Below are 55,581 nucleotides of genomic sequence, written 5' to 3' on the forward strand. Positions count from 1 at the left end.
CATCGAGGAGAACGCGGCCAGCGCGGCCGGGTCGCCCTGTCTGGCGGCCTCGGTGACCTCGTGGCCCTCGATCTGTTCCGGCGTACCACCGGCGATCTTCAGGAGCGTGACGGCCCTGTCCGGCTCGGCCTCGGCGATCTTCCTGGCCTCGTTGACCAACGCGTTGCCGCTGGCGTACTGCTCCCAGCAACCGAGGTTGCCGCACCCACACCGGTGCCCCTGGGGGACCACCTGCATGTGGCCGAACTCGGCGCCCATGCCCCAGCGCCCCCGGTAGAGGGAACCGTCGAGCACGATGCCGCCGCCGATGCCGGTGCCGACGGTCACGCACACCAGGTGGCTCTCCCCTCGTCCGGCGCCGAACCTGGCCTCGCCCCACGCCATCGCGTTGGCGTCGTTCTCCACCACGACGGGCAGACCGACCAGGTCGGAGACCTTCTTCTGCAGGGGCTCCTCGCGCCAGGCGAGGTTGGGGGCGAACCGGACGATGGACCGGGTCTCGTCGACGAACCCGGCGGCACCGAGACCGACGGCCTCGATCTCGCGGTCCCTGGCGAGTTCCAGGATCACGTCACCGATCGTGTGGGCGACCTGCTCGGGGTTCTCGGCCGGGGTGGGCCGCAGCAGGTGCGCGACGATCTGGCCGTCCTCGTCGACGACTCCCGCCGCGACCTTCGTACCGCCGATGTCCACGCCGATGGTCAGCGCCATTGTCCGTTTCTTCCTCTCCCCCTGGGGCTCACCCCAGGTCGATGTGCTCCACGGGGGTGTCCTCGCGCTCGCGCTCCCGTGTCCGCTGACCGGGCGCGGGTTTGCCGAGCCCCTCGACCGCCGACTTGAAGGCGGCGAACAACTCGGTGCCGGCCTGCATGAGGTGGTCGGTGACGGCGGCTCCCGACTCACGCTGCGCGGCCATCGCGCGGCAGACGGGGCAGGCACGGCAGATGTACTCCTCGGGCTCGGAGACCGCCTCCTCCCACACGTCCCGCTCTCTTCCTCGACCGCCGCCGGAGAACGCGCTGCCGAAACCGGTCATCGTGCCCTTGATCAGATTCTTGCGCAGTTCCCTGGCCGCCTTCTGCTGCAGCGTGTCGAAGAGTTTGAACGCCTCCTCGGCGGCGCTGCCCAGGGGGTCCCTGTCTGCTTCGGCCCGCTCCTCACGCACCCGCTCGTCTCGCCCGCGCTCCTCGGTCCCGCCCGGCTCCTCGCGCTCGCCGGAACGGCCCCACGGGGTCCAGCCGGTCCGCTCCTCGTGCCGGGCCCGATCGGCGCGCTCGAACCACTCGGCGCGCGCGTCGTGCTCGGCCTGCTCCGAGATCGGGGTCCGCCCGGAAGAAGCCTCGGGCTCGCTCCCCGCCTCAGCCGTCTCGACCGGCTCGACAGACTCGACCGATCCGGTACGCCCGGACTGCGCGGCTCCCCCGGCAGGCTTCGCGCGGCGGCTCTTCTGAACCTTCTCTGCGCCTGCGGTGCCGGCGGTCTCGGCGGCGACCTCCGGCGTCACGGCGCCGACCGCCTTACCCGGCTTCCTGGGCGCACGCGGCTTCGGAGTCTTCTCGGCATCATTCGTGTTATCAGTCATCAGGCCCTCCCGCTTCGAACCGTACCCGGAGAAATCCATCTCGGAGCGCGGCTTCCCGCACCGACCTGCGAGCCAGCGCGGCGGGCAGGGCCAGGACCCGGCGGTAGGAACCGGCGTTGACGATCAGTTCGTCGCCCTTGCGCGCCAGATCCACCTCGCTCTTGTCCGCGAGCGGCAGGGCCAGGATCAGCTCGCCCTCGGCGGTGATCCGCAGCGGCGGGTCGACGGAGGGCGGGGCGAAGGGGTCGCTCCCGCGGTACATGGCCTCGGCGACACCGGCGAGGGCGTCGAGGCCGACGGGCTCGGCCTCCAGGTAGGGCACGGTGTGCACGGGCAGCGGCGCGAAGGACTCCTCGACCTCGGCCAGGTGCAGGGCCTGGGCCCGCACCCAACGCTGCCGCCACTCGTCGGCGCCCTCCGAGGGGAAGACCCGGTTGGCGATCACCGCGTCGACACGGTAGCCGTACAGGCTGAGGGAGGTGAGCGTGCGGCGGGCCTCGGCCAGCACGACGGCCTCCGGGGTGAGCACCAGCCGGACGCTCGCGCCGGGCCCGGTGAGCAGCTCGCGCACCTCCAGCAACCCCCGGTGGAGCCGCTCCCCGGCGCCCACCACGTGGTCTTCCGGCACGCTGACCTGTGCCAGGCGGCGGATCAGCGGGGAGAGGGTGCGCAGCAGCCGCCTGCCGACGGGCAGCAGCCGGTTCACGTGCCAGTCGAGGGCCTCGGGCAGGGCCAGCAGCCTGAGCGTCTCGGCGGTCGGGGCGCAGTCGATGACGATGACGTCCCACAGCCCGGTGCGCGCCTGCTCGCGCAGTTCCAGCAGCGCGATGACCTCCTCGGCGCCGGGCAGCACCGTGATCTCCTCGGCGGTCACCTCGTCGAGGCCGAGCTCGGCGAAGACGCCCCTGGCGTAGTCGCGCAGCTCGCCCCACTGGCGCTCCAGTGCCCGCTGGGTGTCGACCTGCTGCAGGGAGAGGCCGGGGGCGATCTCGGTGGGCTCCGTCGCGGCGGGCACGCCGAGGGCGTCGGCCAGCGAGTGGGCGGTGTCCGTGGAGACCACCAGGGTCTTGAGGCCGGACCTGGCGGCGAGGGTGGCGGTGGCCGCGGCGGCGGTCGTCTTGCCGACGCCGCCCTTGCCGGTGAAGAGCAGAACCCGGCTCACGTCATCCTCCCGAGGGACGGTTCCGCGACCTCATTGGGTCTCGACGCGCTTCTTCAGCCCCTTCAGGGCGGTGTCGACGATGACCTTCTCCGCCTTCCGCTTGATCATGCCGATCATCGGCACCTTGAGGTCGACGGCGAGTTCGTACGTCACCTCGGTGTCGCCGCCCACGTCGGCGAGACGGTAGCTCCCGGTGAGCCCGGAGAGCATCTTCCCCGCCTCGGCGATGCTCCAGTCGACGGACTCGTCGCCGCCCCAGGTGTAGCGGAGGGTGTACTCGTCGCTGATCACACCCGCGTCGAGGACGAACCTGACCGTGGCCGGGCGGCCGTCCTCTCCGGTGGAGAGGATCCGCGCGGACTTCACCTGGCCCGCCCACTGGGGGTAGGAGGGGAAGTCGGCGATGACCGCCATGATGGTCGACCGGTCCGCGCCGATCGTGATGCTGGAGGTGGTGCGATCAGCCATGGGCCAACCGTACTGCTTCACGATCGTCCGCGTACGCCTGGCGGGGCCGCGGGTGGCTACCACTCCAGCGCGAAGGGAACGCCCCGGTTCCTGAAGTGCCCCACGTTGAGGCACTCGGTCCTGCCGACCCGGGTACGGGCGGCGAGGGGCTGGTGCACATGACCGAAGAGGGCGTAGCGCGGCTGGGTCCGCCGGATCGCCTCCAGGGTGGCCTCGCTGCCCCGCTCGAACCGCCGGGCCACCACGTCGTAGAGCAGTTCGGGGATGGCCGGCGGAATGTGGCAGCAGAGCACGTCGACCTCGCCGACGGCCTCCACCTTGCGGGCGAACTCCTCCTCGTCGATCTCGTACGGGGTCCGGTACGGGGTGCGCAGCCCGCCCCCGACGAAGCCGAAGCGCAGGCCGCCGATCTCCACGGTCTCGCCGTCGAGCACCCGGTGGCCCTCGCGCACGTACTCGGGCCAGTAGCGCGGCAGGTCCACGTTGCCGTAGGTGAGGTAGGCGGGGGTCGGCATCGCGGCGAAGATCTCACCGTACTGCCGCCTGACGGAGCGCTCGATGTGCTCGCGCGGGCCGCCCTCCAGCGACGCCCAGAGCGCCGAGGACATCGCCCGCGCCTCCTCGAACCGCTTGGCCGTCCGCAGCGCGATGAACTCCGCCGCCCGCTCCGCCCCGAAGAGCTCGGCGAAGATGCCCTGGGAGTGGTCGTCGTAGTCGACGAACAGGATCAGGTCCCCCAGGCAGATCAGGGCGTCTGCGCCGTCTCCCGCGCGGGCCAGCGCGTTAGCTCTCCCGTGTACGTCGCTGACGACATGAACCCGCATGCCGGACATCCTAACCACCCACAAATACCGGCATAAGTAACAAACCTCACACGGCGGCGCGGCCGATGACTCCAGGAGAGAGCAGTTGGTACGGTGAATTCCCCGTTGATAACGCCTGGGTGACGAATTTACTCGTGCGTAACTTATCGCGATAGCTTCCAGGCAGCCCATCGATCCGTGCGTCTCCAGGAGTGATCCGTGCGCGAGTACAGCGTCCCCGTGCTGGTGGATGTCCCCGCCTCCGCCAACCTGACCGACACGGTGTTCCGGCGTGCCGAAGAGGAGCCGGGCGCCGTCGTCCTGCGCCGCAAGGTCGGCGACGACTGGGCCGCCGTCACCGCCCGCGAGTTCCGCGACCAGGTCGCGGAGGTGGCCAAGGGCCTGATCGCGGCCGGCGTCGAACCCGGCGACCGGGTGGCGCTGATGTCGCGCACCCGCTACGAGTGGACCGTGATCGACTACGCGATCTGGGCCGCGGGCGCGGTCAGTGTGCCGATCTACGAGTCCTCCTCGGCCGACCAGGTCTCCTGGATCATCTCCGACAGTGGCGCGAAGGCCGTCTTCGTCGAGCTGGACTCGAACGAGGAGACGGTCCGCGAGGGCATCTCGGAGCTGCCCGGTCTCAAGGACGTCTGGCGCATCGAGGGCGGCGCCCTGGACGAGCTGACCGCACTCGGCGCCGAGGTCGGCGACGACACGCTCGCCGAGCGCAGGTCCAGCCGCGGCATCGCCGACCTGGCCACCATCGTCTACACCTCGGGCACCACCGGCAGGCCCAAGGGCTGCCGGCTGACCCACGACAACCTGCTGTTCACCGCCAGGAACGTCGCGCACGGCCCGCTGGAGCGCCTCTTCACCATGGACGACAGGGCGGCCCTGCTCTTCCTGCCACTCGCGCACGTCTTCGCCCGCATCATCGAGATCGTGCTGATCGAGACGGGCACGGTCCTCGCGCACACCCCCAACATGAAGAACGTCGGCCCCGACCTGCAGGCTTTCAAGCCCACGTTCCTGCTGGGCGTGCCCCGCGTGTTCGAGAAGGTCTACAACGCCGCCGAGCAGAAGGCCACCGCCGACGGCAAGGGGAAGATCTTCCACGCCGCGGCGGAGACCGCCGTCGCCTGGAGCAGGGCGGAGTCCACCGGCGGCGCGGGGCTGGGCCTGAGGCTCAAGCACGCCCTGTTCGACAGGCTCGTCTACGGCAAGCTGCGCGCCGCGACCGGCGGCAGGCTGACGGCGGCCGTGTCCGGCGGCTCCGCCCTGGGCGAGCGGCTCGGCCACTTCTTCCGCGGCGTGGGCATCGAGGTGCTTGAGGGCTGGGGCCTCACCGAGACCTCGGCGCCCTCCTCGGTCAACCTGCCGGGGGCCAACAAGATCGGCACGGTCGGCAAGCCGTTCCCGGGCGTCACCATCGGCATCGGCGAGCACGGCGAGGTGCTCGTCAAGGGGCGCCACGTCTTCGCGGGCTACTGGAACAACGACGAGGCCACCGCCGAGGCGATCGACAAGGACGGCTGGTTCCACACCGGCGACATCGGCGAGCTGGACGGGGACGGCTACCTGCGCATCACCGGCCGCCAGAAGGAGATCCTCGTCACCGCCGCGGGCAAGAACGTCGCCCCGGCCCCGATGGAGGACCACATCCGCGCCCACCCGCTGATCAGCCAGGCGATGGTGGTCGGCGACGACCGGCCGTTCGTCGCGGCGCTCATCACGCTCGACGTCGAGGCTCTGGAGCAGTGGAAGGCCGCCAACGGCAGAACGGACGCGGACCTCGCCGCCCTCAGCTCCGACCCGGCCATCGTCGCCGAGGTGCAGAAGGCCGTGGACAACGCCAACAAGTTCGTCTCCAGGGCCGAGCAGATCAAGAAGTTCACGGTGCTCGACGTCGACATCAGCGAGGAGAGCGGACATCTCACCCCGACCCTCAAGGTCAAGCGCGCCATCGTGATGCGCGACTTCGCCAAGCAGGTCGAGTCCCTCTACAGCTAGTCAGAGGGTCTCCACGGACTCCAGAACGCGGGCGAAGCGGGAGGCGGCGAGATCCCAGCTCCACTCGCGCGCGACCCACTCGCGCCCGCGGTCACCCATGGCACGTGCCCCGGCCGGGTCCTTGAGCAGGTCGACCAGGGCCGCCGTGACCTCGTCCGGGCGGGTGCCGTCGACGACCAGGCCGGTCTGCCCGCGTAGCACGGCGTCGGGCGCGCCGCCCGAGGAGCCCGCCACCACGGGCAGCCCGCTGGCGGACGCCTCCAGATAGACGATGCCGAGCCCCTCCACGTCGATACCGCCCAGGCGGGTACGGCACGGCATGGCGAACACGTCGCCCGCTGCCAGGTAGCCGGGCAGCTCGGCCTCCGGCACGGGGCCGGTGATCCGAACCGAGCCGTCCATCGACCTGGCCAGCCGTTCCAGGGTCCTGCGGTACGGGCCACCGCCGACGATCAGGAGCATCGCGTCGGGAACGTCCCGCAGCACGCCGGGCCAGGCCCGCAGCAGCGTGTCCTGGCCCTTGCGCGGCACCAGCCTGGACAGGCAGAGCACCACCGGCCGCTCTCCCAGCCCGAGCTTCGCGCGCACCCGCTCTCTCCCGGCCTCGGGCGCGAACACCTCGGTGTCGACGCCGGGCGCGAGCCGCACCAGCTTGTCCTCGGGTATCACCCTGGCCAGCCGCTGCCGGGTGTACTCCCCCAGGTAGGTGACCACGTCGGCGTGCGCGCCGATCCTGGCGAGCACCCGGCGGCCGATCGGGAGCGCCGTCCAGCCCGCCTCGTGGCCGTGGGTGACCATGACGACGCGGCGGACACCGGCCTCGCGCATCCTGGGCGCGAGCAGTCCGAGCGGCGCCGCCGCCCCGAAGACCACGGTCTCGCACCCGAACTCGGTGACCAGTGCGGCCGCCCGGCGGGCGACGGCGGGGGTGGGCAGCATCAGCGAGGTGGGGTGCCGTACCACGGGATAGGGCTGCCGCAGGTCGAAGCCCTCGCTGCCGGGCCATTGAGGGGCGTAGACGACGATGGAGCCGGGCGGGCGGCGGGCGATGAGACCGTACACGAAGGACTGGATCCCCCCGGCGCGGGGCGGGAAGTCGTTCGTGACCACCAGCGTGCGCCTCATGGCTCAAAGAGACCGTTCAGCCGGGCCCAGGAGCGCGCCAGCGCGATGCGCTGCGGCGTGGTGGGATGCGAGGCGTAGAGCACGTACTCCACGAGGTCGGGCGACAGATCCGAGATGTTGGTGACCGCCAGCCGTTTCTGCATGGCGACGAACGTCGCCGGATCCTTGGTCAGGTCCAGCGCGTGGACGTCCGCACGAGCCTCGATATGCCGGCTCACCAGGTTCTGTGCCGGCCCTGACAGCACCGCGGCCAGGCTGAGCAACCCCATGACCAAACCCACCGCCCTCGGGTCCCCGATGGAGGAGACCCCCGCGCGGCGCCGCACGACCCCCGCCGAGGTCACCACGTAGAGCAGGCACGCCCCGAACGCCGCGCCCAGAGCCCCGACGAGCGTACCGGAGAGCACGTCGCCCGCCTTGGCGTGACCGAGCTCGTGCGCGACCACCAGCTCGACCTCGTCGGCGGGCGCCCGGAGCAGCGTGTCGTAGACGACGATCCTGCGGGTCGCGCCGAATCCGGAGACATAGGCGTTGAGCGCGGTGGTCCGCCGGGAGGCGTCGGCGACGAGCACGTCCTCCACCGGCACACCGTCCCTGGCGGCCATGGCGAGCAGGTCGTCGCGGAGTTGTCCGGCCTCCATCGGCCTGAAGTCGTTGAAGATCGGCTCGATGAGCACCGGGTAGGCGAAGGAGGCCGCCACCGTCAGTGCGAACGCGCCGGCCGCCGCCGGGATCCACCAGCGCCGGTAGCGCCGCGCCAGCGCGACCACCGCCAGAACCATGATCGCGGTCAGCGCGGTGCCGACGCCCAGGCTCTTGATCCGGTCGGCGGTCCAGGTCGGCCAGGTCTGGGTGGACAACCCGAAGTCGCGCAGATAGGTCTCCGACCACATCCCCAGCGGCCAGCGCAGCATCGCGACGGCCACCGACAGCGCCAGCACGCCGAGCAGCGCCCGCAACCACCACGGCCCCCGCAGCCGGTCCACGAGCCGCGCGCCCAGCGGGGTGCCCACCAGCACTCCCGCCACCACCAGCGTCAGGCCGAGGGAGAGGTAACCCGGTACGCTGACCAGTCTGTCGAACGCCTCGGACCTGGCGATCTGCTCGGCCGTGAAGTCGCGGGCCGGATCGGGGACGACCGCCAGGGCCCCCTCGGGCAGCGCCCGCCAGGGCGTGGCGAACGCCACGACCGCCAGCGTGACCACCCCCAGCGCGGCCAGCGCCCACCCCGCCGACCGCACCCCCGAGGGCGCGTCCGTCGTGCTCAGCGTCATCAAACACCTCCAGCGTGGAGCCCGAACCCTGGGCCCCGTCCTTTGGATCCTTCGCCTGCCGCGGCCGACCGGACGGCGCCTCGCCGCGTCGTCACCGGTCACCGCGGCACGCCGCGGCTCCCTCCCGGTCGCCTCTCGCCACGGCGAGATCCGCCAGGTGAGGCCTGGACCGGGAAAGGACACAAGGATGTCAGGCGAGTTCCTTTCCGAGATAGTCACGCCACGCCACGGTGAGTTGGGCAGGCGACAGGCCGAGCGTGCCGGTGACATCGCCACCGTAGAGCCTCACCAGGGCCTTCTCGCCGAAGCGCTCCGCGATGAACCGGCAGGCGAGCCAGGCCTCCTCGTACGCCTGCGCGAGCCGCGGAGCGCCGGGGGCGAAGTCGGCGGGACCGGGGAGACGGACGGGCAGGACTCCGGCACGCACCTCGGCGGCCAGCTCGGCGGCGGCCGTCCGTACCGGGATCCCGGCATCGCGGTAGCCCACGTAGTCGGCGAAGCCCTCCGACAGCCACATCGGCACCCGGCCGCCACGGGTCGCGCCGGTGGCCACGTGCACGAGCTCGTGCGTGATCACCACGTCCCGGCCGGTCATGGTGAGCCTCGCGTAGCCCGAGGGCAGGACGATCACCCGGTCCGCGGTCGCCATCGCGGCCAGGCCCCGGGTGCTCTCCGCTCCGGCGAGTGCCGCGGCCTCGGCGTCGGTGGCGGGAAACAGGATCACCGCTCGGACCGGCCCCCAGATCGCCGCGACCGCGCGGCGGGCCCGGTCGGCCCTGGCGGCCAGGTCCCGCAGGACGGTGGGCGCGAGGTCGTGGCCGATCACGAGGGAGTGCTCACCCCGGACGACGACGGCGGCACCGGGCCACAGATCGCGAAGGTCAACGGGGAGTTCTCCGGCATGGTGGAGAGGATCGCGAGGAGGCGGGTGGCCGGGAGGGCCCGGAAGCCGGCCGGCTCCGGCCAGGAGAGGTCCCGTCCCGGCCAACGGGCCCACACTCATCAGCGCCAGCATCCCGGCGAGCACGGTGCGGCGCCCCTTCGGGACGGACATAACGAGCCGATGCTATCGGAGTGCGGGCCGGTGCTCCGGCCTTCGGGACGTCGCGGCGCTCCCTGCCGGAGGCGTGGATCCGCCCAGGCCGCCGGCCGCGCGCTCGCGGCCTTCGCCGGAAACGGAGCGGCCCCGTCCCTCCACGTGTGAGGAACGGGGCCGGCGCCCCTTGCTCAGGCTCAGGTTCCGGGCCGGACCGCTCCGGCGAAGGAGGACCTGTAGTACCCCTCCAGCCTCACGATCCGGACCGTCTTGCCGCTGCTCGGCGAGTGGACCATTCTGCCCTTGCCGACGTACATGCCGACGTGGCCCTTTCCACTGAAGAACATCAGGTCACCGGGGCGCAGATGGCTCCACGAGACCTTCTTCCTGATCGCCCGGTACTGGCTGTGCGTGATCCGTGGGATGGACACGCCCGCCTTGCGCCAGGCGTATTTGACGAGCCCCGAGCAGTCGAACGCGCCGGGACCGGAGGCACCCCACCGGTACGGATCGCCGACCTGCTTCCTGGCCGCCGAGACGGCCTTGCGAGCCCGAACCTTCTGCAGGGCCGCCCTGCTCATCCTGGTCTTGACCTTGGTACTGGCCTTGGCCTCGTTCGCAGCCCGATCGGTCTGCTCGGAGACTCCGGCCGCGGTGTTGACCAGGATCTCAGGGGTACTGTCCGTCGTCGCCCTGGCCGCCGTCGACCCCAGGGTGACCGCTCCGGCTGAGGCGGTCAAGGTGAGGGCGATGCCACTGAGGGAAAGGTGGAAAAGGCGCGACAGACGGGTGTTACACGGGGTGGTAGACAGGATTTCTCCTTGGTGCTTCCACTGATGCCTACCGGGTTAGCTGACGGGTTCGGGCTGGGAAGATGCCCTACGGCGCAAATGCGCTGATTCACCCCTGGCCACGCTGTGTCGGGCCTTTTGGGTCCCCGGTTCCATGCCTCCTGGCTGCATAGATTCGGCGGGCCGCCACGATGAGGTCCGTCCCCGGCAGGGGAACGGCGGCCGGTTGGATTTCTATAGGGACACCGGCCCGAAGACCGACATTCACCGCGACGGCATGGCTTGTACGTCGCGAGGCCAGAAGTTACCCCGATCTCCAACTTTCGGCAAAGCATTCGCCAAGCAAGAAGATCAACAAGCCTTCGTGATCTTCCCGTTACCCCTGCTTAATGACCATTTATGCTATTGAGATATGACTCTCGTCACACCCCTAAAATCACACCCGACAAATCGCGATTTCTGTAATGTTCATCACATTTGCCATCATTCGCGGTTGAAACCATGAGGACGCCCCCCTCCGCCACGGAGCGTGCGTCAGCGCCGGACGCACGTGTAGGCGCCGTAGATCGATTCCCTGAAGTCCACCTCGACGATCTCGAACCCGGCCGCGTCGAACATCGGTTCCAGAAGCCACCGGAAGGTGCTGTACTCGGTGCGCAGATGCTCGGCGTAGTCCTCGCGGGTGTAGCCCAGCGCGGGATCGCCGGCCGCGCCCTCGAACCAGCGGCCGAGCACGGCGCCGGCCTCGGCCGGCCGGAAATCGAAGATCAGGTCACGCAGGCGCAGGACGCCCCCGGGCCGTACGATCCGCGCGATGCGGTCGAGTGCGACCGCCTTCCAGAAGTCGGGGAGCTGATGAAGGGCGTGACGGGTGTAGACCGCGTCCGCGGGTGGCCCCGCGTGCTCGTAGGAGAGAAAGCCCGCCCGCACGCACTCGAGGTTGGCCAGGCCGTCCTCGGCGGCCCGGACGGTCAGGAAGTCGTGCATCGCCGGGGAGACGTCAACCGCCACCACCCGCCGGAACCGCCGCGCCGCGGCCAGGGCGAACTGCCCCGTCCCCGCGCCGAACTCCACGACCGTCGCCGTCTCCCCCAGGCCGCGCCCGGCGAGCGCGGCGAGGTCCTCCCCCGGATCGGGCCTGCCCTGCTTGCGGTCGAACCCGGCGACGAACGCGGCGTCGAGGTGTTCGGGACCGGCATGGGCGAGTTCGTCGAGCATCCATGAAGTGATCATGTTCCGATGCTGGCAGCGCCGCCGCGGGCGACGCACCCGGTTTTCCGGCCGTCGGGACCCGCGCGCCGCGCGTCAGGGGCGGACGGCTCCGACGAGGCGACGGCCGTAGGCCGAGAGCGGGACGACCTTGACCACGTCGCCGGTCTGCGGAGCGTGCACGATCTGGCCGTTGCCCGCGTACATGCTGACGTGGCCCAGGCCCTCACTGAAGATGAGGTCGCCCGGCTGGAGGTCGTTCAGCGAGACCTTGCGGCTGGCGCCCCAGCTCCACTGCTCCCAGGTGGTACGGGGGAGGCTGACTCCCCCGCTGCGCCAGGAGGCCTGGATCAGGCCCGAGCAGTCCCAGCCGCCGGGCCCCGTGCCGCCGTACTGGTAGGGCTTGCCGACCTGCGCGAAGGCGAACTGCAGGGCGGCGCGGGCGTTGCCCGAGGCGGGGCCGGTGTACTGGATCCCGCCGCTCTCGGGGTTGCCCGCCTTGAAGACGTTGAGTTCGCGCAGGAGCTTCGTCTGAGCCCTGACCATCTTGTCGGCCTTGGCCTTCTCCTTGGCCAGCTCGTCGCGCGTCTCGTCGGCCTCGCTCAGCGCGCCCTTGGCCAGGTTCGTGTTGAGCCGCAGCGCCTTGGTGGCCTCGTCGAAGGCGCTCAGCGACTGGGCCCGGGAGGCCGACATCTGGTCGACCGAGGCCAGGCCGCTCAGCAGCGCGCCGGGGTCGGCCTGGTAGACCATGCCTTCCCAGCTGTTGACCGCGCCGAACTGGTAGGTGCTGACCGCCATCGCGACGAGCTCCTTGCGCAGCCCGGCGACCTGCTCGCTCTGCCGGGCGAGCTCGCTGTTCAGCGTCACGTACTTCTTCTTGGCCCGCTTCCACTTCTCCGAGGCCTGGTTGTACTTCTCGACGATCTGGTCGGCCTGCTCGTTGAGCTTCTCCAGCTTCTTCTTGGCCTGGGCGAGCGTCGGCTTCGGCTCCGCGGAGGCCCCGCTCACCGGCGCCATCAGCAGCGCGAGGGCGAGCCCGGCCGCCACCGGTATCCGAATGAGTCCAACCGGCATACCCGCCACGGCCACGTCAACGCCTCCAGACTGCACAGACCTGCGGCGAATAGTACAGAACAAGTAAGGTTTAGATCACCTTTTCACATGTTTCGCGCTATAGCCGCAGGTGGCAGTTCTGATACCCCGGGCGAGCACCGGGGTCGTCCTTCAGCAGTCGGCGACGCCGCAGATCTTGCCGGTCATCTTTCTGGCGTCGCGCAGCTGGGTGGCCCAGTCGCTCCGCGCGGGCTTGGAGTACTCCCCGGCCCAGAGATAGACCAGGACCGCGTTGCCCTTCCTGACCAGCACGCTCCGGTCACCGCCCACGCCCGCCTCCCCCCGGTAGTAGACCTGCCCGGAGATCTTCAGCGCCTCGTCTCCGAGCCCGGTCAGGCGCGCGGAGACGTAGCGGTAGGTGGAGCCTCCGCCGGTGTTGGAGCGGCAGGCGGTCAGGGCCGAGCGCACCTGGGCGACGGCTCCGGCGGCGGCCGCCTTCGAGCGGTACAGGATCACCTGCTCGACCTTCTGGAAGTCCGGGACGCTGGTGTAGGTCACCGTCCGCGCGGCCGTCCGGCCGGTTCTGGCCAGCGTGGCCCGGTCACACGGGTTGATCGCCAGCCGGACCTTGGCCGAGTTGCCGATCTTCCAGCTGCTCTCGGCGAGGGCGGGCTTCTTGGCCGCCTCCTTCTCATAGAGCAGGAAGCCCTTGGGAATGCCGGCCGCCGCGACCGCGGCGGGGGTGGCGACGGTCGCCCCGATGACCAGCACGGCGACGGCGAGCGTTATGATCTTCTTCATCGAGTGCCCCTGGGGAGATCGAAATACCTTCCGGTAGTTCGATGCGCGATCACCGGGAAAGGTTCACGCCCGCCCCAGACGTCTGAGCAGAAGCAGTGAGGGGACCGGCCGGGCGCCCATCCTGCGGACCGACTCGGCCACCTCCCGATCAGAGGAGACCACCGCGACCGCGCGTCCCGTGGGCTCGGCGCGGACCAGCTGGCGGATCAGGTCGTCGGCGATCTGCCCCGGCGCGCTGAACATCACGCGCACCCCCCTGGGTGCCGACACCGGGACCGGTCCGTTCAACTCGGCGCCGTCGAAAACGCAGGTCAGCTCGGTGCGGGTCTGCGCGTAGAGCGCGCCAAGGCCGGTGAGGAGGCGATTGCGCTGGTCGGCGAGGGTGAAGGTGCCGTAACCGGTCTTGGTCACGTTGTAGCCGTCGACGATCAGGTGGATCTGCGGCAGCGCGAGCAACTGGTCGAGCAGGGCGGGGTCGTCGTCGGCGAGCGCCCGCGCGGGAACCGCCTGGACCCCCTGCCTGCCCGGCGCCACCGAGGCCACCGAGTCGGCGGGACGGTGGATGCCGGAGGGCAGGGCGAGCTCCCTGCGGAGCCCCGCGGCGGCGTCCTGCAGGGCGTCGAGCAGCATGCGGACCTTGGTGTCCTCCACGCTGCGGCCCTCACGGGCCGCCCTGCGTGTCGACTCCAGCTGACGCTCGGTGTCGGCCAGCCGCTCACGCAGGCGGCGCAGCTCGCTCTCCACGCTGCTCCCCGCCGAGACCGCGGCGGTCTTCGCCTCCGCCGCCGCCTCCCAGGCGTCGGCGGCACGCGCCTCGGCCGCCCTGGCCCGCTCCCGGGCCTCGTGCAGCCTGCGGCGCAGGTCGGAGACCTCCGAGCGCGAGGCCTTGAGCTGCTCGCGCAGCCGTTCGGACTCCTCCTTGGCCGCGCTCTTCTGGCCGGCCAGCTGCTCACGCAGCCGGGAGAGCGTCTGCTCCTGCGCGGAGCCCTCGGCGGCGGCGGCCGACCGCTCCAGGTCCGCGCGGGCCGCCTCCACCATGTCCGCCCAGCCGGGCGGCCGGGTCAGGTAGGCGGCCGCGGCCACCATGACGGGCTCGGCGGCGGGCGGGACCGCGCCCTCGGCGAGACTCGCGACCAGTTCCGGCCAGCTCACGGTCAGCGTCTCCGCGACCAGCTCGCGGAACTTCTTGTCGGTCTCCAGTTGCGCGGCGATGGGCGCGCCGCCCAGCCTGGCGCGCCTGCGAGGGTCGAACTTGGCGATCCCCTTCAGCGGCGGCGGCACCGAGGCGGCGGGCATGGAGCCAAGGATCTGGGACGCCAGTTCCACGACGTGTAAGCGAACCTGCTCGGGTAACGGACGAGACAGGCCCTCTCCGGCTGAACTCATCGCGGCCCCTACTCGGATCGGTATTCACGTCAAGGGTACGGCTACCGCACCCTGACCCCGACCTGACCGTAAGGCGGACGGCGGCCGGCCCGGCCGTGAACTCTTTATAGACAAGCGCTTGCTCTTAGGTTACGACTGTGCGGATCACCTTGTGACGCACGCCACCCGGGAGAGCGCGATGGATCAGCAGCGCCGGCAAGCCGAGGATATGCGGACATCCACCCGCGACCTCGATGAGTTACACGAGCGGATGCGCTCGTGGCTCTCCGGCAGGGTGGGATCCCCCGTCACGCTCTCCCGGCTGTCGGCGCCCTCGGGCAACGGCATGTCCAGCGAGACCCTGCTCTTCGACGCCTCCTGGACGGCGGCGGAGGGCAGGCGGGAGGTCGGCTGCGTCGCCCGGATGGCCCCGGCGAGCGAGGCCGTGCCGGTCTTCCCGAGCTACGATCTCGGCAGGCAGTTCGAGGTCATGCGGATGGCCAGGGAGCGCGCGGGGGTGCTCGCGCCCCGGACCCTGTGGTACGAGCCCGACCCCGCACCGATGGGCACCCCGTTCTTCGTGATGGAGCGGCTCACCGGCGACGTGCCGCCGGACGTCCTGCCCTACACCTTCGAGGGCTGGCTGCTGGACGCCTCCCCCGCCGACCGGATGCGGCTGCAACGACAGAGCGTCGAGATCCTGGCCAGACTGCACGACGCCCCGTTCACCGTGGAGGAGTTGCGTCCGCTGGAGATCGCGGGGACGGGCGAGTCCGCGCTGCGCAGGCACGTCGACGACCAGCGGTCCTACTACGAGTGGGCACACGGTTCGATGCGCATCCCGCTGCTGGAGCGGGCGTTCGACTGGCTGTCCGAGCACTGGCCGAACGATCCGGGACCCGACGTGCTGAGCTGGGGCGACGCCCGCATCGGGAACGTGATGTACCGCGACTTCACCCCGGTGGCGGTGCTGGACTGGGAGATGGCCGCGATCGCCCCCCGCGAGCTGGACCTCGCCTGGATGATCTTCCTGCACCGGTTCTTTCAGGAGATCGCCGAGGTCATGGAGCTGCCCGGCCTACCCGACTTCATGCGACGCGAGGACGTATGCGAGACGTATCACCAAATAACGGGATACAAGCCGCGCGACATGGAGTTCTACGAGATGTACGCCGCGCTCAGGCACGGCGTCATCATGGCCCGCGTCTGGCACCGCCGCATCCACTTCGGCGAGCAGCCCATGCCGGACGACCCCGACGACCTGGTGCTGCACCGGGCCGCCCTCGAACGGATGCTGGACGGGAGCTACTGGGGCTGACGCCTTTCCGACGCGCGGACCACGGGTGTGCGGGGCGCCCGGCGCCGAAAGAACCCGGTGCGGTGAATGTCGGTCGGGACTTCTATGGTCGTGAATCGTGAACTACGCCGTGCAGGGAACACTCGACGAGCTGGGCACCCCGCTCAGCCAGATCACCTTCGTCGTGTTCGACCTGGAGACCACCGGCGTCTCGGCGGGCGAGCACGCGATCACCGAGATCGGCGCGGTCAAGGTCAGGGGCGGTGAGGTGCTCGGTGAGTTCGGCACCCTGGTCGACCCCGGTTCGCCGATCCCGCCGTTCATCTCGGTGCTGACCGGCATCACCGACGGCATGGTCGTGGCGGCACCGCGGATCGAGTCGGTGCTGCCGTCCTTCCTGGAGTTCGCCGCCGGCTCCACCCTGGTCGCGCACAACGCCGGGTTCGACCTGGGGTTCATCAGGGCGGCCTGCGCGGCGCACGGGTATCCACCACCCGCCCACCAGGTGGTCGACACCGTCGACCTGGCCCGCAAGCTGCTGACCCGCGACGAGGCGCCCAACTGCAAGCTGTCCACGCTGGCCGCGATCTTCAGCCACACCGAGCCCCGCCACCGGGCGCTCGCCGACGCGCGGGCCACGGTCGACGTGCTGCACGCCCTGCTGGAACGGGCGGGCTCCTTCGGGGTGCAGACGCTGGAGGAGCTCAAGGGCTTCGTCCGCGCGCCCACCCCCGAGCAGCGCCGCAAGCGCCACCTGGCCGACTCGGTGCCGACGGGGCCCGGCGTCTACGTCTTCGAGGACTCCGGCGGCGACCCGCTCTACGTCGGTAAGAGCACCAACCTGCGCAACCGCGTGCGCGGATACTTCACCGCGAGCGAGACCCGGCCCCGCGTCCGCGAGATGATCGGCATCGCCGCGCGGGTCAGATCCATCGCCTGCGCGACCCCGCTGGAGGCAGAGGTCAGGGAACTCAGGCTGATCGGCTCGGCCAAGCCCCGCTACAACCGCAGGTCACGCCATCCGGAGAAGATGTTCTGGCTCAAGCTGACCGACGAGCTCTTCCCCCGCCTGTCGGTGGTCCGCGAGGTCAAGGACGACGGGGCGTCCTATCTGGGCCCGTTCACCAGCACCCGCGCCGCCGAGGACGCCCGCACCGCGCTGCACGAGACGATCCCGCTGCGGCAGTGCACCGAACGGATCACTCCGCGTACCAGGCGCTCCGCCTGCGCGCTCGCCGAGATCGGCAGGTGCGGCGCACCGTGCGAGGGGCGTGAGACCCCCGACGAGTACGCGGTGCACGTCGGGGCGGCGCGCCGGGCACTGGAGTTGGACGCGGCCGGGGTCTTCTCCGCCATGGAGGCCAGGATGGAGCGCCTGGCCCTCGACCAGCGCTACGAGGAGGCCGCGGCCGACCGCGACCGGCTCGCCTCCTACGTCCGCACCTCGGCCCGCATGCAACGGCTGCGGTCGCTGACCACCATCTCCCAGATGGTCGCGGCCGCCCCCGTGGCGGACGGCCGTTGGGAGATCCACGTCATCCGGTACGGACGGCTCGCCTCGGCCGGGGTGATGCCGAGGGGCGCCCACCCCACCCCGTTCGTCGAGGCGCTGACGGCCACCGCCGAGACGGTGCCGCCCGGCCCCGGGCCGGTCCACGCCGCCAGCGCCGAGGAGACCGAGTGTGTACTGCGCTGGCTGGAGTCCCCGGGGGTGCGACTGGTGCAGGTGGAAGGCACCTGGAGCCTGCCCGTCTCGGGTGCCGCCCGGCTCAAGGCCCGCATCGACCGCGCCTACCAGCCAGCCGAGCCGCGCCGGGCGCGCGAGGGCCGTCCACTGCGCTGATAGCGTCAAAGACGGCAGGCAACACTCAACGAGGAGGAAGCTCGTGGTCACCGCGATCGTTCACATCAACGCCGAGGTGGACCGGATCCCCGAGGTCGCCCAGACGATCGCCGAGATCGACGGGGTGAGCGAGGTCTACTCCATAACCGGGGAGTACGACCTGATGGCCATGGTCCGCGTCACCGCCTACGAGGAGATCGCCGAGGTCATCCCCGGGCGGATCAACAAGGTCGCGGGAGTACTGCACACCGAGACCAACATCGCCTTCCGCGCCTACTCCCGGCACGATCTGGACGCCGCCTTCTCGATCGGCCTCGGCGAGTCCGACTGACCCGCGCCGGCGGGACGGAGGCGAGGGCGGGTCGGTTCGAGGTCGGTGACGCCCCCCACGGCCGTACGGGTGGCGTCACCGACCGCCGCGCCCGAGACGGGCAGCCGCGCCCGGACCTCGAACCCCCCTCCGGGCAGGATCCCGGCCGCCAGCGTCCCGCCGAACAGGGCGGCCCGCTCCCGCATGCCGAGCAGGCCGTGCCCCGCGGTCGCCGAGGGGTCGGCCTGGCCGTCGTCCCGTACCAGCACGTCGAGGAAGCCCGGCCGCCAGCGCAGCGTGACGCGGGCCGACCGGGCCCCGGCGTGCCGCAGGGTGTTGGCGAGCGCCTCCTGGACGATGCGGTACGCCACCAGTTCGAGAGTGAGCGCGACCTCGGCGGGCCTGCCGTCCTCGACCATGTCCACGCCCAGGCCCGCCGCACGGACCTCGGTGAACAGGTCCCGCAGGTCGGACAGCCTGGGCTGGGGCGTCCTGCCCGCCGAGGAGCCGTCGAGATCGAGTAGCGCCAGGGTGCGCTGGAGCTCGACCAGCGCCTGACGCCCGGACTCCTCCGCCACCCGCAAGGTCCGCCTGGCCCGGTCGGGGTCCTTGTCCATGATCATCCGCCCGGCGCCCACGCCGAGCGTCATCATGCTGATCCCGTGCGCGACCACGTCGTTCAGCTCACGGGCGATGCGTGCCCGCCTCTCGGCGAACTGGGCGCGGACCAGTTCCTCCTGCTGACCGACGAACCTGTCCTCTGCGGACTTGAGCCTCAGCAGCAGAAGCCTGCGATCCCGCATCAGGCTCACGACGGCCACGCACAGTCCGAGCGCCACGCACGCCAGCAGAACGGGGAACATCTGCTCGGTCAGGGGGTCAGCACGCCACATGGTCGCAACCTAGAACGGCGCACCGAGGTGCCACATCCGCTCCCGGGTGGATCTTCCATCCACCCGGGAGCGGAGACGTTCCGGCCGATAACGAAAAAGTCTCAGCCCGGTTACGGTCCAGCGACGGTTCGGGCGGCGCCGGGACGTTCCTCTCCCCACGGAGATTCGCCGACACCACCGGGAGGGTTCACGACGGGCCTGTGCCCCCACACCCGGCCCCACACCGCGGGGCGAGCACGGCTCAGGACGGCTTCGACGACCGACTGACCGCGATCCAGCGGTCGAGGGTCTCGCCGGCGGCACCGGAGTCGACGGCCCGCACGGCGCGCTCGTAGCCAGCGGCCATCGCGGCGTTCAGGTCGTCACCGGCGCCGTCGAGGGCGACCAGCGCGGCCGCGGCGTTCAGCAGCACCGCGTCACGGACCGGTCCGGTCTTGCCGCCGACCAGGTCGTGCACGGCCCTGGCGTTGAACACCACGTCCCCGCCGCGCAGCGCGTCGGGCGCCGCCCTGGAGATGTCGAGGACCGCCGGGTCGAAGACGGTCTGCTCGGCGCCGCCCTCACGCACCACCCAGACCGAGGAGGTGGTGGCGGTGGTGAGCTCGTCCAGCCCGTCGTCGCCCCGGAAGACCAGGGCGGAGACCCCGCGCTCGGCGAAGACGCCCGCGACGACGGGGAGCATGCCCGCGTCGAAGATGCCGATCGCCTGGGCGGCGGGCCTGGCCGGGTTGGTCAGCGGGCCCAGGAAGTTGAAGACGGTGGGGATGCCGATCTCCTTGCGTGGCGGGCCCGCGAAGCGTAGCGCCGGGTGGTAGACCGGCGCGAAGCAGAAGGCGATACCGGCCTCCACCGCGACCCTGGCGGTGGCCGCCGGGGACAGGTCGAGCACGATCCCCAGGTGTTCCAGGACGTCGGCGGCGCCGCACGAGGACGAGGCGGCCCGGTTGCCGTGCTTGACGACCCTGGCTCCCGCCGCGGCGGCCACGATCGCGGCCATGGTGGAGACGTTGACCGTGTGCGCCCGGTCACCACCGGTGCCGACGATGTCGACGACGGGCCCCTCGACCGACAGCGGGGTGGCCCGCTCCAGCATCGTGCGCGCCAGGCCGGTCACCTCCGCGACGGTCTCACCCTTCGCCCGCAGCGCCACCGCGAAGCCCGCGATCTGGGCGGAGGTGGCGGAGCCGGACATGATCTGGTTCATCGCCCAGGCGGTCTCGTCCGCCGTCAGGTGCTCGCCCGCGAGCAGGGCGGACAACAGCGCCGGCCAGGTGGTGCGCGCGTCCATGCAGTTCTCCAGGAGGTTTTACCGGGCGGTCAGACGGGTGGACAGGCGGCGGCGCATCAGGTCGGCGACGGTCTCCGCGAGGCCGACCGGGTCGATCGGCTGCGGCACGACGGCCTCGGCGCGCGACCACTCGGCCAGCCAGCGGTCGTCCCGGCGGGCGATCAGCAGGCAGATCGGCGGGCAGTCGTGGACCTCGTCCTTGGCCTGACGGGCCACCCCCATGCCGCCCGCGGGCCTGGCCTCGGCATCGAGCACGGCGACGTCGATCTCACCGGAGTCGAAGTGCTGGACGACCTTGGCGTGGGTGGCGCACTCCACGATCTCCACGAGGGGCACGTCGGCGGCGGGGCGACGGCCGAGTGCCTGCCGCACCTTCTCGCGGGTGCTCGCGTCGTCGCTGTAGACGAGGACCCTCATCTTGTCGTCGGTGCTCACGGTCGCGCTCACTATCCCTCGTCGATGTATGGTCACCTGGGATGCTACCGGTCAGCCGGCCTGGAGACCCAGGCCGGAGCCACAGCTGAGCAAATTGCCCTATACGTCCACTTTTCAGGGGCGTATGCACCCCCTTATCGGGGGGTCGTGCGGCGACCCGAGCAGGAGAGCCGCAATAATGCTGCCCGTGGCGACAGCATCCGCAATTTCAACGACGACGACAGCACACTCGTCCCGCAGACCCGATCTGGTCAGCGTCGGGACGATCGTCTGGCTGTCCTCCGAGCTCATGTTCTTCGCGGCGCTGTTCGCGATGTACTTCACCATCCGGTCTGTGAGCCTCAGCCAGGGACTTCCCTGGCCGGAGGCCCACCTGAACGTCCCCTTCGCCCTGGGCAACACGATCATCCTGGTCCTGTCGAGTGTGACCTGCCAGCTGGGCGTGTGGGCGGCTGAGAAGGGCCAGGTCGCCAAGCTGCGTTTCTGGTACATCGTCAGCTTCCTGATGGGCTCCGTGTTCGTGGCCGGCCAGCTGTACGAGTACAACGCGCTGGTCCACGAGGGACACACCCTGTCGCACACCGCGTACGACTCGGTGTTCTACCTGACGACGGGCTTTCACGGCCTCCACGTGACCGGTGGACTGATCGCGTTCCTGTTCATGCTGGGACGCACGTACGCCGCGAAGCGCTTCACCCGTGAGCAGGCGACCAGCGCGATCGTCGTGTCCTACTACTGGCACTTCGTCGACGTGGTCTGGATCGGCCTTTTCGTGACCATCTATGGAATTCAATAAGGAATCGGGGATCTCTGTGAATAGGATCACCGCTGGGCGGCGGCATCCCCTCGCGAGATACGCCGTCCTGCTCCTGGCCCTGGCCCTGATCGGCGGGGTCTACACCGTTGCCCTGACGGTCTCCTCCAGCCGGCAGGCCGACGCCGCCATCGCGTCCGGCAGGGCCGACGACGTGGCCGAGGGCAAGAAGCTCTTCGAGCAGAGCTGCGCCAGCTGCCACGGGCGTAACGCCGAGGGCACCGCCTCGGGTCCGACCCTGATCGGCGTCGGCGCCGCCTCGGTGGACTTCCAGGTCAGCAGCGGCCGCATGCCCCTGGCCAACCCCGGCGCGCAGGCACCTCGCAAGCCCCCGGCGCCGTGGGTCAACGAGGACACCGTCCGGCAGCTCGGCGCCTACATCCAGTCCCTGGGTGGTGGTCCGGCCGTGCCGACCGCCGAGCAGGTCGACGCCGCCAAGGGCGACAAGTCCAAGGGCGGCGAGCTGTTCCGTGCGAACTGCATCCAGTGCCACAACTTCGTCGGCTCCGGCGGCGCCCTGACCCAGGGCAAGTACGCTCCGCCGCTCCACGAGGCCACCGAGAAGCAGATCTACGAGGCCATGATCACCGGCCCCCAGGCGATGCCGGTGTTCAACGACAGCATCATCACTCCCGAGCAGAAGCGGGACATGATCGCCTACATCGTGGGCGTGCGTGAGGAGCCCAACCCGGGCGGCGCCGGTCTGGGCCGCATCGGCCCGGTCACCGAGGGCCTGGTGGCCTGGGTCGTCGGACTCAGCCTCCTCTCCCTGGCCGCCATCTGGATCACCGCGAAGAGGCGACAGGCCAAATGACTGAGAACAATCACGGCATCGAACAGCCGGAGGAACGCGTGCCAAGGCGCGTCATCGGCACCCCCCCACCCGCGGCGAGCACCTCCCTGCTCGGCGCCGAGGAGCACCCGTCGACCGAGGTCGTCCAGGTTCCCGGCGTGACCCTGCAGGACGAGGCGACCGCGAAGAAGGGCGAGAAGTACGCCGCCCTCTGCTTCCTCGTCGCCTTCCTGGCCGGTATCGGCTTCGTGGTGTCGTACGTCGTCTTCCAGGTCGGCGACATCGAGAAGACGCAGGTCTCCAACCTCGCGCTGGGCGGCACGCTCACGCTGGCCCTGCTCGGGCTGGCCGCGGGCATGGTGACCTGGGTCCGCCTGGTCATGCCCAAGTACAACCTGGTCCAGGAGCGCCACCCGATGGCCTCCGACACCGAGACCCGGTCCTACGTCGGTGAGACCTTCATGCAGGGCGCGGCCGAGAGCGGCATCACCAAGCGCCCGCTGCTGCGCCGCACCCTGCTGGCCGCCGCCGCCCCGCTCGGCCTGGCCCCGCTGGTCCTGCTGCGCGACCTCGGCCCGAGCTACAAGGACTTCCCCGCCAAGCTGCGGCACACCGTCTGGGGCGAGAAGACCAAGGACGGCAAGCACCGCAAGCTCCTCGTCGAGGGAAGCGGATCACCCATCCGGGCGGCCGACTTCAACTCCCCCGGCGGCATCCTCTCCGTGGTGCCCGAGGGATACGAGCACGACCTGAACGCACTGGCCAAGGCCACCCTGATCCTGATCAAGTTCCGCCCGGAGGAGCTCAAGCCCGGGACGAACCTGAACTGGACCCACGACGGGATCGTGGCCTACTCCAAGATCTGCACGCACGTCGGCTGCCCCGCGGCCCTGTACGAGCAGACCACGCACCACATCCTGTGCCCGTGTCACCAGTCGACCTTCGACGCCGCCGACGGTGCCAAGGTCGTCTTCGGCCCTGCGGCCCGGCCGCTGCCCCAGCTGCCGATCGCCGTGGACGAAGAGGGATACCTCGTGGCGACGGCGGACTTCCCCGTCCCCGTCGGCCCCAGCTTCTGGGAGCGCGGCGACGCCGAGGCCGAGGTCCGTGAGGCCGAGGTCCAGAAGGGAGCCCAATCGTGAGCACCCAGCCCGTTCCCAAGCCCGTCGCGGGTGCGAGCGGTTTCGTCGACGACCGCATCGGAGCGGGGAACTTCCTGCGGCGGAACCTGCGGAAGATCTTCCCCGACCACTGGTCGTTCCTGCTCGGTGAGATCGCGCTCTACTCGTTCATCATCCTGCTGCTGACCGGCACGTTCCTGACGTTCTTCTTCAAGCCCAGCATGGGCCACGTGGAGTACACCGGCTCCTACGGCCCGCTGCAGGGCGTCATGATGTCCGAGGCGTACGCGTCGTCGCTGGGGATCAGCTTCGACGTGCGCGGCGGCCTGCTGATGCGGCAGATGCACCACTGGGCCGCCCTGCTGTTCATCGGCGGCATGATGGTGCACGCGCTGCGGGTGTTCTTCACCGGTGCCTACCGCAAGCCGCGCGAGCTGAACTGGATCATCGGTGTCCTGCTGCTGACGCTGGCGCTGGCCGAGGGCCTGACCGGCTACTCCCTCCCCGACGACCTGCTGTCGGGCGCCGGTCTGCGGATCACCGAGGGTGTGGCGATCTCGCTGCCGCTGGTCGGCACCTGGATCACGTTCTTCCTCTTCGGCGGCGAGTATCCCGGCGAGGACGTCATCTCCCGGTTCTACTCGCTGCACATCCTGCTCATCCCGGGCATCCTGCTGGCGCTCATCTCGGCTCACATGATCCTGATGTGGGTCCAGAAGCACACGCAGATGCCGGGCAAGGGCCGCACGAACGAGAACGTGGTGGGCGCGCCGTTCTACCCGGCCTTCATGGTCAAGGCCGGCGCCTACTTCATGTTCACCTTCGGCGTCATCGCGCTGCTGGGCACCTTCGCCCAGATCAACCCGATCTGGCTGTTCGGTCCCTACACCCCGGCCGACATCTCGGCGGGCTCTCAGCCCGACTTCTACATGGGCTTCCTGGAGGGTTCGCTCCGGCTGATGCCCGCCTGGGAGATCAACGTCCTGGGCTTCACGCTGCCGATGAGCGTGCTGATCCCGGCGCTGGTGCCGATGGGCATCGTCATGACGGGCCTGGCGCTGTATCCGTTCATCGAGCAGTGGGTCACCGGAGACCGCCGCGAGCACCACATCGTGGACCGTCCCCGCAACAACCCGCACCGCACCTCGATCGGCATGGCCGCGATCACGTTCTACGGGGTCCTGTGGCTGCTCGGCGCCAACGACGAGATCTCCTCGGTCTTCCACGTGTCGCTGAACTGGACGACCTACGTCGGCCGGGTCCTGATCTTCGTCGGTCCGGCGATCGCCTACTACGTCACCTACCGGATCTGCCTGGGCCTGCAGCGCGCCGACGCGGCCGTCATCGGCCACGGCGTGGAGTCCGGCGTGATCAAGCGACTGCCGCACGGCGAGTACATCGAGGTCCACGTTTCGCCCAACGAGGCCATCGAGGCCCACATGCGGGGCAAGGAGCCGATCCCGGTCGTCACCGGGGGCGGCGGCGGAGATGACGACGGCATCCCGTCCAAGGCGATGCGCAGCCCGCTCGGCAAGCTCCGCACCAAGATGAGCGCGGCCTACGGCGGCGAGAAGATCCCGCTCGACGACGGTCACGGCCACGGTGAGGGTCACGAGGAGCACACGGCGGTCGGCCAGGGTGGAGACGAAAAGTCCCTGACCCACTGACCCCTCGGGGTTGACGCCACACGAGAGGCCCGGACACCGCACGGTGTCCGGGCCTCGACGCTTTCCCCCGCCGGAGGGCCGCCGAGCCCCGGGGGGAGCCCCTCAGGGGCCGCCGCGGACACCTTCGAGCGGGGCGCGGCTTCAGACGTCGTCGGTGGTGAAGTGCTTGAGGCTGCTCCACTTGAGCCATTCCCGCCAGCTCTCCTGCCAGTGACCCCAGCCGTTGGTGGGCTCCAGGACGCGGGGCGAGCCGGTGATGATGATCGGGTCCCCGATCAGGGTGTTGTCGAGGAACCACTTGGCGTTGCTCGGACTGACGTTGACGCAGCCGTGGCTGACATTGGAGTAGCCCTGGGAGCCGACCGACCACGGGGCGCTGTGGATGTACTCGCCGCTGTTGGAGATGCGGACCGTGTCGTAGACGGTCAGCTGGTAGTAGCCGGGCGAGCCGGGCCCGATGCCCGGAGAGGTCATCACCGTGACGTTCTCCCTGGACATGGCCAGGTGCACGCCGCTGGTCGTGTGGTACTTCCAGTCGCCGCCCTGGCCCGCGCTCATCGGGATCTCCCTGACCACCCTGCCGTTGCGCCGCACCGTGAGGTGGTGGGAGAGAATGCTGCCCCGGGTGATCTGCGCGCGGCCGACCTTGAAGTTGACCGTCCGGTTCGCCGCGCCGTACAGGCCGGCGCCGCCGCGCACCCCGGCCAGCCGGGCCTCGACCCTGACCTTGGTGCCCGAGGGCCAGAAGTTCTTCGGGCGGAAGTGCACGTTGCGGTCGTCGAACCAGTGCCACGCCCCCACGACCGGCCTGGAGGTACGGACGAACAGGTTGCGCTCGACGGAGACGCGGTCGGTGACGGGGTGGTCAAAGGTGATCATCACCGGCATGCCGACGCCGACGGTGAGACCGGTCATGTCCCGGTCCGGCATGAAGCTCTCGATCGCGAAGGTCTCGCGGCCCTTCACCGTGGAGAAGGACGAGGTCGTCTCGGTGACGGCGCCCGCCGGATTGACCGCCGTCACCGAGACCTCGTAGGAGGCTCCTGGAGCCGCCGTACCGCGACTGCGCCACTGTGTACCGTCGGCGCTGAGAACGCCCGGCAGAGAGCCTTTGGCGCCCTTCACGGCCCTGACGGTGACCGACTTCAGGGTGCCGCCCTGCGCCGCGACCAGGACGGGGGTGTCCGTGGGCACTCCCCTGGCTCCCTTGAGCGGTGCCACGGTGATCACGGCGGCGGCGGACTCCGCCTGCTGGGACGCCTGTGGCGTCTGCTCCTGGCGTACGGCGGTGCTTGTCGAGCAGGAGGTCGTCACCAGCACGAGGGCCAGCAGTCCCGCTCCCTGGCTCGAACCACGGATCGCGTGCCCCACATGAACTCCCCTGTCCCGGACTGAACCACTGATTCAGTTATTACCCGGAGTAAGCGGTCCACCACATAAGACATCCACCCTGAGCCCCAAATAAACGCCAAAAAGCGGGCCACGGAAGCTTTTCCGTGACCCGCTTTTCGCGGTGGGACGCGGGGTCAGTGCGAGAAGTTGCCCCGGTAGTACTCGAAAACGAAACCGATCATGCTCATGATGATCGCGAAAACACCGATCAGGAACAGCCACCAGCCGATGACCAGGCCGACCGCGGCGAGCGCGACGGCCAGGCAGACGAAGAGCGGCCACCAGCTGTGCGGGCTGAAGAAACCGAGCTCCCCGGCGCCGTCACTGATCTCGCCCTGCTTGTCGTCCTCCGGCTGCTCGCCGATGCGGCGGGCCGTGTACATCAGGTAGTAGCCGATCATGAACGCGAAGCCCACCGAGATGGCCATCGCCGTCGTGCCGACCGGCTCCTTCGACCAGTACCAGTAGACGACGTCCACCGCGGCGAAGAAGACGCCGCAGAGGATGAACAACCAGCCCTGGACCTTCATCGGACCTCCTCCAGCTCACGGGGGGCCGGGGTGTGCGGGTACTTGAGGTCGAACGCCGGGCGCTCGGACCGGATGCGGGGCAGCGAGATGAAGTTGTGCCTCGGCGGCGGGCAGGACGTCGCCCATTCGAGGGAGTTGCCGTAGCCCCAGGGGTCGTCCACGGTGACCTGCGGCGCGGTCTTGTGGGTCTTCCACACGTTGTAGAGGAACGGCAGCGTGGAGGCGCCCAGCAGGAACGCGCCCACCGAGGAGACCATGTTGAGGTCGGTGAACCCGTCGATCGGGCTGTAGTCGGCGTAGCGGCGCGGGAAGCCCTGCGCGCCCAGCCAGTGCTGGACCAGGAAGGTCGCGTGGAAGCCGACGAACAGCGTCCAGAAGTGGATCTTGCCCAGCCTGTCGTTCAGCATCTTGCCGGTGAACTTGGGCCACCAGAAGTAGAAGCCGGCGAACATCGCGAACACCACGGTGCCGAACACCACGTAGTGGAAGTGCGCCACCACGAAGTAGGAGTCGGACACCTGGAAGTCCAGCGGCGGGGAGGCCAGGATGACACCGGTCAGACCGCCGAACAGGAACGTCACCAGGAAGCCGATCGAGAACAGCATCGGCGACTCGAAGGACAGGTGGCCGCGCCACATGGTGCCGATCCAGTTGAAGAACTTCACCCCGGTGGGCACCGCGATGAGGAACGTCATGAAGGAGAAGAACGGCAGCAACACCTGACCGGTGGCGAACATGTGGTGCGCCCACACCGTGATCGACAGACCCGCGATGGCGATGGTCGCGGCCACCAGGCCGATGTAGCCGAACAGCGGCTTGCGGCTGAAGACCGGCAGGATCTCGGTCACGATGCCGAAGAACGGCAGCGCGATGATGTAGACCTCGGGATGGCCGAAGAACCAGAACAGGTGCTGCCAGAGCAACGCCCCGCCGGTGGCCGAGTCGAAGATGTGCGTGCCGAGCTTACGGTCGGATTCCAGCGCCAGCAGCGCGGCGGCCAGCACCGGGAAGGCCATCAGCACCAGGATCGAGGTGAGCAGGATGTTCCAGGTGAACATCGGCAGACGGAACATCGTCATGCCGGGCGCGCGCATGCACACGATCGTGGTGATGAAGTTCACAGAACCGAGGATCGTGCCCAGACCGCTGATGGTCAGGCCGACGATCCACAGGTCGCCGCCGATTCCCGGGGAGCTGATCGCGTTCGACAGCGGAGTGTAGGCGAACCAGCCGAAGCTGGCCGCGCCGCCCGGGGTGAGGAAGCCCGACAGGGCGATGGTGCTGCCGAAGGTGAAGAGCCAGTAGCTGACCATGTTCAGCCGCGGGAAGGCGACGTCGGGCGCGCCGATCTGCAGCGGCATGAGCTCGTTGGCGAACCCGGCGAACAGCGGGGTCGCGAACATCAGCAGCATGACGGTGCCGTGCATGGTGAACAGCTGGTTGAACTGCTCGTTCGTGGTCAGCTGGAGGCCCGGCTGGGCCAGCTCCGCCCGCATGATCAGCGCCATCACGCCGCCGATCAGGAAGAAGACGAACGAGGTGATCAGGTAGAGATGTCCGATGATCTTGTGATCGGTGGACGTCACCCACTTGACGACGACCGAGCCCTTGCGGTTCGGCGCCGGGGAGGGGGGAACTGCTGGGTTATGTGCGGTCACTGGGCACCCGCCTGGCTAGCGATGTACTGGTCGAACTCGGCCTGGGACACGAGCTTCACCGAGAAGAGCATCCGGCTGTGGTCCACACCGCAGAGCTCGGCGCAGCGACCGGCGTAAAGGCCTTCCTTCTTGTCCAGGGTCTGCACCTCGAACTTGTTGTTCACGCCCGGGATCACGTCGCGCTTGAAGTGGAACGCCGGGATCCAGAAGGAGTGGATGACGTCCGGCGAGTGGAGGTCGAACTCGATGTTCTTCCCCACCGGCAGCACCAGCTCGGGGCCCTGCTTGTAGTCGGCCGCGGGCAGGCCCACGACCTGGACGGTCTTGCCGTTGGCCTCCGTCGTGAAGCGCCAGCTCCACTGGAAGCCCTCGACCTTGACCTTCACGTCGGGCTTGCCGGACAGGGTGTTGATGTAGTTCTGGTCCCGCGCGGTGAAGAAGAAGAACACGCCGACCATGATGATCGGCACCACCGTGTAGAGGATCTCGATCGGCAGGTTGTACCGCACCTGAGGCGGCAATTCCTCCTTGGAGTTCTTCTTCTTACGGTGGAAGGCGACGGACCAGAGGATCAGACCCCACACGACCACACCGGTGGCGAGGGCGGCGATCCACGATCCGTTCCACAGATTCTGGACGGACTCGGACTGCTTGGTGACGCCCTCGGGCAGGCCGCCTCGGGACCATTCTTCGGCACTGCACGCCGTCAGGGAAACCAGCAGCAGCGCCAGAGCGGCAGCGCGTGGCACCCGGCGGCGGGCCAACGGACGCCGTGCGGAACGGCGGGTCGGACTCACGGATCGCCTACCCCACAGATGAAGCCCAGGAGTCGCTCCTGGGCGGTCGTTTGTTCATGTTCAAGATTTGTAGTTCACAGCTTCACGCTGGGGGACACATTAGCGCGGACAACCGTCGCCCCCCCGCGCAGCCCCCGCCCGCACCGCGCGTGGTGCGACGATTGGAGCGTGGCGTACTTCGACGCGGCCTCCACGGAGCCGCTGCACCCCCAGGCTCGGGAGGCCCTCATCGCGGCCCTCGACGTCGGCTGGGCCGACCCCGCGAGGCTGTACGGTTCCGCTCGCCGGGCAAGGATGTTACTGGAACAGGCGAGGACCGAGGTGGCCGAGGCCCTGGGCGCCAGAGCCGACGAGGTCTCGTTCACCTCCTCGGGCACCCAGGCGGTGCACCTGGGCGTGCTCGGCACCCTGCACGGACGCCGCAGGAGCGGCCGCCGCCTGGTCACCTCGGCCGTGGAGCACTCCAGCGTGCTGCACGCGGCCGGCATCCACGAGCGCGACGGCGGCTCGGTCGAGACGGTCGGCGTCGGGATCACCGGTGCCGTCGGGGCCGGCGCCTTTTGTGAGGCGGTGCTCGCCGAGGGCACCGCCCTGGCCTGCCTGCAGAGCGCCAACCACGAGGTCGGGACCGTCCAGCCGGTCGCCGAGGTGGCGGCGGCGTGCGCCGAGGCGGGGGTGCCGCTGCTGGTGGACGCCGCCCAGACCGCGGGCCGGATGCCGCTGCCCGGCGGCTGGTCGGTGCTGGCCGCGAGCGCGCACAAATGGGGCGGCCCCGCAGGGGTCGGTGTGCTGGTGGTCCGCAAGGGCACCCGGTGGCGCAGCCCGCTGCCCGAGGACGACCGCGAGCGCCGCCGGGTCCCCGGTTTCGAGAACGTGCCGGCGATCGTCGCGGCGGCCGCCGCGCTGCGTGCCACGGTGGCCGAGTCGGCCGTGGAGTCGGCCAGGCTCTTTGCGCTCGTGGACCGCGTCAGGACCGAGGTGCCCCGGCTGGTCCCCGAGGTCGAGGTCATCGGTGATCCGGTCGTGCGGGCGCCGCACATCGTCACCTTTTCGTGTCTTTACGTGGAAGGTGAGGCACTGCTCACCGAACTCGACAAGGCCGGATTCTCGGTATCGTCCGGCAGTTCCTGCACGGCGAGTACGCTTCGTCCATCGCATGTTCTGGAGGCCATGGGTGTGCTCACCCACGGGAACGTGCGGGTGTCGCTGCCCAGGGGCACCTCGGCGGCGGATGTCGACCGTTTCCTCACCGTCCTGCCCGGCACGGTACGCAGGATCCGCGAGGAGGCGGGGGTTAAACTGTGATCAACACTTGGGAAGTGAAGACTCCATGACGTCCAGCCAGGCCAACCCGGCGGGATCGGCCCAGAGCCCGGCACTGACCATCGACGCGCTGGGCAAGAAGTGCCCGATTCCCATCATCATGCTGGCCGAGCAGATCAACTACGTGCCGCTCAACGCGATCGTCGCGGTCCTGGCCGACGACCCCGCCGCCTTCACCGACATCCCGGCCTGGTGCCGGCTGAAGTCGCACCACCACGTGGCCAGCTACGAGCTCCCCGAGCGCGGCTGGTCCATCCACGTGCGCCGCAACTACTGACTTGTCCTGAAACTGGGTATGACTCTCCCCGAAAATCCATCAAACGGTTCGGGGGAACAGTATGAGCGGCGAGACCGCCAGGAGTCTGATGAATGCCGGGGTCCGGTGCGTGGAGGCACACGAGACACTCGACCGGGCCGCACAGATGATGCGCGACATGAACGTGGGCGCGCTTCCCATCTGCGGCAGCGACGACCGGCTGAAGGGGATCATCACCGACCGCGACATCGTGGTCAAGTGCGTGGCCCACGGCATGGACCCGTCCAAGGTCACCGCCGGTGAGCTGGCGACCGGGCTGGTCTGGGTGTCGTCGGACGCCAGCATCGACGAGACGCTCGCCAAGATGGAGCAGAACCAGATACGGCGGCTGCCGGTGATCGAGAACGGCCGCATCATCGGCATGATCAGCGAGGCCGACCTGGCCAGGCACCTGCCTGACGACAAGCTCGCCGAGTTCGTGCACCGCGTCTACGCGAGCGCCTGACACCTTCCAGGACGGCGTCCCGCCCGGCTGAGTGCCCGATGTCGGGTGATCTCAGCCGGGCATGGCCCGGCCGCCGGTCCGGCGGTGGGTCTGGCCACCGCCGGACCGGTGGCGCCCGGCGCCGGCCGGTCGGTGTTCGAGCGGCGGCTCAGGCGTGGTGGCACTTCACGAAGCCGGCCACCTCGGCCGCGGCGTCGGTGCCGTAGGCGTCGGCGAAACGCTCCAGGAAGATCTTCTGGCCGAGTTCGTACTCCTGACCACCGACGCGCTCCAGAACGTGGGTGGCGGTGAGATTGCCGACCTGGCCGCAGCGCTCCAGGGACAGGCCCCAGGCCAGCGCCGCCAGGAAACCGGACCTGAAGGCGTCTCCCACGCCTGTGGGGTCCGCCTTGCCGAGCTCGGGCGCCGGGGGGACGTGCAGCGGCGGCTCGTCCTTGCGGTCGATGACGACGCCCTTGGGGCCGAGCGTGGTGACGCGGACGCCGACCCGGCCGAGGATCTCCTCGTCGGTCCAGCCGGTCTTCTGCTCGATCATGCCCTTCTCGTAGTCGTTGCCGAACAGATAGGCGGCGCCGTCGACCAGTTCGCGGATCTCCTCGCCGGGCATGCGCGCGAGCTGCTGGGAGGGGTCGGCGGCGAACGGGATCGCGCGCTGACGCGCCTCGGCGGTGTGCCTGAGCATCGCCTCGGGGTCGTTGGGGCTGATCAGCACCAGGTCCAGGCCACCGAGCCGCTGGCTGATCGGGCCGAGCTCGATGAGACGGGCCTCGGCCATCGCACCGGTGTAGAACGACGCGATCTGGTTGTGGTCGTCGTCGGTCGTGCACAGGAAGCGGGCGGTGTGGTGCAGCTCCGAGACGTGGACGGAGTCGCAGTCGACGCCGTGGCGCTCCAGCCAGGAGCGGTAGTCGGCGAAGTCCGCGCCGACCGCGCCGACCAGGACGGGCCGAAGACCCAGGCAGCCCATGCCGAAGGCGATGTTGGCCGCGCAGCCGCCACGGCGGATCTGCAGGTCGTCCACGAGAAACGACAGGGAAATCCGGTGGAGCTGATCGGCGATGAGCTGGTCGCCGAAGCGGCCCGGGAAGGTCATCAGGTGATCTGTCGCGATTGAGCCGGTGACGGCGATGCGCACGGGGTTCTTCTCCTCGTTGTCAGCATCTCTGGGAACGTGGGCGATCGAGCCACGCAAGAATACGCGACCTTGTGGGCGCGCGAAGGCCCCGCGCGGTGACGGATGTCACCGCGCGGGGCCTTCACTGTCTCGTCCGGTCTCGTCCGGTCGAGCGATCCCCTAGTTGAACGAGTCTCCGCAGGCGCACGACCCCGTGGCGTTCGGGTTGTCGATCGTGAAGCCCTGCTTCTCGATCGTGTCGACGAAGTCGACGGTGGCACCCACGAGGTAGGGCGCGCTCATCCGGTCGGTGACCACGCTCACGCCGTCGAAGTCGGAGACGACGTCACCGTCCATCGAACGGTCGTCAAAGAAGAGCTGGTAGCGCAGGCCGGAACAGCCGCCGGGCTGCACGGCCACGCGCAGCTGGAGGCCCTCCTCGCCCTGCTGCTCCAGCAGGCTCTTGACCTTCGCGGCGGCCGCGGAACTGAGGATCAGGCCCTGCGCCGTGGTCTCGCTGCTCTCAACCGACATGTGGTGACTCCCGCGTCTGCGTCAGCCGCTCCCCGGGAACGGCTGTCTGTTTCTGACGTCCTTCTTAGACGCTACCAACACCCGCTCCCCCTTACACATTCCTGAGATGACGCTCACCTCCCCCTTCGGACAAAACTCCCTCCCCGGAATAAAGCCTCAACAGCGTGTGTCATCATTAGTCGTCACTTCGACGATAAGGGGGTGTGGCCATGACGACCACCGAGACCGGGCTTCCGCTCTTCGTCCTGGGCAGAGACGTGGACCCGCACAGCGAGCGCGGTGTCGACTGTCCTGGCGAGCTGCCGGCCGCGTCCGACCCGGCGCTGGTGGAACGCGCCAGGAAGGCGAAGGCGGCGCTCGGCGACAGGGTCTTCGTGCTGGGCCACCACTACCAGCGTGACGAGGTCATCCAGTTCGCCGACGTGACCGGCGACTCGTTCAAGCTCGCCAAGGAGGCTGCGGCCCGACCCGACGCCGAGTACATCGTCTTCTGCGGCGTGCACTTCATGGCCGAGTCCGCCGACATCCTCACCTCCGACTCCCAGAAGGTGGTGCTGCCCGACCTCGCCGCCGGGTGCTCGATGGCCGACATGGCCACCTTCGACCAGGTCGAGGAGTGCTGGGAGGCGCTGGAGGACGCCGGGATCGCCGGTGGCATCGTCCCCGTCACCTACATGAACTCCAGCGCCGACATCAAGGCCTTCTGCGGGCGCAACGGCGGCACCGTCTGCACCTCCTCCAACGCCAGGCGCGCCCTGGAGTGGGCCTTCTCCCGCGGGGAGAAGGTGCTCTTCCTTCCCGACCAGCACCTGGGCCGCAACACCGCGGTGCTGGAGATGGGCCTGTCGCCGGGCGACTGCGTCGTCTACAACCCGCACCGGCCGAACGGCGGCCTGACCGCCGAGCAGCTCGCGGGCGCCAAGATGATCCTGTGGAAGGGGCACTGCTCGGTACACGGCCGCTTCAGCGCCGAGTGCGTGGACGACGTCCGCGCGCGCATCCCCGGCGTCAACGTACTGGTCCACCCCGAGTGCAGGCACGAGGTCGTCACCAAGGCCGATCATGTCGGCTCGACCGAGTACATCATCAAGAAGATCGAGGCGGCTCCCGCCGGGTCCTCCTGGGCGGTGGGCACCGAACTGAACCTGGTCAAGCGGCTCGGCGCCATGTTCCCCGACAAGGACGTGACGTTCCTGGACCGGACCGTCTGCTACTGCTCGACGATGAACCGGATCGACCTGCCGCACCTGGTGTGGGCGCTGGAGTCGCTCGCCGCCGGCCAGGTCGTCAACCAGATCACCGTGGACGACGACACCGCCCACTGGGCCAAGGTCGCCCTGGACAGGATGCTGGCGCTGCCCTGAGGCCGCCCCGAGCACGAGGTGGACGGGCCCCGGCGGGTGGTGACCCGCCGGGGCCCGTCGCGTGCCGGGAACCTGTCGCGTACCCGGGATCGGGGGAGCACCGCGTGAGCGGGGCCTAATCCAGCTCGTAGACCACCCTGACGCTGACCGACACGTCCTGGCGGCCTGGGCTGATCGACGCCTTGTCCGCGATCGCGCCGGCGGCGAAGAACGGCCGCGGCGGGGTGACGTTCTCCTCGCTGATCTCCAGCGCGCGGCCGAGCCTGCGCCCCGCCAGCCTGGCGTACTGCGTGGCGCGGGTCCTGGCGTCCCTGAAGGCGGCCTCGCGCGCCAGCCTGAGCGGCGCGCGGTTGTCGGAGACCTCGAAGGAGACGCTGTCCAGCCGGACCGCCTCGCCGACCGCGACCGCCGCGTCGATCACGTCGTCCGCGGTGTCCAGGTCCCGCACCACCGCCTCGACCCCCTGCGCGGCCCGGTAACCGGAGATCGTGGGGTAGTCCTTGTACTGCGGGCCCAGGGACAGCTCGTTGGTCCGCAGGTCCTTGGCCGCGATACCGGCCGCCAGCAACGCCTTCGTCAGCGCGGCGGCGGCGGCGCGGGCGGCGGTGAACGCCTCTCCCGCGGTGGAACGGACCACCTCGACACCGGCGTCCAGCTTCATGACGTCGGGGGTGACCGACAGGCGCCCCTCGCCCACGATCGTTATCTGCGGCTGGTCCTCCCGCACCGTCGCCGTGGAGGGTGCGGAGTCCGCGAGCGCCGTGCCACCGAACAGACCCACGGAGACGAGCGCGGCCGAGGTCACCGCCTGAGACATCTTGATCATAAGGGCATGGCACCACGGGACGGCGGCCTCGGCGACGGACCCTCCTGGAGATCTGCCGTGTCTTGGCCGAATCCCGGGGCGGGTGTTTACCTTCCGCCGGTCAGATCCGGGCGAGCTCCCGCCACCAGCCCAGCAGCCCCGCGTCGCCCTCGACGGCGTAGTCGTCGACGCTGCGCCGCCCCCACACGACCTGGAGCAGGTCCGCCGACGTGGCGGTGCGCACGGTCACGCTCCCCGGCTGCGGGGACCGCCGGTGGTGGAAGCGGTCGGGGTCAAGGGTGATCACCCATCCGGGTCCGGTGTCGGCCTGCAGGGAGATCGTCTCGCCCCCGCCCCTCAGCTCGGCCACCCCCGGGTTCCACAGCGCGTACGGCAGGATGTCGAGGAACTCCTCGACCCCGTCGGCCGCCACGTCCTCGGGCACCAGGACCGGAACGCCCAGCGCGAGCTCGGCGTCCATCCGGTGCACCAGGGTCTCGTGGAGCATCCGCCTGGACCAGAACCGCACCCGCCGCTCCCCGCCCCAGGCCCACATCGGCGCCTGCGGATCCTGCGACAGCAGTGCCTTGGACAGCAAGGTGGCCCCCGCACCGAGCCAGGCGGGATAACCGCTCGCGTCGGCGGGCAGGCCCATGTCCATCCCGCGGCGGTCGTAGCGCCGCTCGGCCAGGTCGGCGACCATGGTGGCCGCCCACCGGTGTACGCCACCGGTGTGGGTGACGAGCCTGGCCAGGTCCCAGCCGGGACAGGTCAGCACGGGAACGGACATGTCGCGCCCCCTCAGGACATCGGCCATCCGGGCGATCTCCGCGACGGCCGCCGAGACATGCTCGACATGGGTCCATTCCCTCATTTCAGCCCTCCCGGGTGAAACGCATGAACTGCTTCTCGTACTCCTTGGCATTGGTGGTGGTGGCCAGCACCCGCTGTGACCGCCCCTCGAAGTCGAACACCACGGCCTCGTAGCCGGAACCCTTGCGTCGCCAGCCCGCGATGTGCTTGTCGTCGTACCAGCCGATGAGCCGTTCGGTCTCGAACGGGATCCGGACCTTCGCCGGGGCGTCGGAGGCGGTGGACCAGACGCAGATCTCCTTCTTGCTCTCCTTGCAGTACGTGAGCAGCAACGATCCCGACGGGGAGATGTCGTCGCCCTCGACGGTGATCGGGGTTCCCACGTCCAGCAGGGTCTGCAGCACGGTGCCCTGCAGGTCGTAGAAGCGGATGCGCTGGGTCTTGCCGGTGAGTGCCCAGGTGCCGACGGCACGGCCGTCACCCCGCCAGAAGTAGCTCCAGGTGCCCGCGTCCTTCTCCTTCACCCGGACGATCCTGGCCTTCTTCGTGACGGTGTCGATGATCGCGAAGCCGTACTCCTTGCTGGTGTCGCCCACGGCCTCGTACAGCGTCACCAGACCGCGTTTGCCGTCCGGCGACCACTGCGGCAGCGTCGGGTAGACCGGTGCCTTGGTGATCCTGATCTTGCTCGCCGCGCCGGTGCGCTGGTCGATGACCGACACGATCGAGTAGCTCTGCGCGTCGTAGATCCGGTCGGTACCCAGTGCCTGGGTGCCCGCGGCGTTGAGCGTGTAATGGAAGTACTTGTCGTTCTTGGCGAACCGATCGGCGCCGTACTTTCTGACGTAGAGGGTCTTCTCCCAGTCGAGACTGTAGGAACTCAGCTTGATCGGGTCCTGGGGGCTCTCGTGGAGAGTGATCGAACTACCGGGCAGCTTGATCCTGCTGGTCGCCTGCGGCACCGTCGGCGCCTCGGGGGTCGGGGTCGCGGAGGTGGGGGGGCTCGCCTGCTCCGTACCGCCGGTCCGCGGGTTGCCGTTCTGGGTGGTGCCCGCCTGGGGGTCACCCGGCGTCTCGGTGCCGCCGCGCACCGCCAGCACGACGCCCCCGGCCACGAGGGCGGTGGCCAGCAGGCCGCCCGCGACCGCGAGCCACACCCCGCGCCCGCTCCTGGCGGGCGCGGGGTGCGGCGGATACCCGGGTGATCCGGGGTTCTGGTACGGGCCGCCGTCGTGGGAGGGATGGGGCCCGGGACCGCCGTAGGGCTGTGGCCCCGGGGGCCCCTGATATCCCTGCTGCGGGTATCCCGGCCCCTGCTGCGGATACTGGGCGTAGCCGTGGGCCTCGGACGGCTGTGTGTAACCGTGGGACGTGGACGGCCGGGTGTGACCACGTGGTTCGGAGTGCTGGAGGTAGCCCACCGGGCCACCCTGCGGGCCCTGCACGGGGTATCCCCCTCCGGGACCGCCCTGCTGGAGATAGCCCTGCTGGGGATAGCCCTGCTGTGCGTGGTCGTCGCCTCCCGGATGCCGTCGCCCGTAAGTGGTGGCGGTGGGGGCGGGTTCGCTCCCGGCGGGATAGCCGCCGGGACCGGGGCCGGTCCGCTGCGCCGCGGCCGCCGAGCCCTCTGCGAGGATGCCGCGGGGTGCGGTGGGCAGCGCGGTGCCGGCCGCCGGGCCGCCCGCGTGGCCGAGCAGCCGCAGCAGCGCCTCGCCCGCCGTGGGCCGCTGGGTGGCGTCCTTGGACAGGCACTGCCCGACCAGGTCGCGCAGCGCCGGATCGGTGATCGCCCCCAGGTCGGGCTCCAGGTTCATGATCCGGTTGAAGATCGCAGGCAGGCTGTCCGTGCCGAACGGCGGCTGCCCGGTGGCAGCGAAGACCATCGTGCAGCCCCAGGCGAACATGTCGGCGGGTGAGCCCGCGTTCTCCCCCGCCAGCTGCTCGGGGGTCATGTAGGAGGGGGTGCCGATCGCCATCGCGGTCAGCGTGGAGGTGCGGTCGAGCGCCTTGGCGATACCGAAGTCGATCACTCGGGGGCCGTCGGGGGCCAGCAGCACGTTGGAGGGCTTGAAGTCGCGATGGACGATTCCCGCCTGGTGGATCGCGACGAGCGCGGTGACCGTGCCGATCGCCAGGCGGTGCAGGGACGCGCCGTGCCGGGGGCCCTCGGTGGCCACGACCGCGTCGAGCGTCGGGCCGTCGATGTACTCGCTGACGATGTACGGGCGATGCTGGTCGACCCCGGTGTCGATCACCGCGGCGGTACAGAAGGGAGCGACCCGCTGGGTCGTGCTGACCTCACGGACGAAACGCTCCATCGCCTCCTCGTCCTGCGTTAGGTCGGCGCGGAGCAACTTGACCGCGACACGGGCACCGGTCGGGGAGATTCCCAGGTAGACCGTCCCCTGGCCACCCTCACCGAGCCGGGCGGTGAGCCGGTACTCCCGCACATGCTCGGGATCCCCGGGCCGCAAGGACACGAGGTCCGCCATGGTCACACCCTTCTTCCGTGATGAACTTCCGGACCCATTGTGGGGGCAAAGGGTCACAGGACGTACATCAAATCGCAAGTCGGACGGACCTCAATAGCGCGTTCCAGGCGGCCTTTCAGGATCCTCGGAGCGGGTGGAACGCCTTGCCCGGGAGCCGGAGACGATCTCGGGAGGAACGGACCGGACAGGGCCGGCAGGACGGCTCAGAGGCCGGGCGCGCCCCAGAGGGGGAACCATCGGCCGAGATCCGGCTCGATCTCCAGCTCGCCGCCGATCGCACCGCGTACCTGCAGCTCCAGCGCGTTGTCCCGGCGCCCCGTCTGTCCGGGCAGCGGGGCGAACGGGTAGAAGGTGCCCTGTTTGTAGAGGTAGACCATCGCGAGCCCGCGACCGTCGGGGGCGGCGAAGGAGACCAGTGAGCAGAGCAGCGAGGGGCCGAAACCCGCGGCCTCAAGGGAGGAGTTGACCGCGTGCAGATCGGTGACCAGATCGCCGAGCAGGTCGGGCGTGCGGCGGACCAGCAGCCATGTGTAGCCGTAGGAGTCCTTCGACACCTCCACCGGAGGGCCGCCCCCGGCGTCCAGCAGCTGGGTGATGTCGCGCTCAAGCGCGGCGAACGCCCCGCCCTCGGCCGAGCGGAAGCAGACCGCCCCCAGCCCGGTCGGCACCAGATCGGTGGCCGCCTGAAGGGTCACCGCGGCCGAGGGCAGCGCGAACAGCGCGTCCAGGTCGGCCTTGGCCGGTTCACCTCGGCCCAGCAGAGCATCCCACCAGCGCATCCGGCCTCTTCCCCTTCACGGCTTCCACGGAACGGCACTCCCGCCGCCCGCCGGGAGTCCTGTCACCCGCCCTGCCCGAGCTGGGCGGAGATCCTGCCAAGCTGGTCAAGGCGCCGCTCCAGCGGCGGGTGGGTCGCCAGCAGCGCGCTCAGGCTCGCCTTGCCGGACAGGGCCGGCACGAAGAAGAAGGCGTTGAACGGCTCGGCCTCACGCAGGTCCCTGGTCGGGATGCGCGCCATCTCGCCGCTGATCTTGACGAGGGCGCTGGACAGGGCCGACGGGCGCTGGGTGAGCAGCGCTCCCGCGCGGTCGGCGGCCAGCTCCCGGTAGCGCGACAGGGCCCGGGTGAGCAGGAAACTGACCGCGTACACCAGGACCGAGACGAGCATGATGATCAGACCGATCGGCAGTCCGCCCCGGTCGTCGCGCCCGCGTCCCAGGCCGCTGTAGAGCGCGACCCTGGTCATGAGCCCGGCGACTATGCCGAGGAAGGACGCGATCGTCATGACCGCGACGTCCCGGTGCGCCACGTGGGACATCTCGTGGGCCAGTACGCCCTCCAGCTCGCCGGCGTCGAGCCGGCGCAATAACCCCGTGGTCACGCAGACCACGGAGTTCTTCTGGTTACGGCCGGTGGCGAAAGCGTTCGGAACGTCCGAATCGGCGATCGCCACCCGCGGCTTGGGCATGTCGGCCAGAGCGCACAACCGGTCGATCATGCCGTGCAGCTCCGGCGCCTCCTGCGGGGACACGACACGTCCGTGCATCGCGAACAGCGCGATGCGGTCGGACATGAAGTACTGCACGAAGAGCATGACGCCGGCGATCAGCAGTACCGCGACCGCACGAACGCCCAACGCGATCAGTACGGCCACGAAGACGACATAGAGCAATCCGAGCAGGAACATGGTGATCACCATGCGCCTGGTCAGGCCCCGGTCCGGGGCGAACCGGGTTTGTACCATATGCCCAGGCTATCCGGGAATCAGGCCCTCGTTGCCGAGCATCTCCCGAACTTCTTCCATGGAAGCGTCAGCCGGGGGCAAAATCAGCTCCGAGGACTCCAGGCTGTCGTCGGGCAGCGCCTTGCCGACATGGCGAACCTTGTCCAGCAGGGCGTGCAACCGGGCGCGGAAGACCTCCTCCTCGCCCGCCTCGATGGCGGCCTCCAGCTCGGCGTCCAGGGTGTTGAGCACGTCGAGATCGGCGGGGGCGATGTCGATCTGCCCCTCCCCCATGATGCGGACGATCACAGGCCCTCCCCCGGCTGACGCAGCTGCTGCGTCTGGTTGGACTGCGGGTGTTGCTGGGGCTGCTGCGGCTGCTGCTGGGCGGGACCGGGCGTGATCGCGCCCTGGGGCCCGGTGCCCTGGCCGAGCTCGGCCTTCATCCGGGCAATCTCCAGCTCCACGTCGTGGCCGCCGCCCATGCGGTCCAGCTCGGCCTGGATGTCGTCGCCGCGCTGCCCGCTGAAGTCGTCGAGCGCGCCGCTGGCCAGCAGCTCGTCGATGGCACCCGCGCGGGCCTGCATGGAGGCCGTCTTGTCCTCGGCACGCTGGATCGCCAGACCGACGTCGCCCATCTCCTCGGAGATACCGGAGAAGGCCTCGTTGATCCGCGTCTGCGCCTCGGCCGCGGTGTAGGTCGCCTTGATCGTCTCCTTCCTGGTACGGAAGGAGTCGACCTTGGCCTGCAGCCGGTGAGAGGCCGTGGTGAGCTTCTCCTCCTCGGCCTGCAGGTTGTCGTGCTGCACGCGGAGGTCCGCGATCTGGGTCTGCAGGCTGCCGCGGCGGGTCAGCGCCTCACGGGCCAAGTCCTCGCGACCGACCCCGAGCGCCTTGCGGCCCTGCTCCTCAAGCTTGCGCGCCTGCGCCTCGATCTGGTTGATCTGAAGCTCCACGCGCTTGCGCGAGGTGGCGACATCCGCCACGCCCCGGCGTACCTTCTGCAACAACTCCAGCTGGCGCTGATATGAGTAGTCCAGGGTTTCGCGAGGATCTTCCATCTTGTCCAACGCGTTGTTCGCCTTGGACCTGAAGATCAGCGAAAGTCTCTTCATCACGCTCATGCGCGTCGGCCGTCCCCTTCTTCAAGTGCGCTTCGGGTCACCCCAAGTGATTCCAGCCCCCCGAAAAGCACCGGAGCCACCATAGGGTTCACCCTACGCATAACGCGCGGGGGCGTCACTAAGTTGCACTCCCGGTAGGCTGACGTTGTGTTCCGACGTACCCAGACCACCGCGGACGACTCCCCCGCCTCCGCTACCGATCCTAAGCCTGCGGGCAAGGGGCGTCCCACACCCAAGCGACGGGACGCCGAAGGCCGTCGCCGGCAGCCGGTGAACGCCCCCAACAACCGCAAAGAGGCCTACAAGCAACTTCGCGAGCGCCAGGCCAACGACCGCGTCAAGGCGCGCGAGGGGATGCTCCGCGGCGATGAGCGCTACCTTCCCGCCCGTGACAAGGGCCCCGTCAAGAAGTTCGCGCGTGACTGGGTCGACTCCCGCCGCGTCGTCAGCCAGTACTTCCTGCCGTTCTCCCTGCTGATCCTGCTGCTCACCTGGATCCCCTTCCCGACCGACGTCCGCGGCTACGTCTACGTCGCGGTGATCACGATCGGCTGGCCGATCATGATGGTCGGCGTGCTGCTCACCTCGATCTGGGTGTCCTGGAAGGTGAAGAAGCTCACCGCCGAGAAGTTCCCCGGCGAGAGCCTCAAGGGTGTCGGCTTCTACGCCGCCATGCGCGCGCTGCAGATCCGCAAGCTGCGCTTCCCCCCGCCCACCCTCCTGCCCGGCGGCAGGCCGGTCCCGCCGAAGAAGTAGTTCTCGGCACATCGGCTTTCGAACCCCGCCCCTTCTTCGAAGAAGGGGCGGGGTTCTTCATGTCCCGTGCAACGGATCCGAAGGGCTTTCCCAGCAGTCTCCCGCGCGTGCTCGCGGGTGAGAGGTGCGTCGATCCGCCCCCGGGGGCCTTTCCCGCGGCGATCATGACCGCACGACGTCCCAGTCCAGCTCGCCGCCGGTCACCTTGGGTCTCCAGTAGCCCACCGACCCGCCGGTCTCCAGGGCATCGGCCGTCGCCTTCAGCAGACCGTAGTACGAGCGGATCCGGATGCCGCCGGGCGTGAAGCTCATCTGGCCCTCGTGATCGGTCTGCCCGACGTCGCGCGCCACGGAGTCGATCACCAGGTGGTCGCCGCTTCCGTTGGCGCCGAACGGGATCATCCGCCCGTCCCACCACTCCGCCCGCGCGTCGACGCCGGCCTCTGCGCCGACGTCCTCCCCGTCTATCCCGCAGAGCCGCCGCCAGGTGTCACGGATCCCGCGAACCCCCTGGTTCCAGTTACCGATGAAGCCGAACGGCCAGGTGTCGCCCACGACGCGGGCCCCGTCGTGCCGTAGCAGGGAGGCACGCAGGTCGTCGGGGAAGCGCAGGCCCATCTGCGCCTCGGCGACGGCGATCGTACGGGCCCTGGCGGGCCTGCCCAGCGTGCCAAGGCTCTCCGGGGCGTTGGCCGCCAGCCACCTCTCGATGCGGCGCCACTGGCGGTTCACCGCCCTGGTCATCCGGGGGGCGATCGCCCGCACCCGCGGGACCCTCGCCTGCGGCCGGCAGTCCACGTCGGGAACCGCCTCGGACGTCTCCTGCGGGGCCGGAGTCTCGTAGGGTTGGCCGGATTCCCCCGGTTCCCCGGCGGGGTCCGGACCCTCCTGGACGGCCCTGAAGAGTTCCTGCGCTTCGGGCACTTCACGGCATGAGTCCTCCGGGCACCGATCTTTCCGGCACACGACGGCGTACAGGCCCGCTGTCGGCTCCCCCTCGGCCGGATAGCGCACCCCCGGCTCCAGCGGAACATCCGGTTTCGGCCCGCACCGCCCGTCCGCGCCGGGCAGGTTCCGGAGATCGGTCGCCTCGACGGTCTCCGTCCTGTTCGAGAAGACCGCGTTCTCCAGGACCTGGGTACCGAAGGCGAGCAGGCAGAGTCCGATCCCCACGGCACCCCAGCGGGCCAGGCGGCTCTTGACCGCCCTGTCCAGCGGCTCGCCCGGCGCCCTGGGCGCGAACGTTCGCAGGGCGGCGGACCGGAAGGCGGAAGGGGGACCGGTGGCGTACCGCCTGAGATCCTCCTCGGTGGGGACGCCGAGGAGCGGCGCGGGAGGCCAGCGCGGCGCGTTCCCGGTTCCGGAGGCCGCCTCCTCCGGTGAGCCGATCGCCTCGTCGACCGGGGAGTCGTCCCGGGAGACGCCCCCCGATCTCCGCCGTCGGCGGACGACCACCACGACGACCGCCGCCAGCGCCCCGGCGGCGAGCGCCAGCCATATCCTCCGCAAAGTGATCAACCGCAACACGCCCGGCAGGGTATCCCGAATCGGGCACCTACTAATGTCGGAGCATGGAATTCCGCCACCTTGGCCGGAGTGGTCTCATGGTCAGTGAGATCAGCTACGGCAACTGGATCACCCACGGTTCCCAGGTAGAGGAGGACGCCGCCAAGCAGTGCGTGCGGGCGGCGCTCGATGAGGGGATCACCACCTTCGACACCGCCGATGTGTACGCGGGCACCAAGGCGGAGGAGGTTCTCGGCCGCGCCCTCGCGGGCGTCCGCCGCGAGTCTCTGGAGATCTTCACCAAGGTCTACTGGCCGACCGGTCAGGGGCCCAACGACCGCGGCCTGTCGCGCAAACACATCACCGAGTCCCTGCACGGCTCGCTACGCCGGCTGCAGACCGACTACGTCGATCTTTACCAGGCACATCGCTTCGACTACGAGACGCCGCTTGAGGAGACCCTCAAGACCTTCGACGACCTGGTACGCCAGGGCAAGGTCCTCTACGTCGGCGTCAGCGAGTGGACCGCCGAGCAGATCGGCCGGGCCCTGAAGATCGCCGACGAGATGGGCTTCGACCGCCTGGTCTCCAACCAGCCCCAGTACTCCATGCTGTGGCGGGTCATCGAGACAGAGGTCGTGCCGCTGAGCGAGAAGGAGGGCGTCGGCCAGATCGTCTTCTCTCCCATCGCCCAAGGCGTGCTCACCGGCAAGTACCTGCCGGGGCAGCCGCCCCCCGCCGGTTCCCGGGCCACCGACCCCGCCGGGGGCGACTTCATCTCCCGGATGCTCAACGACGACGTGCTCACCCACGTCCAGCGACTGGGGCCGATCGCCGCCGATCTCGGGCTGAGCATGGCCCAGCTCGCGGTGGCCTGGGTGCTGCAGAACCCGAACGTGTCCTCGGCCATCGTCGGCGCCAGCAGGCCCGAGCAGGTCCGCGACAACGTCAGGGCCTCCGGGGTGAGGCTGGACGCCGAGGTGCTCAAGAAGATCGACGACGCCCTCGGCCCGGTCGTCGAGCGCGACCCCGCCAAGACCGTCAGCCCCAGGCGGCGTCCCTAGAGCCTGTCCCGGCCGAGATCCCTTGCCCCTTCTCACCAAGGGGCGAGGGACCGGTGCACCACTCGCCGTTCCTCGTGATCGCCGGTTCGCCTCCGCCCCTCTGCCGGGCGGCCCGCCCGGTGACCCTGCCGATCAGCGGATTCTTCCCTCACTCCGGGCGCAGGGACATTCCTTCGTACTCGATCTTCTCGTCCTCCAGCAGGGTGACCTTCTCAACCCCCGCCTCCAGCAGCTCACGCCAGTTCTCACCGAGCCACGACTCGGCATCGGCCTGGCTCGGGAACGTGTCGGACGGCGCGACACCCTCGACTACCTCGCCGCCATTCGCGTTTTCATAACGCCAGCGCCACGTCATGCCATAGCTCCTTCTCGCGGATCCTGCCAGTGCCGTTCGGCGGCTCAGCGAACCCTATCTCTCCGGGGTGCCCCCGAACGTGGAGGCAGGATCATGGTCTCGTGCCCCGCCGCCCGGCTGTTCCCTGCCCCCCGTACGCTGCGGAGGTCATCCGCTTCCACCAGAAGGTGGAGGCTCGCAACTCCTCGAACCCGATGGGAGGCCGGGTGTGAAGGTCCTGATCTCCGGTACCGCGGCTGCGGCGGGCTGGCCGGCCTCGGGCTGCGGGTGCGTCTCCTGCGCCCGGGTCGCCCCCGGCCGCCGCCCCACGTCCGTGCTGCTCGGCGACTCCGTGCGGCTGCCGCCCACCGGCCCGTTCCCGCCCGGCTACCACGCCTTGCCCGGTCCGGACGGCCTCACCGTCACCACCCCCGGCGGCCGGCGCGTCCTTTACACCCCCGCCTCTCCCCCGTACGAGGAGCGAGAGCCCGCCGGCCCGGGAGCGGCGCTGGACCTGGTGCTGCTGGACGTGCTCGACCGGCCGGCACTGCTGGGGAACCTGCGCCGGCGGGGCCTGGTCGGCGGGCGAACGCACGTGCTGGCCGTCGACCTCGACCACCGGGTACCGACGGAGGCGGAGCTGGCCCGGCGGGCAGACCTGTGGGGGGTGCGCGTCGTACCGGATGGCACGGTCCTCGACATCGACGGGCCCCCGCCACTTCCGGCTCCCCCGCCCCGAAGGACCCTGCTGCTCGGCGGGACCCGGTCGGGCAAGTCCGCGGAGGCCGAACTTCGGCTGGCGGCCGAACCCGAGGTCCGCTACGTCGCGACCGGGCCGTCCGGCGACGGCGATCCCGAGTGGCTGCGCCGGGTCCGGGCACACCGTGACCGCAGGCCCGCCCACTGGGAGACCACCGAGACCGCGGATCTGGCCGGATTACTGCGGTCCACCGGGACCCCGCTGCTGATCGACGGGCTCGGCACCTGGGTCGCCTCCGTCTTCGACGCGTGCGACGCCTGGTCGGGCGGGGACGGCCTGGACGCGGTCGCGGCCCGGTGCGACGATCTGGTGGCGGCCTGGCGGCAGACCCGGGCCCGGGTCGTGGCGGTCTCCGACGAGGTCGGCCTCGGCGTGGTGCCCGCCACCGCCAGCGGCCGGATGTTCCGTGACGTCCTCGGCCGCCTGAACCAGCGCCTCGCCGCGGAATCCGAGGACGTCACCCTCGTCGTCGCCGGCCGTCTCCTCCCCCTTCCCTCCTGAGCCTCCGTTCGACGAGGGAGTCCGGGTCGAGGAGCCACTCCCTCCTCCTCGCCCTCCCCGTCCGGGAGTGCTCCGGGGATCGGAAAGGAGGAGGGCTATGATCTGCGGTCATGCCCGCGCCCCCGCCTCCCGACAGGTCGTCGACGTTCACCGACGGGGTGCGTCTCGCGATCGGCACGCTGAGTGTCCTCCCGGTCCGGCCCGGAGTGGTCGACCGCCGGGCGGGGGGTGTCGCGATGGCGATGGCCCCGCTGGTGGGGACGGCGCTCGGGGTCGTCGCCGGGCTGGTGCTGGCGGTGGCGCTCTGGCTGGGGATGACGCCGCTTCCGGCATCGGTGCTGGCCGTGGCGGTCCTCGCACTGCTCACCCGGGGGCTGCATCTGGACGGGCTTGCCGATCTCGCGGACGGACTGGGCAGCGGGAAGCCCGCCGAACGGGCACTGGAGATCATGAAACAGTCCGACATCGGGCCGTTCGGGGTGGTGACCCTGGTCTGCACCCTGCTCCTCCAGGTGGCTGCCCTGTCGGAACTCGCCTACACGGGGATGGGGCCGATCGTCCTGGTCACCGCCTGCGCGGCCGGGCGGCTGGCCCTCACCTGGGCCTGCCGAGCGGGTATCCCCCCGGCTCGCCCCGGCGGGCTCGGTGCGATGGTCGTGGGCACCGTACGACGGAGCGTCGCGGTGGGCATGACCGTGCTGGTGCTCGCGGGGTCGGCCGCGCCGCTCTTCCTGTCTGAGACCGGCGCCCTCGACGTCCGGTCGCCCTCTTCTCCGCTCCTCGGCGCTTATCAGGACAACCACGGGCTCATCCCGGAGATCAACTCACTCTCCGGCCCCGGGGGAACCGCACTGGCCGGCCTCAGCGACCTTGTTCCCGGGCTGGGGAGCCTCTCCGCCTCCTGGGGGCTTCCGGCGGCCGTACTCCTCGGGTTGCTGGCGGCCTGGGTGGTGCGGCGCAGAGCGGTGCGCCGGCTCGGTGGCATCACCGGGGACGTGCTGGGAGCCCTGGTCGAGATCACCACCGTCACGGCGCTGCTGGTGAGCACGGTACTCGTGAGCTGACCTTCCAGCCTCGTCCGGCCGTGCCTGATCCGGCGGACCCGATGGGCCTGACCAGAGCAGCCGGATTCGGTGAATCGGGCGGACCGGACAGAGGAGGCTCACCGGTGAGGGCACCGGGAGCATTTCTCTCCTCAGATCTCAGCCGGTGGCCTGGGGATGTGGCTCGATCGGCCAGCGTTTGATCACCAGCGCGAAGACCGCGGCCAGCAGCGCCGAGCCGACCAGCCCGGTGATCCCCGCGACTGCCAGATTGGGCGGGTCTGCCGCGTTACCGACAAGCAGGGTCAGGCCGGCGGAGGCGTTCAGGGAGCCGTGCCCGACGACCGCGGGCCAGACACTCCCGGAGTAGAGGCGGAACCAGCCGAGCAGTGCTCCGAAGACCACGCAGAAGACGATGAACATCGGCGCCGCCCACGCACCCAGCTCGGGGTAGTTGTATCCGCGCAGGGTGAGCGGGAAATGCCAGAGTCCCCAGATCAGCCCGGAGACCAGGAGCGCCCGCCAGGTGCCGAGCGTCATCAGACGGGGCAGCAGCCAGCCCCGCCACCCCCACTCCTCTCCGAATGCCGCGATCGAGTTGATCAGTGGAGCGACCAGGAAGACGACCCCGACCTGCACGGCCGCCAGGACTCCTAGCTCCACCGGAAGCGATCGGCCCGGGGAGGCCGCCGCCAGGTTCTCGCGGAACAGGCTGAGCCCCCACAGGTCGACGGAGAGCAGGCCGAGGGCGGCGCTGAGTGCGATCGCGACGACTACCAGCAGGGGGGTGCCGAACCAGGCCAGCGCGACGAGCGCGAGCGTGCGCCCGCGACGCTCCCCCATCCACAGGCCGGTCCGCCCGGCCCACTCACGCCAGGTGGTGCCGGGTTCCCCGAGCCGTCTGCCCCGAAGCCGGACGGCGAGGACACCCAGCGTCGGGGTGAACATCATCGCCACCCCGATCGCCGTGAACACGGGCGCACCGATCTGCACGCCCATCAGCCAGAGGGGAAGGGCGAACAGCCAGGACAGACCAAACGCGACGAGCAGAAACAACCACAGATCAGTGGATCGGCGGAGCATGAGATCACCTTCGGATGCTCGAACTTCAGGGGGCGGGAAAGCCCTCTGGGGTGGAGATCAGCGGGCACCGGAGGCGGTGGACGCCCTGGCCACAAGGGTGTTCAGCAAGGCGGCGCCATTCTCGGCGTCGTCGATCGAGACGGCGAAGCGACCACCGGAGACGTAGCCGATCACAAGGCACTCCCCGCCGCGGAGCATGACCGTCGCGCCACCCGGCAGGCCACGGACGCCCCAGCCGCCGACATTGGCCGGAAACAGCTCCTCCGACCAGGCCCGCTCCACCCTCGTGATCGGGATGTGCTTGCGGGGCAGGTGGAGCGGCCCGTAGAAGAGGACGACGCCCTCCTCGGTGACCTGCACCCGTACCGAACTGAAGATCACGCCCACCAGGCCCACCAAGCCCATGATCGTCGCGGGAATCCAGAGCATGCCGCCGCCGCCGAGCAGGGCGAGCACCGCGAGCCCCGTCCCTACGGCCAGGAAAGATCCGCCGAGCGCGACAAGCGGGCCGTTGCGTACAGAGGAGACCCATACCGCGCGCTGGCCTGGGCCGAGCGGAACCCGGCGCGGAGGAGTCGCTTTCGGCTCCGGGAAATCGTTGGGACCCGGACGGGCCGCCAGGGCGCCGAGCCAGCCGCCCAGCAGCAGCGCCACGACCACGAGCAGCGCGCTCCACCCCAGGTGACCTGCCTGCCTCCAGTCGGGGGTGTCGAGGTTGGCCGACAGTGTGACCGCCTGCAACCCCAGGAAGAACGGGCCGCCACCGCCCAGCACGGCACCGAGCGCCATGCGGTTCGCCCTGTTCCTGAGCATCCCGGCGTTGACGAGCGCGAACACACAGGGGACGCCCGAGATCAGCACCCACAGGCCGGCCTGGAACAGCACCGAGGCGGTGAACGGCATCGAGCCGTCGGGGACGCCGGACGGGCCACCCCAGTGCGTGGCGATCGGATCGGGCAGCCGGTCTCGCAGCGTCAGCGGCGCGGTGACCAGGACGGCGGCCACCAGCACGGACCAGCCGGCCGCCACGGAAAGAAATCGAGCTCGCAGGCCCACTTTGGTCGCTCCTTCGAAGAATCGGGCTCCAGACCCGGTTATGACAGTTCTCTGATGAGCTCGATGACGTCGTCGTGGCGGTAGCCGTACTGGACCGCCTCGGCGAGCAGGGAGCGCAGCTTCCCCTCGATGACGCTGCGCGGGTTGGGGCGGCTGAGCACGCTCACGCCGCGGCCGCGGCGGAACTCCAGCACCCCCTCGTCACGCAGGTCACGCAGGGCGCGCAGCACCGTGTTGGCGTTGATGCCCAGCGCGGCGGCCAGATCGCGCGCCGGCGGGAGCCGGTCTCCCTGGGCGTAGGACCCCTCGGCGACGGCACGCCTGATCGCCTCGGCGACCTGCTCGTGCAGTGGCCGGGGATCGTTCATATCCAAGGTGAGCAACATAGTGCTAGTGACATTAGCACCATCCCTTTCGATGATGCCACTCCCGGTAGCACCATCGAACGACGCGATTCGTAGGACGAACCCTCGTTTATGAGTACTGCGCAAGCCCGACTAGCATCGGCTTGTGTGACCACTGTGCGGCTGACCCCAACTGACAACGCTGTCTCGTTCGATACCGACGCACTGGTCGTCGGCGTCCATACCGGACCGGACGGCCTGATCCCCGCTCCCGGGGCCGACGGCCTCGATCAGGCTCTCGGTGGCAGGCTCGCCACCACGCTCGGCAGTGTGGGCGCCAAGGGGAAGACGGGCGAGATCTCCAAGATCCCCACTTTCGGCGCGCTGACCGCGCCCCTGCTGGTCGTCGTCGGCCTGGGCGACGTCCCCGAGAACGGCTACGACGCCGAGGCCCTGCGCCGTGCCGCGGGCACCGCGGTCCGCGCCCTGGCCGGCACCGGCCGGGTGGCGCTGGCCCTGCCCACCGCGAGCGCCGAGCACGCCGGCGCCGTCGCCCTGGGCGGCCTGCTCGGCGCGTACTCCTTCACCAAATACCGGACCGTCGACGAGCCGAGCGCCCCGGTGGCCGAGCTGGCCGTGCTGACCGACGCCGAGGGCGCCGAGGCCGCGGTCGGGCGCGCCACCACGCTGGCCGAGTCGGTCTCGCTCGTCCGTGACCTGGTCAACACCCCGCCTTCGGACCTGTGGCCCGCGCGCTTCGCCGAGATCGCCGACCAGATGGGCGGCGAGGCCGGCCTGTCGGTCGAGATCCTGGACGAGAAGGCGCTCAAGGAGGGCGGCTACGGCGGCATCGTCGCCGTCGGCCAGGGATCGGCGAACCCGCCCCGCCTGGTACGCCTCGCCTACAGCCACCCCGAGGCCGAGAAGAAGCTCGCCTACGTCGGCAAGGGCATCACCTTCGACTCGGGCGGCCTGTCGCTCAAGCCGTCGGCCGCGATGGACTGGATGAAGTCGGACATGGGCGGCGCGGGCGCCGTCCTCGGCGCGATGCTCGCGATCGCGAGGCTGGGCCTGAAGGTCAACGCGGTCGGCTACCTCTGCCTGGCCGAGAACATGCCGAGCGGCACCGCGCAGCGTCCCTCCGACGTGTTCACCAGCTTCGCGGGCAAGACGGTCGAGGTGCTCGACACCGACGCCGAGGGCCGCCTCGTCCTGATCGACGGCATCGCCCGCGCCGGTCAGGACGACCCCGATGTGATCGTCGACGTCGCCACGCTCACCGGTGCGCAGATCGTCGCGCTGGGCTGGCGGACTGCGGGCGTCATGGCCAACGACGACGACCTCCGGGCCGAGATCGTCGCGACGGCGGGCGCGCAGGGCGAGGCCGCGTGGCCCATGCCCCTGCCCGACGAGCTCCGCAAGGGGCTCGACTCGCCCGTGGCCGACATCGCCAACCTGCACCCCGAGCGTTTCGGCGGGATGCTCACGGCGGCGATCTTCCTGCGGGAATTCGTACCGGACGGTGTCCGTTGGGCACACATTGACATGGCCGGTCCCGCCTTCAACAAGGGGGAGCCGCACGGCTACACGCCGAAGGGCGGTACCGGGGCGGTCACCCGGACGCTCGTCGGCCTGGCCGAGCGCTACGCGACCGGGTCCGTCCAGGCGTCGGCGTAGCCGCGCATGCGGGTCACAAGCAACACAGACAGATGAAAAGATGCGGTTGTCGGTGCCGGGCCAAGGGCGGGCACCGACTGGGCGCCGAGCCGAGTCAGGCGGCGACGTGGATGCGATCGAGGATCCGCGCGGCCGGCCAGGGCTCGGAAGGGGCGCGACCGTGAACACGGTATTCCAATCCGACAAGGAGCTTTCCTGTGGCTGATGGCAGCGGCCCCTACGACATCGTCGTCCTGGGTGGCGGTAGCGGCGGGTATGCCTGCGCTCTGCGGGCGGCCGAGCTGGGCAAGACGGTCGCGCTGATCGAGAGAGACAAGATCGGCGGCACCTGCCTGCACCGGGGGTGCATTCCCACCAAGGCGCTTCTGCACTCCGCGGAGGTCGCCGACGAGACGCGGGAAAGCGCGACCTACGGCGTCAAGGCCCGTTTCGAGGGCATCGACGTGCCCGCGGTCCACGCGTTCAAGGACAAGATCGTCACTCGCGCCTGGAAGGGCGTGCAGGGCCTTCTCAAGAGCAAGGGCATCACGATCGTCGAGGGTGAGGGCCGTCTCGCGGGCCCGAACCGGGTGGCGGTGGGCTCCGAGGTCTACGAGGGCCGCAACGTCGTGCTGGCGACCGGCTCCGCGCCCAGGTCCCTGCCCGGCCTGGAGATCGACGGCGAGCGTGTCATCACCAGCGAGCACGCGCTCAAGCTCGACCGGGTGCCCACCTCCGTGGTCGTCCTGGGCGGCGGCGTCATCGGCGTGGAGTTCGCCAGCGTCTGGCGCTCCTTCGGCGCCGAGGTGACGATCGTCGAGGGCCTGCCGCATCTGCTGCCGCTGGAGGAGGAGTCGAGCTCCAAGCTGCTCGAGCGCTCCTTCCGCCGCCGCGGCATCAAGCAGGAGCTGGGCGTCTTCTTCGAGGGCGTCAAGACCACCGACACCGGCGTGGTCGTCAGCCTGGCCAACGGCAAGACCCTGGACGCCGAGCTGCTGCTCGTCGCGGTCGGCCGCGGCGCGGTCTCCTCGGGCATGGGCTTCGAGGAGGCGGGTGTCGCCATCGAGCGCGGCACCGTCACCGTGAACGAGTTCTGCCAGACCAGCGTGCCCGGCGTGTACGCGGTCGGCGACCTCATCCCGACCCTGCAGCTCGCCCACGCGGGCTTCGCCGAGGGCATCCTGGTGGCCGAGCACATCGCGGGGCTGAACCCCGTGCCGATCGACTACGACGGCGTGCCGCGGATCACCTACTCCGATCCCGAGGTCGCCTCGGTGGGCATCACCTCCGCCCAGGCCAGGGAGCGCGGCCACGAGGTCGTCGAGTTCACCTACGACCTCGCGGGCAACCCCAAGAGCCAGATCCTGCAGACGCAGGGCGCCGTCAAGATCATCTCCGCGAAGGACGGCCCGGTGCTCGGCGTGCACATGGTCGGCCGTCGCATCGGCGAGCTCGTGACCGAGGGACAGCTGATCTACAACTGGGAGGCCCTGCCCTCCGAGGTCGCCCAGCTCATCCACGCCCACCCGACCCAGTCCGAGGCCCTCGGCGAGGCGATGCTGGCGCTGGCCGGCAAGCCGCTCCACGTCCACAACTAACGTAAGCCCTCACTCGGAACGCGAGAGAAGACACCAATGCCGAAGTCCGTACAGATGCCCCAGCTCGGTGAGAGCGTCACGGAGGGCACCGTCACCCGTTGGCTGAAGAAGGAGGGCGAGCGCGTCGAGGCCGACGAGCCGCTTCTCGAAGTCTCCACCGACAAGGTCGACACCGAGATCCCGTCTCCGGCCGCGGGCATCCTCACGAAGATCGTGGTGGCCGAGGACGAGACGGTCGAGGTCGGCGCCGAGCTCGCCGTCATCGACGAGAACGGCACCGAGGGTGCCGCCCCGGCACAGGAGGCGGCCCCCGAACCGGAGCCCGAGCCCGAGCCGGCCCCCCAGCAGCAGGCACAGCCGGTCTCCTCGATCCCGCAGCCCGCCCCGCAGGCCCCCGCCCCGGCGCAGGCCCCCGCTCCCGCCCCGGCACCCGCGCAGGCCCCGGCACCCGCGCAGGCCCAGGCACCGGCCCCCCAGACCGTCCAGACCTCCCCGGCCGCGCCGCCGTCCCCGATCGCGACGGCACCGGCCGCCGAGCCCGCCGCCCAGCCCTCCGGTGAGAGCCCGTACGTCACCCCGCTGGTGCGCAAGCTCGCCGGCGAGCACGGCGTCGACCTCGACTCGCTGAGCGGCACCGGCGTCGGCGGTCGCATCCGCAAGCAGGACGTGCTGGAAGCGGCCCGCGACCAGCGCGAGCGGGCCTCGGCGGCCCAGGCCCCGGCCCCGCAGGCCGCCGCCCAGGCTCCGGCGGCCGCGCCCGCGCAGGCCCCCGAGGCGGTCGCGGTGGACACCACGCTGCGCGGACGCACCGAGAAGATGTCGCGGCTGCGCCAGACCATCGCCAAGCGCATGGTCGAGTCGCTGCAGGTCTCGGCCCAGCTCACCACCGTGGTCGAGGTCGACGTCACCAAGATCGCGCAGCTGCGCGACCGCGCGAAGGCCGAGTTCCAGCGGCGTGAGGGCGTCAAGCTCTCGTTCATGCCGTTCTTCGCCCTCGCCACGATCGAGGCGCTCAAGCAGCACCCGAAGCTGAACGCCACGATCAACAGCGAGACCAATGAGGTCACCTACTTCGACGCCGAGCACCTGGCCTTCGCGACGGACACCGAGCGCGGCCTGATCGTTCCGGTGATCAAGGACGCGGGCGACCTCAACATCGCCGGGCTGGCCCGTAAGATCGCCGATCTGGCCGAGCGCACCCGCACCAACAAGGTGAGCCCGGACGAGCTCGGCGGCGGCACGTTCACGCTGACCAACACCGGCAGCCGGGGCGCGCTGTTCGACACGCCGATCCTCAACCAGCCGCAGGTCGGCATGCTGGGCACCGGCGCGGTCGTCAAGCGCCCGGTCGTCCTGGACACCGCCGAGGGCGAGGTCATCGCCGTCCGCTCGATGGTCTACCTCGCGCTCAGCTACGACCACCGCCTGGTCGACGGCGCCGACGCCGCCCGCTTCCTGACGACGATCAAGCGTCGTCTGGAGGAGGGCCGCTTCGAGAACCAGCTGGGCCTCAACGCCTAGATCCTGTTCTCTCCCACCGGGCCGGCCCGCGACTTCGCGGGCCGGCCCGGCTCGTTCTCTCCCGCGTGTCGCGCCTCGCCTTTCCGGTACGCCAAAGGCGCCGGCAGTACGGGATCGGGGATCTCGCGGGAACGGCGCGAATCCGATCGGCCTCCGGTTTCCGAAGACCTCGGAGGAGGTCGATTACATTGGCTGATATGACGATCATCGTGACCGGCTCCTCGGGCCTGCTGGGATCGGCTCTGGTCAAGAGCCTGCGGAACGACGGCGCCCGGGTGGTCCGGCTGGTGCGGCGGGCGCCACGAGACGACGACGAGTCCTGCTGGGACCCGGCGAAAGGGGTTGTCGACCCGGCGGTGCTGGAGGGTGCGGAGGCGGTGGTCCACCTCGCCGGCGCGGGTATCGGCGACCGGCGCTGGAGCGACGAGCACAAACGCGAGGTGGTCCGTAGCCGGGTCGAGGGGACCAGGACTCTGGTGGGCGCACTGACCGCTCTGGCGGCGAGACCGGCGGCGCTGCTGTCCGGCTCGGCGATCGGCTTCTACGGCGACACCGGAGATCTGGCGGTGGACGAGAGCGCGCCCGCGGGCACCGGGTTCCTCGCGCAGGAGGTCGTGGTGCCCTGGGAGGCGGAGACGGCACCCGCCGAGGAGGCCGGCATCCGGGTGGTGAGACTCCGCACCGGCCTGGTGCTGAGCGGACAGGGAGGCATGCTGTCCCGGCTGCTCCCCGTCTTCAAGCTGGGGCTGGGTGCCCCACTGGGTTCCGGGCGGCAGTACTGGTCAT

Annotated in this window: 54 protein-coding genes and 1 riboswitch (2 of these 55 only partly in view); of the genes, 20 read left to right on the plus strand and 34 right to left on the minus strand. The window is 70.0% G+C overall.

The features are described 5' to 3' along the window. The 5 genes in view from IG98_RS0112155 to IG98_RS0112175 are tightly spaced (at most 56 nt apart) and all read right to left on the minus strand, a layout consistent with a single transcriptional unit that may run on beyond the window. Positions 1–711: the 5' portion of an ROK family glucokinase gene (locus IG98_RS0112155; protein WP_030910164.1), read on the minus strand. 234 nt of this gene lie to the left of the window's left edge; 711 of the gene's 945 nt are visible here — the first part of the coding sequence; it begins with the start codon at positions 709–711; its stop codon lies beyond the left edge, outside the window. 28 nt (positions 712–739) lie between these two features. Beyond that, the gene (locus tag IG98_RS0112160; protein WP_157594292.1) at positions 740–1,582 is read right to left on the minus strand and encodes a hypothetical protein; all 843 of its coding nucleotides are present in this window, start codon (positions 1,580–1,582) and stop codon (positions 740–742) included. Next, positions 1,575–2,744, minus strand: coding sequence for an ArsA family ATPase (locus tag IG98_RS0112165; RefSeq protein ID WP_030910170.1), 1,170 nt, complete (start codon positions 2,742–2,744; stop codon positions 1,575–1,577). Before IG98_RS0112165 ends, IG98_RS0112160 begins: the two co-directional genes overlap by 8 nt. A 30-nt stretch (positions 2,745–2,774) precedes the next feature. Further along, positions 2,775–3,212: an SRPBCC family protein gene (locus IG98_RS0112170; RefSeq protein WP_030910172.1), complete on the minus strand. Its 438-nt coding sequence runs from the start codon at positions 3,210–3,212 to the stop codon at positions 2,775–2,777. Between the two features lie 56 nt (positions 3,213–3,268). After that, on the minus strand, positions 3,269–4,036 hold the full coding sequence (locus IG98_RS0112175) for a metallophosphoesterase family protein (protein ID WP_030910174.1): 768 nt from the start codon (positions 4,034–4,036) through the stop codon (positions 3,269–3,271). Positions 4,037–4,234: 198 nt separating this feature from the next. Between IG98_RS0112175 and IG98_RS0112180 the strand changes: the two genes are divergently transcribed. Then, positions 4,235–6,028: an AMP-dependent synthetase/ligase gene (locus IG98_RS0112180; protein ID WP_030910177.1), complete on the plus strand. Its 1,794-nt coding sequence runs from the start codon at positions 4,235–4,237 to the stop codon at positions 6,026–6,028. On the opposite strand, the gene IG98_RS0112185 is transcribed toward IG98_RS0112180, so the two are convergent. The 8 genes from IG98_RS0112185 to IG98_RS0112220 form a co-directional block, all read right to left on the minus strand. Beyond that, positions 6,029–7,153: a glycosyltransferase family 4 protein gene (locus IG98_RS0112185; RefSeq protein ID WP_030910180.1), complete on the minus strand. Its 1,125-nt coding sequence runs from the start codon at positions 7,151–7,153 to the stop codon at positions 6,029–6,031. It abuts the gene before it with no gap. Further along, complete coding sequence (locus tag IG98_RS0112190; RefSeq protein WP_030910183.1) at positions 7,150–8,427, minus strand: M48 family metallopeptidase; 1,278 nt, start codon at positions 8,425–8,427, stop codon at positions 7,150–7,152. Before IG98_RS0112190 ends, IG98_RS0112185 begins: the two co-directional genes overlap by 4 nt. Positions 8,428–8,617: 190 nt before the next feature. Then, on the minus strand, positions 8,618–9,481 hold the full coding sequence (locus IG98_RS0112195) for a hypothetical protein (RefSeq protein ID WP_051752017.1): 864 nt from the start codon (positions 9,479–9,481) through the stop codon (positions 8,618–8,620). Positions 9,482–9,660: 179 nt separating this feature from the next. Beyond that, positions 9,661–10,203: a C40 family peptidase gene (locus tag IG98_RS0112200; RefSeq protein ID WP_245651511.1), complete on the minus strand. Its 543-nt coding sequence runs from the start codon at positions 10,201–10,203 to the stop codon at positions 9,661–9,663. Positions 10,204–10,285: 82 nt separating this feature from the next. Beyond that, positions 10,286–10,445: riboswitch (cyclic di-AMP (ydaO/yuaA leader) on the minus strand. Between the two features lie 343 nt (positions 10,446–10,788). Continuing rightward, entirely contained in the window at positions 10,789–11,487 is a 699-nt protein-coding gene (locus IG98_RS0112205) for a class I SAM-dependent methyltransferase (RefSeq protein WP_030910193.1), read from the minus strand. Positions 11,488–11,559: 72 nt separating this feature from the next. Further along, on the minus strand, positions 11,560–12,537 hold the full coding sequence (locus IG98_RS0112210; RefSeq protein ID WP_030910196.1) for a C40 family peptidase: 978 nt from the start codon (positions 12,535–12,537) through the stop codon (positions 11,560–11,562). 150 nt (positions 12,538–12,687) lie between these two features. Beyond that, positions 12,688–13,317 (minus strand): hypothetical protein, encoded by a 630-nt coding sequence (locus tag IG98_RS0112215; protein ID WP_030910200.1) that lies wholly within the window; start codon positions 13,315–13,317, stop codon positions 12,688–12,690. A 63-nt stretch (positions 13,318–13,380) separates the two neighbouring features. Then, on the minus strand, positions 13,381–14,643 hold the full coding sequence (locus tag IG98_RS0112220; protein WP_245651512.1) for an NYN domain-containing protein: 1,263 nt from the start codon (positions 14,641–14,643) through the stop codon (positions 13,381–13,383). A 238-nt stretch (positions 14,644–14,881) separates the two neighbouring features. Here IG98_RS0112220 and IG98_RS0112225 point away from each other — a divergent pair, with 238 nt between their 5' ends. From IG98_RS0112225 to IG98_RS0112235, 3 genes are all read left to right on the plus strand, one after another. Further along, complete coding sequence (locus tag IG98_RS0112225) at positions 14,882–16,000, plus strand: phosphotransferase family protein (RefSeq protein WP_030910207.1); 1,119 nt, start codon at positions 14,882–14,884, stop codon at positions 15,998–16,000. 97 nt (positions 16,001–16,097) lie between these two features. Beyond that, a complete protein-coding gene (locus IG98_RS0112230; RefSeq protein ID WP_030910210.1) occupies positions 16,098–17,822 on the plus strand; it encodes a DEDD exonuclease domain-containing protein in 1,725 nt (574 codons plus the stop codon). A gap of 43 nt (positions 17,823–17,865) precedes the next feature. Next, positions 17,866–18,153, plus strand: coding sequence for an Lrp/AsnC family transcriptional regulator (locus IG98_RS0112235; RefSeq protein WP_030910213.1), 288 nt, complete (start codon positions 17,866–17,868; stop codon positions 18,151–18,153). Here the strand turns inward: IG98_RS0112235 and IG98_RS0112240 are convergent. From IG98_RS0112240 to IG98_RS0112250, 3 genes are all read right to left on the minus strand, one after another. Beyond that, a complete protein-coding gene (locus tag IG98_RS0112240) occupies positions 18,096–19,025 on the minus strand; it encodes a sensor histidine kinase (RefSeq protein ID WP_051752018.1) in 930 nt (309 codons plus the stop codon). The genes IG98_RS0112235 and IG98_RS0112240 overlap by 58 nt on opposite strands. A gap of 241 nt (positions 19,026–19,266) precedes the next feature. Next, positions 19,267–20,313 (minus strand): anthranilate phosphoribosyltransferase, encoded by a 1,047-nt coding sequence (gene trpD / locus IG98_RS0112245; protein ID WP_030910219.1) that lies wholly within the window; start codon positions 20,311–20,313, stop codon positions 19,267–19,269. A gap of 18 nt (positions 20,314–20,331) precedes the next feature. Then, positions 20,332–20,730, minus strand: coding sequence for a response regulator (locus IG98_RS0112250; protein WP_030910222.1), 399 nt, complete (start codon positions 20,728–20,730; stop codon positions 20,332–20,334). Between the two features lie 196 nt (positions 20,731–20,926). Here IG98_RS0112250 and ctaE point away from each other — a divergent pair, with 196 nt between their 5' ends. Genes ctaE through qcrB form a run of 4 tightly spaced genes read left to right on the plus strand, consistent with a single transcriptional unit; the run spans position 20,927 to position 25,143 of the window. Beyond that, positions 20,927–21,544 carry an aa3-type cytochrome oxidase subunit III gene (gene ctaE / locus IG98_RS0112255; protein ID WP_030910225.1) on the plus strand — a complete coding sequence of 206 codons (618 nt, stop codon included), beginning with the start codon at positions 20,927–20,929 and terminating at the stop codon, positions 21,542–21,544. Between the two features lie 16 nt (positions 21,545–21,560). Further along, complete coding sequence (qcrC, locus tag IG98_RS0112260) at positions 21,561–22,376, plus strand: cytochrome bc1 complex diheme cytochrome c subunit (protein ID WP_030910228.1); 816 nt, start codon at positions 21,561–21,563, stop codon at positions 22,374–22,376. Continuing rightward, complete coding sequence (qcrA, locus tag IG98_RS0112265) at positions 22,373–23,497, plus strand: cytochrome bc1 complex Rieske iron-sulfur subunit (RefSeq protein ID WP_030910232.1); 1,125 nt, start codon at positions 22,373–22,375, stop codon at positions 23,495–23,497. Before qcrC ends, qcrA begins: the two co-directional genes overlap by 4 nt. Beyond that, the gene (gene qcrB / locus IG98_RS0112270) at positions 23,494–25,143 is read left to right on the plus strand and encodes a cytochrome bc1 complex cytochrome b subunit (RefSeq protein ID WP_030910235.1); all 1,650 of its coding nucleotides are present in this window, start codon (positions 23,494–23,496) and stop codon (positions 25,141–25,143) included. Before qcrA ends, qcrB begins: the two co-directional genes overlap by 4 nt. Before the next feature lie 141 nt (positions 25,144–25,284). Here qcrB and IG98_RS0112275 read toward each other — a convergent pair whose 3' ends face one another. The 4 genes from IG98_RS0112275 to ctaC form a co-directional block, all read right to left on the minus strand. Further along, positions 25,285–26,514 (minus strand): L,D-transpeptidase, encoded by a 1,230-nt coding sequence (locus IG98_RS0112275; protein WP_037970063.1) that lies wholly within the window; start codon positions 26,512–26,514, stop codon positions 25,285–25,287. 155 nt (positions 26,515–26,669) lie between these two features. Next, complete coding sequence (locus IG98_RS0112280) at positions 26,670–27,065, minus strand: cytochrome c oxidase subunit 4 (protein WP_030910241.1); 396 nt, start codon at positions 27,063–27,065, stop codon at positions 26,670–26,672. Then, positions 27,062–28,651: an aa3-type cytochrome oxidase subunit I gene (ctaD, locus tag IG98_RS0112285; protein WP_364214092.1), complete on the minus strand. Its 1,590-nt coding sequence runs from the start codon at positions 28,649–28,651 to the stop codon at positions 27,062–27,064. The genes IG98_RS0112280 and ctaD overlap by 4 nt, the downstream gene beginning before the upstream one ends. A gap of 68 nt (positions 28,652–28,719) precedes the next feature. After that, positions 28,720–29,472, minus strand: a complete 753-nt coding sequence (gene ctaC, locus IG98_RS0112290; protein WP_245651513.1) for an aa3-type cytochrome oxidase subunit II — start codon at positions 29,470–29,472, stop codon at positions 28,720–28,722. Between the two features lie 216 nt (positions 29,473–29,688). Here ctaC and IG98_RS0112295 point away from each other — a divergent pair, with 216 nt between their 5' ends. The 3 genes from IG98_RS0112295 to IG98_RS0112305 all read left to right on the plus strand — a co-directional run bounded on the left by IG98_RS0112295 (position 29,689) and on the right by IG98_RS0112305 (position 31,604). Continuing rightward, on the plus strand, positions 29,689–30,825 hold the full coding sequence (locus IG98_RS0112295; RefSeq protein ID WP_030910249.1) for a cysteine desulfurase family protein: 1,137 nt from the start codon (positions 29,689–29,691) through the stop codon (positions 30,823–30,825). A 25-nt stretch (positions 30,826–30,850) separates the two neighbouring features. Continuing rightward, on the plus strand, positions 30,851–31,120 hold the full coding sequence (locus tag IG98_RS0112300; protein ID WP_037970066.1) for a sulfurtransferase TusA family protein: 270 nt from the start codon (positions 30,851–30,853) through the stop codon (positions 31,118–31,120). Positions 31,121–31,208: 88 nt separating this feature from the next. Beyond that, complete coding sequence (locus IG98_RS0112305) at positions 31,209–31,604, plus strand: CBS domain-containing protein (RefSeq protein ID WP_281178469.1); 396 nt, start codon at positions 31,209–31,211, stop codon at positions 31,602–31,604. A gap of 148 nt (positions 31,605–31,752) precedes the next feature. On the opposite strand, the gene IG98_RS0112310 is transcribed toward IG98_RS0112305, so the two are convergent. Next, positions 31,753–32,739 (minus strand): carbohydrate kinase family protein, encoded by a 987-nt coding sequence (locus IG98_RS0112310; protein WP_030910258.1) that lies wholly within the window; start codon positions 32,737–32,739, stop codon positions 31,753–31,755. A 159-nt stretch (positions 32,740–32,898) separates the two neighbouring features. After that, entirely contained in the window at positions 32,899–33,252 is a 354-nt protein-coding gene (locus IG98_RS0112315; RefSeq protein WP_030910261.1) for a HesB/IscA family protein, read from the minus strand. Positions 33,253–33,461: 209 nt separating this feature from the next. Here IG98_RS0112315 and nadA point away from each other — a divergent pair, with 209 nt between their 5' ends. Continuing rightward, the gene (nadA, locus tag IG98_RS0112320) at positions 33,462–34,616 is read left to right on the plus strand and encodes a quinolinate synthase NadA (protein ID WP_030910264.1); all 1,155 of its coding nucleotides are present in this window, start codon (positions 33,462–33,464) and stop codon (positions 34,614–34,616) included. 115 nt (positions 34,617–34,731) lie between these two features. Here the strand turns inward: nadA and IG98_RS0112325 are convergent, their stop codons facing one another. From IG98_RS0112325 to IG98_RS0112355, 7 genes are all read right to left on the minus strand, one after another. Further along, positions 34,732–35,442 carry an SIMPL domain-containing protein gene (locus tag IG98_RS0112325; RefSeq protein ID WP_030910266.1) on the minus strand — a complete coding sequence of 237 codons (711 nt, stop codon included), beginning with the start codon at positions 35,440–35,442 and terminating at the stop codon, positions 34,732–34,734. Between the two features lie 100 nt (positions 35,443–35,542). Further along, positions 35,543–36,295 (minus strand): maleylpyruvate isomerase family mycothiol-dependent enzyme, encoded by a 753-nt coding sequence (locus tag IG98_RS0112330; RefSeq protein ID WP_037970069.1) that lies wholly within the window; start codon positions 36,293–36,295, stop codon positions 35,543–35,545. 1 nt (position 36,296) lies between these two features. Next, positions 36,297–38,726, minus strand: a complete 2,430-nt coding sequence (locus tag IG98_RS54250) for a serine/threonine protein kinase (RefSeq protein WP_157594293.1) — start codon at positions 38,724–38,726, stop codon at positions 36,297–36,299. A gap of 203 nt (positions 38,727–38,929) precedes the next feature. Continuing rightward, positions 38,930–39,505, minus strand: a complete 576-nt coding sequence (pspAB, locus tag IG98_RS0112340; RefSeq protein WP_030910275.1) for a PspA-associated protein PspAB — start codon at positions 39,503–39,505, stop codon at positions 38,930–38,932. A gap of 62 nt (positions 39,506–39,567) precedes the next feature. Next, on the minus strand, positions 39,568–40,470 hold the full coding sequence (htpX, locus tag IG98_RS0112345) for a zinc metalloprotease HtpX (RefSeq protein ID WP_030910278.1): 903 nt from the start codon (positions 40,468–40,470) through the stop codon (positions 39,568–39,570). 9 nt (positions 40,471–40,479) lie between these two features. Beyond that, a complete protein-coding gene (gene pspAA / locus IG98_RS0112350; protein WP_030910281.1) occupies positions 40,480–40,758 on the minus strand; it encodes a PspA-associated protein PspAA in 279 nt (92 codons plus the stop codon). Next, on the minus strand, positions 40,755–41,573 hold the full coding sequence (locus tag IG98_RS0112355; RefSeq protein WP_030910283.1) for a PspA/IM30 family protein: 819 nt from the start codon (positions 41,571–41,573) through the stop codon (positions 40,755–40,757). Before IG98_RS0112355 ends, pspAA begins: the two co-directional genes overlap by 4 nt. A 147-nt stretch (positions 41,574–41,720) precedes the next feature. On the opposite strand from IG98_RS0112355, the gene IG98_RS0112360 reads away from it, so the two are divergent. Continuing rightward, positions 41,721–42,329, plus strand: coding sequence for a DUF3043 domain-containing protein (locus IG98_RS0112360; RefSeq protein ID WP_030910287.1), 609 nt, complete (start codon positions 41,721–41,723; stop codon positions 42,327–42,329). Positions 42,330–42,491: 162 nt separating this feature from the next. On the opposite strand, the gene IG98_RS0112365 is transcribed toward IG98_RS0112360, so the two are convergent. Further along, complete coding sequence (locus tag IG98_RS0112365; protein WP_157594294.1) at positions 42,492–43,856, minus strand: SMI1/KNR4 family protein; 1,365 nt, start codon at positions 43,854–43,856, stop codon at positions 42,492–42,494. Positions 43,857–43,900: 44 nt separating this feature from the next. Between IG98_RS0112365 and IG98_RS0112370 the strand changes: the two genes are divergently transcribed. Further along, positions 43,901–44,899, plus strand: a complete 999-nt coding sequence (locus IG98_RS0112370; RefSeq protein ID WP_030910291.1) for an aldo/keto reductase family protein — start codon at positions 43,901–43,903, stop codon at positions 44,897–44,899. Positions 44,900–45,047: 148 nt separating this feature from the next. Here the strand turns inward: IG98_RS0112370 and IG98_RS0112375 are convergent, their stop codons facing one another. Continuing rightward, positions 45,048–45,254: a hypothetical protein gene (locus IG98_RS0112375; protein WP_030910294.1), complete on the minus strand. Its 207-nt coding sequence runs from the start codon at positions 45,252–45,254 to the stop codon at positions 45,048–45,050. A 208-nt stretch (positions 45,255–45,462) separates the two neighbouring features. Between IG98_RS0112375 and IG98_RS0112380 the strand changes: the two genes are divergently transcribed. Then, the gene (locus tag IG98_RS0112380) at positions 45,463–46,494 is read left to right on the plus strand and encodes a bifunctional adenosylcobinamide kinase/adenosylcobinamide-phosphate guanylyltransferase (protein ID WP_030910297.1); all 1,032 of its coding nucleotides are present in this window, start codon (positions 45,463–45,465) and stop codon (positions 46,492–46,494) included. 110 nt (positions 46,495–46,604) lie between these two features. Then, a complete protein-coding gene (locus IG98_RS0112385) occupies positions 46,605–47,558 on the plus strand; it encodes an adenosylcobinamide-GDP ribazoletransferase (protein WP_030910299.1) in 954 nt (317 codons plus the stop codon). A 138-nt stretch (positions 47,559–47,696) separates the two neighbouring features. Here the strand turns inward: IG98_RS0112385 and IG98_RS0112390 are convergent, their stop codons facing one another. From IG98_RS0112390 to IG98_RS0112400, 3 genes are read right to left on the minus strand one after another with little or no spacing between them, the layout of a single operon-like run. Next, positions 47,697–48,620: a CPBP family intramembrane glutamic endopeptidase gene (locus IG98_RS0112390; protein ID WP_030910302.1), complete on the minus strand. Its 924-nt coding sequence runs from the start codon at positions 48,618–48,620 to the stop codon at positions 47,697–47,699. Between the two features lie 57 nt (positions 48,621–48,677). Further along, positions 48,678–49,676, minus strand: coding sequence for a DUF1648 domain-containing protein (locus tag IG98_RS0112395; RefSeq protein WP_157594295.1), 999 nt, complete (start codon positions 49,674–49,676; stop codon positions 48,678–48,680). A 38-nt stretch (positions 49,677–49,714) separates the two neighbouring features. Then, a complete protein-coding gene (locus IG98_RS0112400) occupies positions 49,715–50,044 on the minus strand; it encodes a GntR family transcriptional regulator (RefSeq protein ID WP_245651522.1) in 330 nt (109 codons plus the stop codon). Positions 50,045–50,152: 108 nt separating this feature from the next. Between IG98_RS0112400 and IG98_RS0112405 the strand changes: the two genes are divergently transcribed. The 4 genes from IG98_RS0112405 to IG98_RS0112420 all read left to right on the plus strand — a co-directional run. Beyond that, positions 50,153–51,697 (plus strand): leucyl aminopeptidase, encoded by a 1,545-nt coding sequence (locus tag IG98_RS0112405; protein ID WP_051752021.1) that lies wholly within the window; start codon positions 50,153–50,155, stop codon positions 51,695–51,697. A 197-nt stretch (positions 51,698–51,894) separates the two neighbouring features. After that, positions 51,895–53,274, plus strand: a complete 1,380-nt coding sequence (lpdA, locus tag IG98_RS0112410; RefSeq protein WP_030910314.1) for a dihydrolipoyl dehydrogenase — start codon at positions 51,895–51,897, stop codon at positions 53,272–53,274. A 36-nt stretch (positions 53,275–53,310) separates the two neighbouring features. Next, positions 53,311–54,795, plus strand: coding sequence for a 2-oxoglutarate dehydrogenase, E2 component, dihydrolipoamide succinyltransferase (gene sucB, locus IG98_RS0112415; RefSeq protein ID WP_030910316.1), 1,485 nt, complete (start codon positions 53,311–53,313; stop codon positions 54,793–54,795). Between the two features lie 197 nt (positions 54,796–54,992). Continuing rightward, on the plus strand, positions 54,993–55,581 hold the 5' portion of the coding sequence (locus tag IG98_RS0112420; RefSeq protein ID WP_030910319.1) for a TIGR01777 family oxidoreductase. It continues 308 nt past the right edge of the window; the window shows 589 of its 897 coding nt (coding positions 1–589); its start codon is at positions 54,993–54,995; its stop codon lies beyond the right edge, outside the window.

It is taken from the genome of Streptosporangium amethystogenes, from assembly GCF_000721075.1.
In the GTDB taxonomy this organism is placed as follows: Bacteria; Actinomycetota; Actinomycetes; order Streptosporangiales; family Streptosporangiaceae; genus Streptosporangium; species Streptosporangium amethystogenes.

Excerpts from the sequence above, each read along its gene's own strand:
- IG98_RS0112160 (WP_157594292.1), bottom strand. The coding sequence starts at position 1,582 with ATGACTGATAACACGAATGATGCCGAGAAGACTCCGAAGCCGCGTGCG.
- IG98_RS0112170 (WP_030910172.1), bottom strand. The coding sequence starts at position 3,212 with ATGGCTGATCGCACCACCTCCAGCATCACGATCGGCGCGGACCGGTCG.
- IG98_RS0112175 (WP_030910174.1), bottom strand. The coding sequence starts at position 4,036 with ATGCGGGTTCATGTCGTCAGCGACGTACACGGGAGAGCTAACGCGCTG.
- IG98_RS0112185 (WP_030910180.1), bottom strand. The coding sequence starts at position 7,153 with ATGAGGCGCACGCTGGTGGTCACGAACGACTTCCCGCCCCGCGCCGGG.
- IG98_RS0112190 (WP_030910183.1), bottom strand. The coding sequence starts at position 8,427 with ATGACGCTGAGCACGACGGACGCGCCCTCGGGGGTGCGGTCGGCGGGG.
- IG98_RS0112195 (WP_051752017.1), bottom strand. The coding sequence starts at position 9,481 with ATGTCCGTCCCGAAGGGGCGCCGCACCGTGCTCGCCGGGATGCTGGCG.
- IG98_RS0112205 (WP_030910193.1), bottom strand. The coding sequence starts at position 11,487 with ATGATCACTTCATGGATGCTCGACGAACTCGCCCATGCCGGTCCCGAA.
- IG98_RS0112210 (WP_030910196.1), bottom strand. The coding sequence starts at position 12,537 with ATGCCGGTTGGACTCATTCGGATACCGGTGGCGGCCGGGCTCGCCCTC.
- IG98_RS0112215 (WP_030910200.1), bottom strand. The coding sequence starts at position 13,317 with ATGAAGAAGATCATAACGCTCGCCGTCGCCGTGCTGGTCATCGGGGCG.
- IG98_RS0112225 (WP_030910207.1), top strand. The coding sequence starts at position 14,882 with ATGGATCAGCAGCGCCGGCAAGCCGAGGATATGCGGACATCCACCCGC.
- IG98_RS0112240 (WP_051752018.1), bottom strand. The coding sequence starts at position 19,025 with ATGTGGCGTGCTGACCCCCTGACCGAGCAGATGTTCCCCGTTCTGCTG.
- trpD (WP_030910219.1), bottom strand. The coding sequence starts at position 20,313 with ATGGACGCGCGCACCACCTGGCCGGCGCTGTTGTCCGCCCTGCTCGCG.
- IG98_RS0112250 (WP_030910222.1), bottom strand. The coding sequence starts at position 20,730 with ATGAGGGTCCTCGTCTACAGCGACGACGCGAGCACCCGCGAGAAGGTG.
- ctaE (WP_030910225.1), top strand. The coding sequence starts at position 20,927 with ATGCTGCCCGTGGCGACAGCATCCGCAATTTCAACGACGACGACAGCA.
- qcrA (WP_030910232.1), top strand. The coding sequence starts at position 22,373 with ATGACTGAGAACAATCACGGCATCGAACAGCCGGAGGAACGCGTGCCA.
- IG98_RS0112280 (WP_030910241.1), bottom strand. The coding sequence starts at position 27,065 with ATGAAGGTCCAGGGCTGGTTGTTCATCCTCTGCGGCGTCTTCTTCGCC.
- IG98_RS0112300 (WP_037970066.1), top strand. The coding sequence starts at position 30,851 with ATGACGTCCAGCCAGGCCAACCCGGCGGGATCGGCCCAGAGCCCGGCA.
- IG98_RS0112305 (WP_281178469.1), top strand. The coding sequence starts at position 31,209 with ATGAATGCCGGGGTCCGGTGCGTGGAGGCACACGAGACACTCGACCGG.
- IG98_RS0112315 (WP_030910261.1), bottom strand. The coding sequence starts at position 33,252 with ATGTCGGTTGAGAGCAGCGAGACCACGGCGCAGGGCCTGATCCTCAGT.
- nadA (WP_030910264.1), top strand. The coding sequence starts at position 33,462 with ATGACGACCACCGAGACCGGGCTTCCGCTCTTCGTCCTGGGCAGAGAC.
- IG98_RS0112325 (WP_030910266.1), bottom strand. The coding sequence starts at position 35,442 with ATGATCAAGATGTCTCAGGCGGTGACCTCGGCCGCGCTCGTCTCCGTG.
- IG98_RS0112330 (WP_037970069.1), bottom strand. The coding sequence starts at position 36,295 with ATGAGGGAATGGACCCATGTCGAGCATGTCTCGGCGGCCGTCGCGGAG.
- IG98_RS54250 (WP_157594293.1), bottom strand. The coding sequence starts at position 38,726 with ATGGCGGACCTCGTGTCCTTGCGGCCCGGGGATCCCGAGCATGTGCGG.
- pspAB (WP_030910275.1), bottom strand. The coding sequence starts at position 39,505 with ATGCGCTGGTGGGATGCTCTGCTGGGCCGAGGTGAACCGGCCAAGGCC.
- htpX (WP_030910278.1), bottom strand. The coding sequence starts at position 40,470 with ATGGTACAAACCCGGTTCGCCCCGGACCGGGGCCTGACCAGGCGCATG.
- IG98_RS0112355 (WP_030910283.1), bottom strand. The coding sequence starts at position 41,573 with ATGAGCGTGATGAAGAGACTTTCGCTGATCTTCAGGTCCAAGGCGAAC.
- IG98_RS0112370 (WP_030910291.1), top strand. The coding sequence starts at position 43,901 with ATGGAATTCCGCCACCTTGGCCGGAGTGGTCTCATGGTCAGTGAGATC.
- IG98_RS0112375 (WP_030910294.1), bottom strand. The coding sequence starts at position 45,254 with ATGACGTGGCGCTGGCGTTATGAAAACGCGAATGGCGGCGAGGTAGTC.
- IG98_RS0112385 (WP_030910299.1), top strand. The coding sequence starts at position 46,605 with ATGCCCGCGCCCCCGCCTCCCGACAGGTCGTCGACGTTCACCGACGGG.
- IG98_RS0112390 (WP_030910302.1), bottom strand. The coding sequence starts at position 48,620 with ATGCTCCGCCGATCCACTGATCTGTGGTTGTTTCTGCTCGTCGCGTTT.
- IG98_RS0112400 (WP_245651522.1), bottom strand. The coding sequence starts at position 50,044 with ATGAACGATCCCCGGCCACTGCACGAGCAGGTCGCCGAGGCGATCAGG.
- IG98_RS0112405 (WP_051752021.1), top strand. The coding sequence starts at position 50,153 with ATGAGTACTGCGCAAGCCCGACTAGCATCGGCTTGTGTGACCACTGTG.
- sucB (WP_030910316.1), top strand. The coding sequence starts at position 53,311 with ATGCCGAAGTCCGTACAGATGCCCCAGCTCGGTGAGAGCGTCACGGAG.